Genomic DNA, 55,844 nt, shown 5'->3' with positions numbered 1-55,844 from the left:
GCGGGTTCGCGTTCGGCCGCCACCGTTCGCGCCCGCGGCCCCTGGAGGAGATACACGATGCCGAAGCCCGCCGCGATCACCACCGCTCCCCCCGCCGCGTCCAGCACCCAATGGTTCGCCGTCGCCACGATCGACGCGAGCGTGAGCAGCGGATGCAGCAGGCCCAGCGCCTTCATCCACCAGCGCGTCGCCAGTACCGCGATCACGACGCCACACCACAGGGACCAGCCGAAGTGCAGCGACGGCATGGCCGCGTACTGGTTGGTGAGGGCCGTGAGCGTGCCGTAGTCGGGCTGGGAGAAGTCCTGGGTGCCGTGCACGGTGTCGATGAAGCCGAGCGTCGGCATCAGCCGGGGTGGGGCCAGGGGGTAGAGCCAGAAGCCCACCAGGGCGAGCAGGGTGGCGAAGCCGAGTGCGGAGCGGGCCCAGCGGTAGTCGCCAGGGCGGCGCCAGTAGAGGACCGCGAGGACGGCCAGCGGGACGGCGAAGTGGAACGACGTGTAGTACTGGTCGAAGAAGTCCCGCAGCCAGCCGATCCCGACGACGGTGTGGTTGACCCAGCGCTCGATGTCGAGGTGCAGGACGCGCTCGACGTCGTAGACCTGCATGCCGTTCCCCTCGGCCTCGGCGCGCCCGGCCGAGTTGCTGCCGCCGGTGGCGGCGAGCCGGACCTTGGAGTAGGCGGCGTAGGTGACCCGGATGAGGAGCAGTTCGAGGAGAAGATTCGGCCGGGTGAGGACCCGGCGCAGGTACGGCACCGGCGGCACGCGCCGGGAGCGGGCCGCGGCGGCGGGTGCGTAGGCGGTCGGTGTCGGTGACCGGTAGAAGGGCGAGGCGCGGGACAGGAACGGCACGGCGGTGGCGGCGGCGAGCGCGGCCAGCAGGACGACGTTGTCGCGCAGCGGGTGGAGGGACTCCACGTCCGGCAGCATCGTCTTGGCGGACAGGGTCATGACCAGGACGACCGTGACCGGCCACACGTACCGGTCGCAGGCGCGTGCGCCGACCCGGCCGACGACCGTCAGCAGCACCCACAGCAGCTGGTGCTGCCAGGCCGTGGGCGAGACGACGATCGCGGCGCAGCCGGTGACCGCGACGGCGAGCAGCAGCTGGCCGTCGCGGAAGTAGCGCACGGCCCGGCGCAGGGCCAGGGCGGCGACGGCCGCGCCGAGCGACAGGAAGAGCGCGACCTCCGGGGGGCCGTTCAGGCCGAGCCGGAGCAGGGCGCCGTGCAGGGACTGGTTGGCGAGGTCGTCGGCCGGGCCGCCGAGGCCGGCGCCCGCCATGTGGTGGACCCAGTACCGGTGGGAGTCGTGCGGCATCACCGACCAGGCGAGCCCGGTGCAGGCGGCGAAGGTGACGCCGGTGGCGAGCGCGGCGCGTCTGCGGCCGGTGCACCACAGCAGGGGCGTGAACAGCAGCAGGGTCGGCTGGAACGCCGCCGCGACGCCGATGAGCAGGCCGCTGGTCCGCTGGCCGCGGGCGGCGAAGCAGCCGAGCAGGACGAGCAGGACCGGGATGACGCTGGTCTGGCCGAGCCACAGGGTGTTGCGGACGGGCAGGGACAGCATCAGCAGGCTGATGGCGACGGGCGCGGCCAGCAGTGCCGTGCGGCGGCTGACCGGCTGGGGCAGGGCACGGGCGGCGACCAGGCCGAGGGCGGCGACGAGCAGCAGGGTGCCGAAGGTCCAGCCCCAGCCGAGGGCCTGTTCGGCCGAACGGGTGAGGGGCTTGAGGACGAGCCCGCCGAAGGGCGTTCCGGTGAAGCGGGCCGAGTCGTACAGGGAGCCGTTCACCTGCAGGACGCCGTTCGGCCCGACCCAGGTCTCCAGGTCCGTCAGCCGCTCACCGCGCGGGGTGGCGACGACCACGGCCACCTGCCGGGCGGCGAGGACGGCGGCGATCAGCCACAGCCCGAGGCGGGCGGCGCGCAGGCGTGTGCGGGCCCCACCGGCGGCTGTCGCTCCGAAGCCCTCCGCCGGCCGTCCGCCGTGATCCGCATTCGCCACGCCTCGTCGGCCTCTCGCAGCGGTTCATCCCGCATGTCCTCAATGCGGTGATTCCTCCTGCGAACCCTATGGGGATCGTGCGATTCCGGGGAAGAAGACGCGAGCAACGTCGACCGTTCGCGCGGACGGTGTGACGACTTCTTGCAGACGCGAGAAGGATCACATGAAGATCGGTTGGACACCGCTCCCCGGAGGGCAGAAGCACCTGCGCAGCAACGATTTACGTGCAGCATGCAACGAAAGGCGTACTGCCCGTAAGCGGAGCAAATCCGCCTATCGTCGCTTTTCGGCCCGTACGACAGCGCCGCCGCGCGGGACCGCGCCCCCCGTCCCCGTCGAAAGGTAGGCGAGCGAGTCTTGTCGACTGCCTCAGTCGTCGCCCCCGCGACCCTCGGGAAGAGCCGTACGGCGAAGACCCCCGACCCCACCGTCACCGACCCCGCGCTCGTCAAGCGCGCCGTGAAGGCCGCCGCGCTGGGCAACGCGATGGAATGGTTCGACTTCGGCGTCTACAGCTACATCGCGGTCACGCTGGGCAAGGTCTTCTTCCCCTCGGGCAACCCCACCGCCCAGCTGCTGTCCACGTTCGGCGCCTTCGCTGCGGCCTTCCTGGTCCGCCCCCTCGGCGGCATGGTCTTCGGCCCGCTCGGCGACCGCGTCGGCCGCCAGAAGGTCCTCGCCCTCACCATGATCATGATGGCGGCCGGCACCTTCGCGATCGGTCTGATCCCGTCGTACGCGACGATCGGTGTCGGCGCGCCGATCCTGCTCCTGGCGGCCCGTCTCGTGCAGGGCTTCTCCACCGGCGGTGAGTACGCGGGCGCCTCCACGTTCATCGCCGAGTACGCCCCCGACAAGCGGCGCGGCTTCCTCGGCAGCTGGCTCGAGTTCGGAACGCTCGCCGGCTATATCGCCGGCGCCGGCCTGGTCACGATCATGACCGCCCTGCTCTCCGCCGACGACCTGACCTCCTGGGGCTGGCGCATCCCGTTCCTGGTCGCTGGCCCGATGGGCATCATCGGCCTCTACCTGCGGCTGCGCCTGGAGGAGACCCCGGCGTTCGCCGCCGAGGCGGAGAAGGCCGAGAACAACCGCCCGAAGACGCCGTTGCGCGAGATGGTCACCGGCCAGTGGCGCGCGCTGCTGCTCTGCGTCGGCCTGGTGCTGGTCTTCAACGTCACCGACTACATGCTGCTGTCGTACATGCCGAGCTACCTGACCGGTCAGCTCCACTACGACGAGACGCACGGCCTGCTGGTCGTCCTCGGCGTGATGGCCGTGATGATGATCGCCCAGCCGTTCGTCGGCGCGCTGACCGACCGGGTCGGCCGCCGCCCGGTGATCGCCACCGGCTGTGCGGGCTTCCTGCTGCTGTCCGTCCCGGCCCTGCTGCTGATCCGCGAGGGCAGCCTGCTCGCGGTCGCGCTCGGCATGGGCGCCCTCGGTCTGCTGCTGGTCTGCTTCACGGCGGCGATGCCCTCGGCGCTGCCGGCGCTGTTCCCGACGAAGGTCCGCTACGGCTCGCTGTCGATCGGCTTCAACGTCTCGGTGTCCCTGTTCGGCGGCACGACCCCGCTGGTGGTCACGGCCCTGATCGGCGCGACCGGGAACATGATGATGCCCGCGTACTACATGATGGCCGCGGCCGTGATCGGCGGCTTCGCGGTGTGGCGCATGACGGAGTCGGCGGGGCGCCCGCTGCCCGGCTCGGCGCCCTCGGTGGCGGGCCGACACGCCGGGTGAAATCCCGCTGACAGCGACGCGCGCACCAACTATCTTCGTCAGCGCCAGTAGTTAGGGATGCTAACTATGCTGACGAAAGGTAGAGGCGCATGAGCGAGTCGCACGTCTGGGACGAGGTCGACGCCTATTTCACCGCCCACCTCGCCCCGGACGACGAAGCCCTGGCGGCCGCCCTGCGCGACAGCGACGCCGCCGGGCTTCCGCACATCAACGTCGCCGGAAACCAGGGCAAGCTCCTCCAGCTCCTCGCCCAGATCCAGGGCGCCCGCCACATCCTGGAGATCGGCACGCTCGGCGGCTACAGCACCATCTGGCTGGGCCGCGCCCTGCCCGCCGACGGGCGGCTGGTCTCCCTGGAGTACGACCCCCAGCACGCCGAGGTCGCGGTCCGCAACATCGCCCGCGCCGGCCTGGACAAACTGGTCGAGGTGCGGGTGGGCCCGGCCCTGGAGTCGCTGCCCAAGCTGGCCGACGAGAACCCGCCCCCGTTCGACCTGGTCTTCATCGACGCCGACAAGGCCAACAACCCGCACTACGTGGAGTGGGCGATCAGGCTCACCAGCACGGGCAGCCTGATCGTCCTCGACAACGTCGTACGGGGCGGCCGGGTCGTCGACGCGGGCAGCACCGCCCCGGACGTGACGGGCACCCGCACCGCGATCGAGCTGATCGCCGCCCATCCGAGGCTGAGCGGCACCGCGATCCAGACGGTGGGCATGAAGGGCTACGACGGGTTCGCGCTGGCCCGCGTGCTGGCGTGAGGCCTCGCCGTCACACCTCGTGGTAGAAGCCCACGTTGACGCTGCGCGGGGCGGTCCGGTCACGGATGATGATCTCGCCACTGCCGCCCCGGGGCAGCGGGACGGTGCCGCCGTAAGCGAGGGGCTGGACGTACTCCCCCATCGTCAGCCGCACTTCGGAGGACGGGTCGGGCTGCGAGCCGCGCAGCCAGGTGAGATGCCAGGTCCCCTCCGGCCCGCACAGGAACTCCAGGTGGACCCGGGAGACGAACAGCCAGTCGTCCGGCGTGCTCAGCCGGCACACGGACTTGTCGCGGCCCACCCGCAGCACCGCGCCCGGCTCGCTGGGCGCTTCGGCCATGAGCATGCCTGCCGTGGCGCCCGCCTCCGCCTCCGCGACGGTGGCCATGGTGAGTTCGAGCACGTGCGCTCCTTCTGAGACGTCCTGGGTGGGTCTGCCAGACAGGCGCCCGCCGCATGATAGAACGCCTGGCCGCGCGGTGTCCGGCACAATGGCCTCATGACCGAGCGAAAGCCACCCGGCGTCGACTTCGAGTCCTGGGTCGACAAGCAGATCCGTGACGCGGAGGCGCGCGGGGAGTTCGAACGGCTGCCGGGAGTGGGCGCACCACTCCCACCCGACGTCGAGAGCACCTACGACGAACTGTGGTGGGTCAAGCGGAAGATGGCCCGCGAGGGCTTCTCCGTCCTCCCCCCGGCGCTGGCGTTGCGCAAGGAGGCGGAGGACGCGTTGGAGGCCGCGCTCGCGGCCCCCTCGGAGCGGATCGTCCGGAAGATCATCGGCGAGATCAACGACAGGATCCGGGACATGATGTTCAGGCCGCCGCCCGGCCCCCCGCTGGGAAAGAAGCCGTACGACGTCGAGGACGTCGTACGGCGTTGGCGGGAGCGCCGGGCGGACCGGTGACCGGGGGACTCGCCCCGGCTCACACGTTCAGCAGCCGTTCGGCCAGTTCGCGGTAGTCCTTCAGGGCCAGCCGCAGCTGTTCGGTGTCGGCGGACGAGACGGACCTGGCCTCGCCGCCCTCGACGGACTGCCAGGAGTGGCGCAGGGTGCGCCGGCGCTGCGCCACGGCCTCGGTGAAGCGGGCCGCGATCTCCTCCAGCACGTGGTCGGCCTCCTCGACGGCGGCCCGGGGCCCGTCGACGAACCCGGCGACGGCGTGCTGCAACTGCGAGCCGAGCTTGTCGGACTCGTCGTGGGCCAGGAGGTGGGACCGGTTCTTGGCGGAGCCGGCCTTGTCCGGGCCGGTGCCGTGGTCGCCGCTAAGGGCTTCGGTGCCGTGCCGGTCGGTGCCGTGGCGATCGGTGCCGTGGCGATCGGCGCCGGGCACATCGGCGACGGGCACATCGGTGCCGTGGGCCGCGGCGCGGTCGGCGTCGGTGCCGTGGGCCGCGGCGCGGTCGGCGTCCGTGCCGTGCGGGACGCCGCGGTCCGCTTCCAGGTTGCGGGCCGTGTCGTGGTCCGTGCCCGGTGCGGTCGGGCGGCGACCGGTGCCCAGGGCGCTCTCGCCGTGGGCGTCCGGGGTGGCCGGCGTGTGGTCGCCGGGCGGTCGGGTCATGTCGGCCATCTAGCTCAACTCTCCTTCGCCTGACGTCGGTTGACCGCCCACGGCAGGTGCCCGCCGCGGGCCGGAGCCTTGCGGCCGCCGTTCAGGGCGGCGCGCTCGCGTTCGCTGTCGTGCCGTCCGCCGGTACGACCGCCGCCGCCGTGGCGGGCCGGCTTCACCAGCTCCTCGAACAGGGCGCGGGCCGCCACCATGGCCTCACGCATGTCTTCCGTACCCTGGCCGCCGTCCCGGGCGTCCTCCGCGCGCAGATGCGCCGCGCGGTGCACGCGCCGGTAGCCGTCCACGTGGTGGGCGTGGTGCACGGACAGCGCGGCCAGCTGTTCCTCGTACTGCCCGCCGTCCGGGAAGCCCCGGGCACCGGCGAGCTCGGCGAGCAGCCGGTCCGCCTCGGCGACCGCCTCGCGCGGCGAGTCGACGAACCGCTCCTGTGCGGCCGTCCAGCGCGCCTCGTACTGCTCGCGCTGTGCCGGCTCCAGCGACCGCTCGCGCAGGTCGCCGTGGCGCTGCACGCGCTCGGTCAGTTCGCGCTCGGCCGCTTTGGCGTCACCGTCGTGCCGGGCGACGGCCCGGTCGTACTCGGGTCCGAAGCGCCGCTTCAGGCTCGGGCCGCGCCGAGGCCCGCGGGCGCGCAGGGTCATGACGGCCGCGATGATGACGACGACCGCCGCGATCACGATCAGAGCAATGATCAGGCCAGTGGACATGAATGCCTTCCGGGTTCTCGGCCCAACCGGCTCTCCTCGCGAGCCGGTTCGCCCGTCGGGTAGCCCCAAAGCCCGTCTCCAAACGGCCCCTGGGCGCAACCGGGCGCGAACACCCGGCCGGAACCAATCCGGTTGCGTGTCCGGTGGGGCGCCTGCGGAGAATGCGGTTCATGACCTGGACCGTGACCCCGGAACCGTACGACTCCCCCGTCGCCGCCGCTCTGTGGCGGGCGTACTACACCGAGGTCAGCGACCGCTGGTACCTGCTGCACGAGGGGCGCCGGACGGACCCGGCCGAGCTGGAGCGGGAGATCGCCGCCCAGCCGGGCACCGGCCTCGCGCCCCCGCGCGGCCGGCTGCTGGTCGCCCGGTACGGCGGTGAGCCGGCCGGCACCGCGGGCGTACGGCTGTTGGACGGCACGACCGCCGAGCTCAAGCGGGTGTTCCTGCACGCGTCGATGCGCGGCCGGGGCGGCGCTCCGCTCCTGGTGCGGGCCGCCGAGGACGCCGCACGTGCGCTCGGCGCCACCCGGATGATCCTGGACACCCGCGGCGACCTCGTCGAGGCCCGCGGCCTCTACGCCCGCCTCGGCTACGCGGAGACCGGGCCGCACAACGACGACCGGTACGCGGAGCACTGGTTCAGCAAGGGATTGGCCTGAACTCAGACCCTCTGCTCCGTGGAGCGCGTGCTGTACGGCCGCTCGCGCCGGGACCCGCACAGTTCGCCGTTCAGCTCCCGCACGAGCCTCTCCAGGCCGGTCGGCCGGTCCGGCCCCCACCAGTCGCCGAGCAGTTCGGCGAGGGACTCCTCGCGGGCCGCGGCCAGTCGGCCGGCGACCTCGCGTCCCTGGCCGGTCAGGACCATGTCGACGCCCCGGCGCACGGCGAGGCGGCGCTCCTCGGCCTGCCGGGCGGCCTCCATGATCACGGTCAGGGGCACGGGCATGGTGTCGGCCAGCGCACCCGGCTCCACGGAGCCGTAGCGCCGTATCCGCAGCAGCAGCCAGCTCGTCGCGGGCAGCAGGTCGTAGCCCGCCCGGGCGGTGATCTTCCGGTAGATCTCGCGGCGCCCCGCGCGGCTGCCGAGCACGGACAGCGCGCGGCACACCTCGTCGTGCGAGGACCGCTCGACGGGGTTGCTGGCCAAGGTCTCGGTGACGTCGGGCGCGGTGACGGAGCCGCGCAGCCGGTCCTCCTTGAGGAACCAGGCCAGCACGAAACCGAGGAGCGCGACGGGGGCGGCGTACAGGAAGACGTCCGTGATGGAGACCGCGTAGGCGTGCAGGGCCGGCGGGCGCAGGCCGGGCGGCAGGGCGGCGATGCCGCCCGGGTCGGCCTCCAGCGCGTCCACGGAGAGGCCGGGCGGGAGCTGGGCCCCGCGGAAGGCGTCGGTGAGCTGCTCGCCGAGCCGGCCCGCGAAGACCGTGCCGAAGACGGCGACACCGAACGAGGCCCCGATGGAGCGGAAGAAGGTCGCGCCGGAGGTGGCGACGCCCAGGTCCTCGTACGGGACGGCGTTCTGCACGATGAGCACGAGGACCTGCATCACCAGGCCGAGTCCGAACCCGAAGACGAAGAAGAAGCCGCTCAGTTCGGCGGTGGAGCTGTCCTCGTCGAGCTGGTGGAGCAGGAGCAGCCCGAGCGTGGTGATGCCGGTGCCGGCGATCGGGAACACCTTCCAGCGGCCGGTGCGGCTGACGATCTGCCCGGAGGCGGTCGAGGCCAGCAGCAGACCCACCACCATCGGCAGCATGTGCACACCGGACATGGTGGGGCTGATGCCCTGCACGACCTGGAGGAAGGTCGGCAGGTAGGTCATGGCGCCGAACATGGCGAACCCGACGACGAAACTGATCACGGCCGCGAGCGTGAAGGTCCGGACGCGGAAGAGCTTCGGCGGCAGCACGGGTTCGGCGGCCCACCGCTCCACGGCCACGAAGGCGACGGCGAGGACGACGCCCAGCACCGCCAGGCCGATGATCTGCGGGGAACCCCATCCCCAGGTCGTGCCGCCGAGGGAGGCGACCAGCACCAGGCAGGTGGCGACGGCGGCGATGAGGAAGGTGCCGAGGTAGTCGATGACATGCCGCTGGTCCTTGCGCGGCAGATGCAGGACGGTCGCGATCACGGCGAGTGCGACGACGCCGACGGGCAGGTTGACGTAGAAGACCCAACGCCAGCTCAGATGCTGGGTGAACAGCCCGCCGAGCAGCGGCCCGAGCACGCTCGTCGCCCCGAAGACGGCGCCGAACAGCCCCTGGTAGCGGCCGCGCTCACGAGGCGGCACCAGATCGCCGACGATCGCCATCGACAGCACGATCAGCCCACCGCCACCGAGCCCCTGCAAGGCCCGGAACGCGATCAGCTGAGCCATGTCCTGCGCGGCGCCGCACAGCGCTGACCCGACCAGGAAGATCACGATCGCCGTCTGGAAGAGCCTCTTGCGCCCGTACTGGTCGCCTAGCTTGCCCCACAGGGGGGTGGCGGCGGTCGCGGCCAGCAGATACGCCGTGACCACCCAGGACAGGTGATCCAGACCGCCGAGTTCACTGACGATGGTGGGCAGCGCGGTCGACACGATGGTCTGGTCGAGGGCGGCGAGCAGCATGCCGAGGAGCAGGGCGCCTATGGAGACCAGGACGTTCCCGGGCACCTGCTCCCGGGGGGCCGCGCCCTGGGGCTTCAGTGTGGTGGCGTTCCCGTCCCCGGCCATGAGACCTCCCGTGTCTCGTGTGACATTTTCCATCGTGACCGCTGTGACCTGTTATGGCCCGCCGGGCCCTTTTGGAAGCAGTGGTTCCGGAAGCTCGTCGGCCGCGCTGTGGAGAAGATCTGGATAATCTCTGGAGTTCGCGAGGGGAGGGAGGAACGCGTGGAACCGCTGAACGGCCACCCGTGCCCGGAGTGCGGCACGCCCAGACAGCGGGACAACACCCCCGCCTGCGCCTGCACCCACCGGGCCTCCGAGGCCCTCCGCGATGCCCGCACGGCCCGGGCGGCGGCAGCGGAGGACTTCGATCCGCTGCGGATCCGCCCGTACGTGGAGATCAACGCCGGGTCCTCCGGACCGGACGGGGGCGAGGTGCAGCCCTCCTCAGCGCACCCGGGGGAATCCGTGACGGCGTCCGAGGCCGTCCCGGCCACGCCGTCCCCCACCGCACCCCCGGCCCGCGCGGCCGAGGCCACCCCGCACGCCTCCCGCACGGACGCCCCGGCCACGCCCCCGCAGACGCCCGGCACCGCCCCCGGGCGATCGGTACCCGCCCCCGCGAAGGCCTCACACGCCGAGGCCCCCGGCCCCGAAAGCACCCCGGGCGAAACCCCGACGACCGGCACCACGCCCCCGCACCGGCACACCCCACCGGCACCCCCCGGCGCCCCCACACGACCGCGGGCACGCTCCACGGAGCCACCACGCGCCGAGAAACCCGGACCCGCGACCCACGGCACACCGGACCCCAGCACCACACCCCCGCACCGGCACACCCCACCGGCACCCACGGCCGCCCCCCGGCAGCCTGACACCCGCCCCGCGGCGGCACCGCGCACCCAGAGCACCGGGCCCGCGTCCGACGGCGGATCGGGTCGGGTCGTGGCAGCGGGCACCGCTGCCACGCTGCCGCACGGCGCGGCCTCACCCCCCGGGAGTGCCGCCCGGCCGCCCTCCCCCGCCGATGCCACGATGCCGCTGCGGCCGGTCGACCAGGACGCGACCGCCGTGCTGCCGGCCACCCCCGGCGCCTCGGTGATTCCGACTCCCCTGACTCCTGCCGCGACCGACCCGAGCGTCACCGACCTGCGCATGTTCGACGGCACGACGAGGGCGGAGCGCGGCACGCGGGAGGCGGGCGAGCCCGGCGCGCGGAGGTCCGGGCGACGGCGCCGGATCCTGCTGATCGCCGCCGCCGGAGCCTGCGTCGGCGTCGTCGCGGCGGCGGGGTACGCGAGCGGGTTGTTCTCCTACGAGAGTCCGTCCCGGGACACCGCCCTGCCGGACGACATCCGGGCGAGCGTGCCGGACGCCCCGTCCAGCAGCGCGGCGTCCGCGCCCGCGCAGGGCAGCGCTTCGGCGGCTCCACCGGAGTCGGCCGCACCCCGGCCGACGCCGTCCCGCACCGGGAGCCCGTCCGCCTCGCCGTCGCCGTCGGCACCGAGCGCCTCCGCGAGCCCGTCAGTGTCGCCCTCCCCTTCGGCACCGCAGCCGTCCGCCACGACGACCGGCCCCGGGCAGGCGCCCCCGGACGGCTCCCGCCAGAACGGCGGCCCGGCCGTCCTGCGCCTCGGCGACCGCGGCCCGGAGGTCACCGAACTCCAGCTCCGTCTGCGCCAGTTGTTCCTGTACAACGACGACGCCGACGGCACCTTCGACGACCGTCTGGAGGACGCGGTCCGCACCTACCAGTGGTCGCGCGGCATCCAGAGCGACGCCCTGGGCGTCTACGACCGGGAGACCCGGACCCGGCTGGAGTCGGAAACCCGGGAGCCATGACCGTCCCGGCCGTCCTACGGTGAGGCCGTGACTACCGATGTGATCGTTCTCAACGGCGGTTCGAGCTCGGGGAAGTCCGGGATCGTCCGGTGCCTGCAAGAGGTCCTGCCCGGCGCGTGGATGACCTTCGGCGTGGACTCGTTCGTCGAGGCGCTGCCCGCGAAGCTGCAGGGTTCGGACGGCGGCATCGCGTTCGCGGCGGACGGCGGCGTGAGCCTCGGCGCGGAGTTCCGGGCCCTGGAAGCGGCCTGGACCGAGGGCATCGCCGCCATGGCCCGCGCCGGCGCGAGAATCATCGTCGACGACGTCTTCCTCGGGGGCCCGGCGTCCCGGCAGCGGTGGGAGAAGGCCCTGTCCGGGCTCACCGTGTTGTGGGTCGGCGTCCGGTGCGACGGCGCGGTCGCCGAGGGCCGCGAGATCGCCCGGGGGAACCGGGTCCGCGGCATGGCCGCGTCACAGGCCCGGATCGTGCACGAGGGCATGAGCTACGACGTGGAGGTGGACACGGCGCACACCGAGTCCCTCGAGTGCGCGCGCGCCGTCGCCTCCGAGGTGACGCGCGCGTCCTCCGCCCAGGTGAGCCGGGCGGCCGGAGCTCATCCGATGTGCAGGCGGATCGTCCCGTCCGCCGCGGCCTCCACGCGCACCTTCGTGAGGTCCTCGACCACCACGTCCGGCTCGTGGAACGCGGCGCGGGGCCCGATCCCGACCACCGTCATTCCGGCGGCGCGCCCGGCCGCTATCCCGGCTCCGGAGTCCTCGAACACCACACAGTCGGCGGGGGCGATCCCCAGCTCGGCGGCGCCCTTCAGGAAGCCCTCGGGGTCGGGCTTGCTGGCCCCGACGGACTCCGCGGTGACCCGCACCCCGGGCAGTTCCAGACCGGCCGCGGCCATTCGCGCCGTCGAGAGCGGCACATCGGCGGAGGTCACGAGCGCGTGCGGCAGCCCCCGCAGCGAGGCCAGGAACTCCGGCGCCCCGGGGATCGCGACGACCCCGTCCGTGTCGGCCGTCTCGTCGGCGAGCATGCGGGCGTTGTCGGCGTGGTTCTGCTCCATCGGCCGGCCGGGCAGCAGCAGCGCCATCGAGGCGTAGCCCTGGCGGCCGTGGACGACCTTCATGACCTCGTCCCCGTCGAGCCCGTGCCGCTCGGCCCAGCGCCGCCAGACACGTTCGACCGAGGCGTCCGAGTTGACGAGGGTGCCGTCCATGTCCAGCAGGAGGGCGCGGGTGGTGAGCACGGCGGTGGCCGTCATCGGCAGCTCCAAGGCTCGGGGCGCGTTCCAGCGCGGGAGGGGGGCGGACGACGGATCGCGACCGGCACGCCCCGGGGACAAGGCGGCCCCGCCCGCCGGTCAGGGAAAACGGGCGGAGGCCACTTTGTTCCTCCACGGTACAAAACAATCCCCGCTTCGCGCCAGGGGCCCAGCCGGATGTTCGTCCAGCGTTCGGCCCGCCCGGCTCAACCGGTCACGGCCTCCCACAGGCTCCACACCCCGAGCGCCAGCATGACCAGCGCCGCGATCTGCGTGATCAGCCGCAGCGGCACCTTCTTCATCAGCGCCTTGCCGCCGACGATGCCCAGCCCGGCCACGGCCCACAGCGCGAGCACCGCACCCAGGCCGACGGAGAGCGGGTCGTCGTAGCGGGCGGCCAGGTTCGCGGTCATGATCTGGGTCAGATCACCGAACTCGGCGACCAGGATGAGCATGAATCCGGCGCCCGAGACCTTCCAGAAGGACTGGTTCTCCGGCCGGCGGACCTCTTCCTCGTCCTCGCCCTTCTTCAGCAGCAGCACCGCGGCCCCGCCCAGGAAGAGCACGCCCGTGAGGGCCTGCACGATCTGCTGCGGCAGCAGCGTCAGCACACTGCCGGCCGCGACGGCGAGCGCGACGTGCAGCGCGAAGGCGGCGGCGACACCGGCGAAGACGTAGGAGGCGCGGTAGCGGGTGCCGAGGACGAGGCCGGCGAGGGCGGTCTTGTCCGGCAGTTCCGCGAGGAAGACGACACCGAAGACGACGGCCGTCACGGTCAGGCTGATCAAGGGTTCCTCAATCGGTCGGGGCCGCCCCACCGAGAGTGCTGGACTTTCGCACACGACACCTCGGCACGGCAGCACACGCGGCACCCGTGCCGGGAGGCACGGGCGTGCACTGCTTTGCCGAAGGTCTCGCTGGCGGGTCCGTGAAGGACCGGCCTCCGGGCGCCGGCTCAGGCGGGCTGAGCAGTATGTCGACGGTCCGGCGAAGAGCTACTCCCCTTCTGCGCCGTCCATGGTACGCGACGCCTTTGGCGAGAAACTTTCCGCCTGAAACCTTGTCATGTCATGGACTCGTCACTAACTTCTCACCGGGCGCACACCTGTGCGCAACACGGCACCACGAGCATTCCCCTCGCTCGCAAGCCAGCACCCCCCTCTCCACAGGGAGTTCGCATGCCCAGGTTCTACGCGCGTCGACGGCTGAGCGTGGCCGCGGCGGCCACCGCGCTCATATCGTCCGTGGCCCTCTTCAACGCCCCCACGGCCTCCGCCGCCCTCCCCACCCCCGTGAGCGGCGCCACCGCCCGCTCCTACCTCGCCTCGCTCACCGTGGCGACCGAGGACCGCACCGGCTACGACCGCGACCTCTTCCCGCACTGGATCACCCAGTCCGGCACCTGCAACACCCGCGAGGTCGTCCTCGAGCGCGACGGCACGAACGTCCAGCAGAACTCCTCCTGCGCCGCCACCAGCGGCAGCTGGTACTCCCCCTACGACGGCGCCACCTGGTCCGCCGCCTCCGACGTCGACATCGACCACGTGATCCCGCTGGCCGAGGCCTGGGACTCCGGCGCCGACTCCTGGACGACGTCCCGCCGCCAGTCGTTCGCCAACGACCTGACCCGCCCGCAGCTCATCGCGGTCACCGACAACGTCAACCAGTCCAAGGGCGACCAGGACCCGGCCACCTGGATGCCCTCCCGGACGGCGTACCGCTGCACCTACGTCCGCGCCTGGGTCCAGGTGAAGTACTACTACGACCTCTCGGTCGACTCGGCCGAGAAGTCCGCACTGCAGAACTACCTCGCGAGCTGCTGACACGCGGATCTCGTGTCGGGACCTCCCCGCTGACCTCCGTCGTTCCGTACCGTACGGGGCGACGGAGAGGGGAACGACATGAGCGCACTGCGCCTCGGACCGCTGCTGAGGTACACCGACGGCTCGTCCGCCACCGTGTGGGTCGAGACGAGCCGCCCGTGCACCGCCGAGGTGCGCTGCGCCGACGGCGCCGGCGGCACGGCCCGCAGCTTCCAGATCGCGGGCCACCACTACGCGCTGGTCCCGGTGACCGGCCTCACGGCCGGAACCGCCACGACGTACGAGGTGCTCCTCGACGGCGCCCGGGTGTGGCCGCTGCCGGGCTCCCCCTTCCCGCCCTCGGCGATCCACGCGCCGGGTCCGGAGGGCGACTTCAACGTCACCTTCGGCTCCTGCCGCTGGGCCTCCCCGCCGGCGGGCGGGGACGACCCCGTGGGCCCGGACGCCCTGGACGGGCTCGCCACCCGCCTCGCGGCCGAGCCCGAGGGCGAGCGGCCGCACGTCCTGCTGCTGCTCGGCGACCAGGTGTACGCCGACGAGACCTCCGACTCCACACAGCGCTGGCTGGCGGGCCGCCGCGACCTGAAGGAGGAGCCCGGCAGCGGGGTCGCGGACTACGAGGAATACACGCACCTCTACTACGAGTCGTGGCTCGACCCGCGCATCCGCTGGCTGCTGTCCACCGTGCCCAGTTTCATGATCTTCGACGACCACGACGTCATCGACGACTGGAACACCTCCGCCTCCTGGCTCGCCGACATGCGCTCCACCGGCTGGTGGCAGGAGCGGCTGCTGAGCGGCCTGATGTCGTACTGGGTCCATCAGCACCTGGGCAACCTGTCCCTCGACGAACTGGCGGCCGACCCGGTGTACAAGGCGGTCCGCGAGGCCCCCGACGGCACCGACGTGCTGCGCGCCTTCGCCGCCCGGGCCGACGCCGACGCGACCACGGCCCGCTGGAGCTACCGGCGCGACTTCGGGCGTGTCCGCCTGGTGATGGTGGACTCCCGGGCCGGCCGGGTCCTCGCCGAGGACGAGCGCGCGATGCTCGAACCGGGCGAGGAGGCCTGGCTGCGCGAGCAGGTGCTGGACACGCCCGGGGCGTACGACCACCTCCTGATCGGCACCTCCCTGCCCTGGCTGCTGCCGCACCTGGTGCACGACGCCGAGGGGTGGAACGCGGCGATGTGCGGCGGCGAACGGGGAGCCCGCTGGGCGCGGTTGGGGGAGAAGGTGCGGCGCGCCGCCGACCTGGAGCACTGGTCGGCGTTCCCCGAGTCCTTCGCGGGGCTGGCCGGGCTGATCGCCGAGGCGGGCTCGGGGCAGGAGGCGCCGGCGACGGTGTGCGTGCTGTCCGGGGATGTGCACCACGCCTACATCGCCGAGCCCTCGTGGCCCGGCCCGGGCCCGGACGCCCGGGTGGTGCAGCTCGTCTGCTCCCCGGTCCACAACTCCGTGCCGCTGTCGATGCGGCTGGCCTTCCGGATCGGCTGGAGCGCGATGGCGCGGAGGCTCGGCCGCGGTCTCGCCCGGCACGGCCGCCTGCCGGACCCGCCGGTCGGCTGGCGCAAGACGGGCGGCCCCTGGTTCGGCAACCAGCTCATGACGCTGTCCCTGCGCGGCCGCTCGGCCCGCCTGCGTCTGGAGCACGCCAAGGCCCGTGAGGGAACGGGTCCACGTCTGACGACCCTCCTGGACTCCGAGCTCGCCCCGTAACCTTCCTGTTCCGCCCGTTTGCTGCCGCTGCGTTCCGGGATGCCCCGTGATGCTAGTGAGGCATCCCACAGCGACCGTCAATCCTTCCCCACGAGACTCGGTTACCGCTCCCGGCGACGGCATGATGAGGCGGACCGTCCGCTTCCTGCCCGGCGGACCGCCGACACGCGCCCCATACGCCCGGGAGTTCCACCCTTGTCTGCGTCGCCCGAGGAAACCGAGGAATCCGTACCGGCCGAGGGTCCCGGACCGGCCACGAGACCCGCGAGTGTCTCCGTCGCCCTGGTCGGCGCGGGACCGCGCGGCACCAGTGTCCTGGAACGCCTGTGCGCCTCCGCCCCGGAACTCCTCCCACCCGGTGCCCGGCTGACGGTGCATGTGATCGACCCGGACCCGCCGGGTCCCGGCCGCGTCTGGCGCACCGCCCAGTCGTCCGAGCTGCTGATGAACACCGTGGCCTGCCAGGTGACCCTGTTCACCGACGACAGCGTGGACTGCTCGGGCCCGATCCGCCCGGGTCCGAGCCTGCACGAGTGGGCGGGCGGCAGGCTGGGCCCGGACGAGTACCCGGCCCGGGCCGACTACGGCCGTTACCTGGAGTGGGTGTTCGCCGAGGTCGTACGGCAGGCGCCGCCGGCCGTACGGGTCGAGACGCACCGGGCGCGCGCGGTACGGCTCGACGACACCGCCGGGGACCGTCAGGCCCTCACCCTCGACGACGGCCGCACCCTGACCGGCCTGTCGGCGGTGGTCCTGGCCCAGGGGCATCTGCCGAGGACCGCCGACCCGGACCTGTTGCGACGGGCGGCCCACGCCGCGCGGCACGGCCTGCGCCACGTCCCGCCCGCGAACCCGGCCGATGTCGACCTGTCCTCCATCCCCCCGGGCGAGCCCGTCCTGCTGCGCGGCCTCGGCCTCAACTTCTTCGACCACACGGCCCTGCTGACGACCGGACGGGGCGGCCGTTTCGTACGGGACGCCGGGGGGCTGCGCTATCTCCCCTCGGGCCGTGAGCCGCGGCTCTTCGCCGGTTCGCGGCGTGGCGTCCCGTACCAGGCACGCGGCGACAACGCGAAGGGGCCGTACGGGCGGCACATCCCGCTCGTCCTCACCCCGGAGGTGATCTCCGGGTTCCGCAAGAGGGCGGACTCCGGGGAGGCACCCGATTTCCTCGCGGAGATATGGCCGTTGGTGGCGAAGGAGGTGGAGACGGTCTATTACGGCGCGCTGATCCGGCGTGGGGCGGCCTCCGCCGGGCGGGAGCGGGAGTTCGCCGAGCGCTTCCTCGCCGTCCCGCACGGCGACCCGCTGGAGGCGCCGCTGCTGGACGAGTTCGGGGTGCCGGACGCCGACCGCTGGTGCTGGGAGCGGATCTCCCGCCCCTACACCGGACGGGACTTCGCGCATCCGGGCGAGTGGCACGACTGGCTGCTGTCGTACCTGCGCGAGGACGCCGCCCAGGCCGCCCTGGGCAATGTGCACGGCCCGCTGAAGGCGGCTCTGGACGTGCTGCGCGACCTGCGCAACGAACTCCGGCTGATCGTGGACCACAGCGGCCTCGCCGGCGCCTCCCGCCGGGACCACCTGGACCGCTGGTACACCCCGCTCAACGCGTTCCTGTCCATCGGCCCGCCGCGGCGCCGCATCGAGGAACTCGCGGCCCTGATGGAGGCGGGGGTGGTGCGGGTGCTGGGGCCGCGGCTGCGGGTGACGGACGAGGACGGGGCCTGGGCCGCGCACTCCCCCGACGTGCCGGGATCGGCCGTCCGCGTGAGAACTCTCATAGAGGCCCGGCTGCCGGAACCGGACCTGCGGCACACCGCCGACGACCTCCTGGCCGGCCTGCTGCGGAGCGGGCAGTGCCGACCGCACACCGTCGACGGCTATGAGACAGGGGGATTGGACGTCACACCGCGCCCCTATCACCTGATGGATCGTCAAGGAGTTGCACACACAAGGCGGTTCGCGTTCGGTGTGCCGACAGAAGGCGTGCACTGGGTGACCGCCGCGGGAGCTCGCCCAGGAGTGGATTCGGTCACTCTTTCGGACGCGGACGCGGTGGCGAGAGCCGCCCTACGTGCGACTGGGCGCGGAATCGAGCCCCCACGGGAGCCAAAGCCGTGGCCAAATGTTGAACTTGCAAGCATCAATTAGGCGCACCTAACGTGGGCTACTCCGCGGTATCCGTCCCCGACCGGCCTCCCCAGGGCCGGCCAACCGAAGGAGAGACCCCCCACATGACCGCTCGCCTCAACGGCGCCCAGCCGTACGCGCTCGGACTGTTCCGGATCGTCACCGGCCTTCTGTTCGCCTGCCACGGCGCCGTCGCGCTCTTCGGCGTCCTCGGAGGCGTGGACGGCAAGGGCGGCACCGCCGCGACCGGCGCCTGGCCGAACTGGTACGCCGCCGTCATCGAGCTCGTCGGCGGCACCCTGGTGCTGCTGGGCCTCGGCACCCGCATCGCGGCGTTCATCTCCTCCGGCGCGATGGCGTACGCGTACTTCAAGGTCCACCAGCCCCAGGGCCTGTGGCCGATCGAGAACAGCGGCGAGGGCGCGGCCATGTACTGCTGGTCCATGTTCCTGCTGATCTTCACGGGCTCCGGCGCGTTCGGCCTGGACCGGCTGCTGGCCAAGCGCACCTCGACGCAGGAGCAGCGTTCCGCGAGCCAGACACCGGTGGCCGCCTGAGCCGCCCGGCACGTCGGACACGCAGCGGCGCCTTCCCCCCAGGGGGAGGCGCCGTTCTGTTTCTGTGGCGGCCCGCGCTCGGGGCGAGGGCGACGGCACTCGCCCATATGCCGACAACCCGGGACGGGCCACGACGAGGTGAACAGTCCACACCGAACGTATGAGCCCCCCGTGAACCGCCCGTCACACCCCGGGCGTACGCTCTATGGCTGTCATGGCCACTCCTGCCGCTCCCCCCGCGCCATCGCGGCACGGTCTGGCCCACGGGGGAAGTCACGGGGAGTCACGGTGCTGGAGCAGGTGGGGTTGCCGATCGGCAGTCCATGGATCTACGCGGTGGTGGCCCTGTCCGTCCTGCTCGACGTGTTCCTGCCGGTGCTGCCCAGCGGCATCCTGGTGATCACGGCGGCCACGGCGGCGGCAGCGAGCACGGCGACCGACGTGCCCGACATCCTCGTCCTGACCCTCTGCGCGGCCACCGCCTCCGTCCTGGGCGACCTGGTGGCCTACCGCCTCGCCTGGCGCGGCGGCGCCCGCCTGGACCGGGCGATCTCCCGCTCCCGGCGGCTGACCACCGCACAGGAACGTCTCGGCACCGCCCTCGCCCGGGGCGGCGGCGCCCTCGTCGTCCTCGCCCGTTTCGCTCCCGCCGGCCGCTCGGTGGTCTCCCTCGGCGCGGGCGCCGCCCACCGCCGCGCCCGCGACTTCCTGCCCTGGTCGGCCCTGGCCGGTCTCACCTGGGCCACGTACAGCGTCGCCCTCGGCTACTTCGGCGCCCAACTGCTGGGCGCGAGCTGGCTGGCGACGGCGGTGTCGGTGGGGGCGCTGTTCGGCGCCGGGGCAGGGGCGGCGTATCTGATGCGGCGCGAGCCGCGGACGTCGTAGACCGGCTCCGACTCACCACCACGACCACCAAGACCTGGAAGCGGCTGAGACATTGACCACCACGGCGTCGCGGAAAGCCTCCCGAATACGACGGATCACGCTTGCCGCGAGGCGGCACCCCCGGGCGGCGCTGTGGACCGCGGCCGGTGTGATCACTCTCGGATTCCTCGTCGCGCTCCAGATCGCCGCGCACCACCTCGGCATACCGGGGCCGATCACCACGCAGGCACGCGAGGTGATCTACGCCCCCAAGTCCGGCTTCCTGCTGTACGCCAGCCTGGCGCTGACGCTGGTGGTGCTCACCTGGCGGCAACGGCTCATCGCCCTCGGCTCCGCGATCGGCATCGACCTCGTCTTCCTGCTGGTGCGGTGGGCGGCCGGCGCCTATCCCGCCGAAGGCCACCCGTTCGGCAATGGCGCGCTGTGGGTGATCCTGGGCGTCGCGGCATTCGCCCTCACGCGCCGCACCGGCCCGGAACGCGTCCTGATGCTGAAGGGCGTCGGGCTCGGCCTGCTGCTGGTGACCGGCCGCAAGACCGGAGACACCTGGCTGCTGATCACGTCGAAGACGCGCCCGGTCACACTCGACCCGTACGTCGCCATGGCCGATCACGCGCTGGGAAACCCGTCGTGGCTCGCGGGCCGGCTCCTGAAGGCGAGCGGCCCGGTCGGCGAGCACGCCCTCGACTACGTCTACGCCCAGCTCGCGGTGGCCGCGGTCTGTGTGGCGCTGTACCAGCTGCGCAACGTGGCGGCCGAGCAGCGCTTCCCGCGCCACCACCTGGTGCGCACCTTCCTGCTGATAGGCCTGCTCGGGCCGGCCATCTACATGATCTACCCCGTGGTCGGGCCGGTCTTCGCCTACGGCCCCGAGGGCGGGCACTGGGCGGCGGCCGACCTGTGGCCCGACACCCTGCCGCCGGTCACCACCCCGTACGAGATGCCGTTCGACGAGATCACCCCGCGCAACTGCATGCCCAGCCTGCACACGGCATGGGCCACCACGATCTTCATCCACTCCCGCAAAGGACCACGCGGGCTGCGTCTCGCCGGCACGTTCTGGCTGACCGCCACCCTCGCCGCGACGCTGGGATTCGGCTGGCACTACGGCGTGGACCTCGTCGCCGGCGTGGTGTTCGCGTACACGGTCGAGGCAGCGCTGCGCACGTCCGACCGCGGCTGGGACCGCGCGGGAGTCCAGCTGATCGCCTACGGTACGGCCGTCTTCGCGGTGCTGCTGGCGTCCTACCGCTTCCTGCCGCTGGAGATGGCCGCCCACCCGTGGGTGTCGGGCCCCCTGCTCCTGCTGGCGATGGCCTCGGTGGTCTACGGATACCTGCGGACCACCAGGCTGTGGGAGGCGAAGGCCACACCCGCGCCGCAGCCCGAACCGCGGCCCGAACTGGCGGTCTGAGGCCCGGGGCGTTTCGTTCCGGCCGGGCTAACTCGCCTTCCGTGCCCCGGCCCCTCGGACCTCGATGCCGTCCAGCAACTCGGCCGTGGCCTGTGCGACGGCCTCCACCGCGCGGTCGAACACCTCCTGGTTGTGGGCGGCGGGGGCACGGAATCCCGATACCTTCCGCACGTACTGCAGGGCGGCGGCGCGCACGTCCGCCTCGGTGGCCTCTTCGGGCATCGCGGGCGGGCGCAGCGTCTTGATACTCCGGCACATGCCCCCAGTGTCGCCCTTCCGGCCCCCGTGCGACACCGACGCTGCCATGATCACTCCGAAGCGGCCACCATCCCGGGGCCGACCGACGAGAGGCACTCCTCGTGGCGAACGAACTCACCGTGGCCGTCCTGGGCCCCGGCGGCGTGGGCGGCCTGCTCGCCGCCCTGCTCTCCCGCACCGGCCACCGCGTGATCTGCCTGTCCGGCGAGCGGACCGCAGAGGCCCTGCGCACCGGCGGCATCCAGGTCCGCAGCGCCCGCTTCGGCGACTTCACAGCCCGCGTCGAGGCGGACACCGAGCTGCGGGAACCGGTCGACGCGTGCCTGGTCACCGTCAAGGACACCGCCCTCGACGCCGCGCCGGCGCGGGTCCCCGCCCGGGTGCTGTCCGACGGGCTTCTGGTGCCGTTCCTGAACGGCGTCGAACACCCGGCGGTCCTGCGCGCCCGCTACCGGCCCGACCGCGTGGCCCCCGCCGTGATCCGAGTCGAGTCCACCCGTGTCGCGCCGGGCGTCATCGAGCACGGCAGCCCCTTCGCGGAGATCGACCTGACCGGCACGGACGTGCCCAGGGCCCGTCTCGACGCCCTCGCCGACGCCTTCGCCGCCGCCGGTCCCGCCACCCGCGTCCTGGAGGACGAGACGGCGGCCCTGTGGGCGAAGATGTCGTTCCTGGCGCCGTTCGCCCTGCTGACCACGTGCTACGGGCTTCCCCTCGGCGACGTCCGCACCCGCCACCGCGACGAACTGACCGCCCTGGTCGAGGAGACGGCGGCGATCAGCCGTGCCTGCGGCGGCCCGGCGGACCCGGCCCAGGCCCTCGCCCGCTACGACGGCTTCCCGCCGTCGATGAAGTCCTCGATGCAGCGCGACGCCGAGGCCGGCCGGCCCCTCGAACTGGATGCCATCGGCGGCGCGCTGCTCCGCGCGGCCGAACGCCATGGGATTCCGGCTCCGGTGGCGGCCCGGGTGGTGGCCGAGCTCGCGGGCAGGTCCTCGGGCGCGGACCGGCGCTGACCCGGCGCCTCTGCGGTGGGTACACCCGTTCGCATGAACCACAGGAAGGAACTCGCCGAGCAAATTCGAACAGGCGTATCATTGGGCCGTGGCTACGACCTATGACTTTCCGAGTGACCTCCTGGCCTGCCAGGAGGAACTCCATCAGGTCCGGGCCGAGCTGTCGGCCCTGCTGAAGCGGCTTCCCTGGTCGGTGGAGCCGCTCGACGGCTTCAGTGACGACAACGGCTGGCGCAAGGTGGAACGCCCCGCTTCCCCCGGCTGGACCGCCGACGAACAGGCCGAAGTGGAGAAGCTCCGGCAGCGGGAGCACGAACTCGCGGTGTTCGTCAGCACCCACCGCTACTGGTCCGAACTCGCCGGTCCCGAGCGGGTGGCGGCCCGCTCGGGACTGAAGCACGCGCACGAGGTTCCGCCGGAGGAGACCGGCGGAACCTCGTGAAGCCGTCCGGCTGTCAGGTCAGCTCTTGCTCTCGCTCTTGCCGAGGAGCTTGTTCATCTCGCTGATCTCGGCGTTCTGGGCGGTGACGATGTCTGCCGCCATGTCCTTGGCAGGGCCGTAGCGGCCCTTGCCCTGCTCGCTCCGGGCCATCTCCACGGCCCCCTCGTGGTGCTCGACCATCAAGGTCAGGAACTGGACGTCGAAGGCCTTGCCCGTCAGCTTCCCCAGCGCGGCCATGTCCTCGTCGTCCATCATGCCGGGCATGCCGGAGTGGCCCGAGCCGGAGTGGTCCATGCCGCCGTTCGTGGACGCGGGGACGTCCTCGCCCCAGGTCCTCAGCCAGCCGGTCATGGTCCGGATCTCGGGGTCCTGCGCCTTCTCGATCCGCCCCGCGAGGTCCTTGACCTCCCCGGAGGAGGCCCGGCCCGCGACCAGCCGTGCCATCTCCAGCGCCTGCCGGTGATGCGGGATCATGCCCTGCGCGAAGGCGACGTCCTGGGGGTTGTGGGCACCGGTGGGCGACGGGGTTCCGGTCGGGCCGTGGCTGCCGGCGTCGCCGTGGCCCGCCCCGCCGGCGGCACCGTCACCGCCACAGGCGGCGAGGACGACCGCCGCGGCACCCGTCGCCGCCACCAGGGCAGCGCGACGCGCCAGGGTACGAATGCTGTTGCTCATGCGTGAACTCCTGCTTCTGCAAGGAAGGAACTGAGGATTCCGGACACGACGGAGGCATCACGCCACAGCGGTGGGTACCGGCCGGCGTGACGCGTGGTGTCTAGATCCGCAGAAGCTGGAGCTCGGCGAGAGAAGGCGGGGCGCGGGCGCCATCCGTATCCACGAGCGCATACACCCGAACGGCGGCCTCCCCCGCGGCCGCGGGGACCGGGTCGGCAGCCGGCGGAGGCAGCACCGGCCCACCGCCCACGGCACCCGACGCACAGGTCGCGTCGGCGTGCTGGGCATGCCCGTCACCGCAGTGCCCGTAGGGCATGACCTCGGTCCGGGGCACGTGGGCCGGAAGCGTGTGGGCGGGGAGGGCGTGCGCCTGCTCCCCATGGCCCTGCCGGGGGAGCCCGCCACCGGGCGCCAGCCCGTGCATCCCCAGCAACCCCACCAACAGCCCCAGCACGCACAGCACATGCCACCGCCGCACGACGGGTCGCGGAGCACGCTGCTCGGGACTGTTCACGGGCTCATCGTAGTGACAGCCCTCGAGGCGGCACCGCGCCGGGGCGGACACGCTTACGGCCGCCGCCGGGGCATCAACGGCAAAAGGCCCTCCAGGGATGTCCCTGGAGGGCCTGTGACCCGGAAATCGGCTGTGGGCGCGGACGGTTTCGAACCGCCGACATCCTGCTTGTAAGGCAGGCGCTCTACCCCTGAGCTACGCACCCGGCTCCCGGGCCGGGCGCCCAGGACGAGTCGACAGCCTACATTGCCCGGGGCACGGTCCCGCAAACCCGTATCGCGGGACCGTGAGGGGCCCCGTACCTGGGGCTAACCCCACCCTTGATCCGGGAGTGGCCCGGATCCCCCGGCGGGCCCCGGATCCATACGGTCGTAGAGCGCACCGGAGCGCCCGTCGTCCGTCCAGGGGGAGATCGTCATGACCACACGCACCGATACCGTCCGCGCCGTCGCCCTCGCCGGTGCCGTCGTGGTGCTCGCCGCCGGGCTCAGCGCCTGCGGGGCGTCCGCCGGGGACGACGCGGACCCCGACCACCGGTCCTTCGGCCTCCAGGACCGCACCCTCACCGTCGACTCCGACGACTCGGCCCTGGAGATCGTCGCCTCCGACGCGAACCCGGAGGGCAAGATCGAGGTCACCCGGTGGTTCCAGGGCTCGGTCGTCGTCGGCAAGGAGCCCAGGGCCACCTGGGACATGCGGGACGACCGTCTGGTGCTGCGCCTGAGGTGCTCCGGCATCGTCGTCGACTGCTCGGCCAAGCACCGCATCGAGGTGCCGCGCGGCATCACCGTGAAGGTGCAGGTCGGCGACGGCAGCGTCCGCGCCCGGGGCTTCCGGGACCCCCTGAGCATCCGCACCGGCGACGGATCCGTCCGCGTCAGCGACACCACCGGCGCCGTGGAGGTGCGCACCGGCGACGGGGCCATTCGCGTCACCGGCACCAGCGGTCCCCTGCGGATGCGCACCGGCGACGGTTCCATCCGCGCGAACGTCTCCTCCCGCGACGTCCGCACCCGCACCGGCGACGGCTCGGTCCGCCTCGAACTCGGCGCCGTGCCGGATCGCGTCGAGTCCCGCAGTGGCGACGGCTCCGTGACCATCGCACTGCCCCGGGCCACGTACCGCGTGACCACCGAGACCGGTGACGGCGGCGCCGATGTGTCCGTGCCCCGCAGCGAGAGCAGCTCCCATGTGGTGTCCGCTCACACCGGTGACGGCAAAGTGACGGTCCGAACAGTGAACTGACCGGCCCGTGTGTTCGTCCTTAACCGGTGGGAGAATGACACCGGGCAAGGGTGGACCACAGCACGGGAGAGGGATGTGACGGCGACACCAGGACAGCCGGACTCGCCGTCGGTGCCGCGCGCACATCGTCCGCGCCGCCGCACCCCCCGCGCCCCCGGCCCGCTCCGCGACACGCTCGCCCTGATCGGGCTCCCGCTCCTGGCCGCGCTGGCCCTGCCCGCCGCCTTCGCGGGCGGGGGCACCCGGCGCTGGTTCGGCGGCCGGGCCGAGAACCAGCGGGCCGAGGCCCAGGCCGCGAAGGACGCCGCCGCCGCGGCCTTCTACGAGCTGGACACCGCCCAGCGCGACCTGCGCATCTCGATCGAGACGATCACCGCCGTCGACGACTCCCCCGCCGCCCGGCGTGCCGTCTCCGACTTCGACGCCCTCGGCCGACGGATCGACGAGGCCAGCCACCGGTACATCAGCGCCGTCGACGCCCACGACCTCGACCGCGACGACCTGGAGGCCTCCGCCGCGTCCCGCGCCCGCGGCGAGCTGACCGCCGCCAAGGAGGAGCTCGGCCGGGTCAAGCAGGAACTCGACCGGTTCACCGACGGCCTCGGCCCTCTCCTCGGCAAGGCGGAGACCCAGCTGGCCCGTCTCGCCCCCGCGGTCGAGCGCGCCCGCCAGGCCCTGCTCGCCGCCTCCAACGCGCTGGACGCCGTACGGACGTCGGGCCTGAAGGCGGACGACCTCGCCGCCCGGCTCGCCGCCCTCTCCCCCGAGCTCACCAAGCTGAACCAGGGCGCCGGCCAGCACGGCGTGCCGCACACCCTGGAGCGGGCCGAGCGCGTCACCCGCGAGGCCGAGGCGGTCCGGGTGGAGGCCGAGCGGCTGCCGGACCGCGCCGCCGAGATCGACCACCGGCTCGTCTCCCTGCGCACCCGCGCCCAGGCCCTCACCACCCGCTCCGAGCAGGTCGAACCGACCCTGAGCGAACTCCGCCGCCGCTTCACCGCCGCCTGCTGGCAGGACCTGCAGCACGTCCCCGACGCCGCCGCCGAGAACGTCCGCCAGGCCGAGACCAGACTGGCCGAGGCCCGCACCGCCCGCGGCGAACAGCGCTGGGCCGACGCGACCGCCCTGCTGTCGACCGTGCGGGCCCTGCTGAACAACACCGACGAGGCCGTCTCGGCCGCCGGCGACCGCCTGCACCGCCTGAACGCCGTGCAGAAGGACCCCCAGCAGGAGATCGACCGCACCCGCTTCGCCATCCGCGACGCCCAGCGCCTCGCCATGGCCGGCCGCAACACCCCCGACCCGCGCCACGCCCGCCCTCTGGACGACGCCGTGTCCCGCCTGGACCGCGCCATCGCCGGCCTCGACGGCCGCCACCCCGACTACTGGCACTTCCTCATGGAGACGGAAGCGGTCCGCCGGTCAGTGGCCCACGTGGTCTCCGGGATCCGCGAGGATCGAGGGGCCGGACACTGAGCCCGGCCCCCGTCCGGTCTCAGGTGCGGTAGGCGTAGTAGTACGCGTTCGGATACGACGCGACGAGGCTCGCCACCGACCTGCGGAAGGTGTCGTTGGAGTGGTAGGTCACGTACGGCACACCGCGGCTCTTGTACGTGACGATCATCGTGTGGTCCTTGGACCCGTCCCGGTCGAAGTCCAGCTGGAGGACGTCACCGACCTCCATCTGGAAGACGTTGGCGAGCGGCGTGGTCCGCTTGGAGTTCTGGGCGAACCAGGACCACTCGTTGACGCCGATGAACGAGTGCGACTGGATGTCGGCGTTGCCGAACCACCTGGTGTAGTCGTACACGTAGCCGGGGACGTGCTTCCAGCCGCCCGCCTTCAGGGCCTGGCTGACGAAGTTGGTGCAGTCGCCGCCCGCGCCGCGGCCGCCGAAGTCCGGGTAGTCCGTGTTGTAGACGTTCCAGTGCTTCTCGGCGTAGGCCGCCATGGCCTTGTAGTCGTACGTCGTGCCGGTCTTCGGGGCGGCGACCGGGTTCCGGGTGATCGCCGCGCGCGGGGCGTTCGGCGTGGTGTTGTCGGCGGCGGTGGCCACCTTGACGGGGGCCGGCTTGGAGAGCGTGTTCACCGCGAGACCGCCCTGGTCGGTCTCGCGGATGCCGGTCAGCCGCCAGTCGCCGTGCCGGTCGGCCTTGAAGGTCAGCTCGTGCCGGGCCTGGAATCCGGTGGTCTTCGGCGCGTCGCCACGGGCCCGGGCGTAGGTCAGGGTGGTGGTCTCGGTGACGTCCGCCTTGGCCGTGCGGCCCGTCACCCGCGTGGCGTTCAGGGTGACGGTGGTGCTGGCACCGCGGTAGGTCTCGCCGGCCTTCGCCAGGCTTTCCCTGCGCTGCCCCAGCGCGGACAGGGTGGCGTCCTCGGTGCGGGCCGTGCCGGAGGACAGCGTGACGTCGCCGGAGAAGCCGTCGGTCAGGGGCTTGTCCTCGTCGGCTCGCCCGCCGTCGACCAGGGCGTTGGTGCGGTCGGTGAAGACCGCGTCCGCCAGCCGCTGGAAGGTGGCCCGGGTCCGCGCGTCCACCGTCGGATCGTCGCTGACCGCCGCGCCCGCGCTCCAGTTGGGCAGCAGGGCGACTCCCGCGACGACCGAGGTCGCCGCGGCCCCGAGTATCGTGACGCGGCGCCGCGTCCCGCTCAATTTCCTTGATTTCACTGGTGTTTCCCCTCTAGCCCCGGCGAAAGGGTTGCCGGGGTAGGAGATTTTTGCATGGAATGTGTGCTTACTGTGAAGGGGGTTGCGCCTGTTACTTCTGGATCTGGTCACTTCACGACCGTCGACCAGTCGGGGGACTGCGCCGGGTCCAGGCCGCGCAGCCGCTGCAGGGTCCCGGGCTCCTGCACGTCGAGCCAGTCGGCCAGTTCCCTGAAGGACACGCACTTGACGTCCTTCTTCGTGCACATGCCCTTGATGACCCGGTCGACGGCCCGCATGTAGATGCCGCCGTTCCAGTCCTCGAAGTGGTTGCCGATGAACAGCGGGGCCCGGCTGCCGTAGTACACGCGGTTGAAGCCGGACATGTAGGAGGCGACGGTCTGTTCTTCCCACTCGGGGTAGTTCGCCGGGTCGCCCTCGGTCTCACCCTCGGACTGGTTGTAGAGGAAATTGAAGTCCATCGACAGGCCCTGGTACTTGCCACCCTCGTAAGGGAGCATCTGCAGCGGGAAGTCCCATATGCCGTTCTTCTTGCGGGGCCATATCTGGAAGTCACCCGCGGAGCTGGCGTCGTATCGCCACTTGTAGCTCTTGGCGGCCTTCAGCAGGTTCTCCTGGCCCTCCAGGCAGGGCGCCCGGCCGCCGGTGACCTCCTTCCTGAAGTCGAACGGCAGGGGGTCGATGTCCTGGAAGCCGGTGTTGGTCTTCCACTTCTCGGCGAAGTCGTAGAACTGGTCGATCTCGCTCTTCCACTCGGCGACGCTCCAGTCGCCGCCGCCCTTCTTGCCGCAGAAATGGCCGTTGAAGTGGGTACCGATCTCGTTCCCGTCCTGCCACGCCTCGCCGAGCTGCTCCAGCGTGGTGCGGATGTGCTCGTCGGTGGCGAAGCTGATCGCCGCCGAGCCCTTGGAGTGCTGGGGCGGGGTGTAGAGGTCCTTCTTGCTCTTGGGCAGGAGGTAGATGCCCGTGAGGAAGAAGGTCATGTGGACGTCGTACTCCTTCGCCAGCTCCCGGTAGTGCGAGAAGAGCCCGTCGTCGCCCTGCAGCGCACCGTCCCAGGAGAAGACGACGAACTGGGGCGGCTTCTCGCCCGGTTTGAGCGGCACCGGCTTCAACTGCCCCCGCTGCGGGCCGGTGTAGGACGTGGAGCCGTCCCCGAGGACCTTCGTCCTGCCGTCCCACCGGGGTTCCTTGTCCGGCTTCGCGGAGGGCTCCTTGCGGGCCCCGGAGGAGGCGGTCGGGGTCGTGGTGGTGTCCGAGCGGGTCAGGACCAGATAGCCCGCGACCAGGGACGCGACGACGAGAAGGGCCGCCAGGGTCAGCACCGCCGGGGGTGCGGTGCGGCGGGGGGCGCGAGGTCGGCGACGGCGGCCGGACGGCGGATTCATGCGCGGCTCATTCTGCGAGGGGGTGGGGGTACGGGGCGGTGCCGGGCGCGGGGGTCATCCGATGCCGCGGGCACCGGACCAGATGCGGTACGGGACGCTGTCGTCGAGGGAGCCCGCGATCCCCTTCAACGGCAGGGGTTCGAGGCTCTTGGCGAGGTCGATGCGGTAGGCCACCACGGCCGTCGACACGGAGTCGGCCGTGCCGACGTACCAGGCGGCGGTGTCGTTCTGCGTGGTGCCGCGCTTCCCGGCCACCGTGGCTGCCGGGTCCGCCCCCGGGTGGGCGGTGCGGAAGGCGTCCGTGAGGGCGGACTGGACCGCCGCGGCCACGTCCGCCTTCACCGCACGGCGGGACGCGGGTTTCGTCAGCGTGACCTCGGTGCCGTTGCGGGTGATCCGGGCCACCGAGTACGGCTCGACATGCTTGCCGGCGGCGGCGAACGTGGCGTATCCGCTGGCCATGCGGATCGCGCTGGGCGTGGCACTGCCCAGCGACATCGCGGGCACCTGCGGTCCGAAGCTGGAGGAGAGCAGGCCCGCCCGCTGGGCGGTGTCCCGCACCGTGTCCAGGCCGGTGTCCATGCCGAGCTGCATGAACGGCGTGTTCGCCGACAGGGCGAGCGCCCGGCTCAGGCTGATCCGGCCGTAGGACTTCTTGCCGTCGTTGTGGGAGGTGACCTGCTTGCCGCCGCGGTCCCAGTAGGGGCCCTCGGGGGTCCTGACGGCGATGCCGTCGTCCCCGTCGTACAGCGTCTGCGGGGTGACCTCGGTCGCGGCGCCCTCCCGGGTCTTGTGCACGCCGTTCTCCAAGGCGGCGGCGTAGACGAAGGGAAGGAACGCCGAACCGGCGGGCACGGTGGTCGCGTTGGACTCGTTGTAGCCCTGTGTACGGTGGTCGGGGCCGCCGTGCATGGCGAGGATCCGACCGTCGGTGGCCACCGAGGCGGCGCCGAAGTGCAGGGACTTCGCCTTGGCCGGGTCCTCTTTCCGCGCCTGCTTGCGGGCCTTGGACACGGCGTCGGTGAGCGCGCTCTCCTGCTTGCGGTCGAAGGTCGTGTAGATCTGGTAGCCGCCGAAGTCGAACTCCTTGTCCGAGATGTGCGCCGCCTTCTTGGCGTACCGGGCGGCCAGTTCCAGGAGGTAGTCGCTCTGCTTGCCGGTGTCGAACCCGGGCGCCCGCTCCAGCGGCTCGGGGAACTCCTTGTACCGGGCCCGCTCGGCCTTCGACAGGGTGCCGATGTCGACCATGCGGTCGAGGATCCAGGTCCAGCGCTCCACCGCCCGGGCGTGGTTGGCCTCGCTCAGGGCCGGGTCGTAGAGTCCCGCGCCCTTGAGGAGGGAGGCGAGGAAAGCAGCCTCGCTGACGTTGAGTTCACCGACGTTCTTGCCGTAGTAGGCCTGGGCGGCGCGCTGGATGCCGTAGGTGCCGCGGCCGAACCAGCTCGTGTTGAGGTAGCCCTCGAGTATGTCGTCCTTGCTCATCCTGCTGTCGAGCTTGAGGGCGATCATGGCCTCGGTGAACTTGCGGCCGACGGACCGGTCCTGGTTGAGGTAGACGTTCTTGACGTACTGCTGGGTGATGGTGGAGCCGCCCTGGGTGTCTCCCCGGCCGACCGTGCGCCACAGGGCGCGGGTGAGGCCGCTGAGGGATATGCCGGGGTCGCTGTAGAAGCTCGCGTTCTCCGCCGCCAGCACCGCGTCGCGGACGTCCTCGGGTATGTCCTTCAGCGGCATCGCCTGCCGCCGCACCCAGCCGGTGCGGGCCATGGGCGTCCCGTCGGACCAGAAGTAGACGTTGTCCTGCTGGGTGGCGTACGAGTTGAGGTTCTCCGGGATGTCGGTGGCGGCGTAGGCGGAGCCGAGGAGGGCGGCGGTCAGGCCGGTGAACGCCAGCACGGCACCGAGCCATTGCCGCCAGGAGGGCGCCCAGCGCCGCCAGCCGGTGCGATCGGCGTGCGGGTAAACGGGCCGGAGGCGGCGGGCGTAGGACGCGACGCGGGTGACGAGTCGCGTCAACCCCGGGGCCGCGGCGGGCAGACGGGACAAGGGGGAGGCCCGGGGGGCCCTGCGCCGGTGGCGCGACCTGCCGGAGCCGCTCCCGTCCGGGGCCGTTCCGGAGGATGTGTCCGCGTTGCCGGCCGCGGCCGGCTCGACGGTGCGCAACAGCATGGTCTCGTCCGTGTTCAGGGAAGCGGGGACCTTCAACTGCATGGTCTCGTCCGATTCCCGCCCAGCCTTGGTCACGGCTGCGTCTCCCTCCCGCTCACGGTGGTGCTCGCGCGGAAGGACATGGCTGCCGCGCTCGACGGCAGCGAGCCCTCACGTTCCCCCGCCCTTGCGGCTCCTCGCGACGTTCGAAAGTTACCAGCGGCTTTTACAGTTCCTCCACACCGGTACGGCAAGAGTGATCAAACGGACTCCCGCGGGGCGGCACTTCCGCCGGCGCGGATTAGTCTGTCCCCATGCCTCGCTACGAGTACCGCTGCCGGACCTGCGGCGACACCTTCGAACTCAGCCGTCCCATGGCCGAGTCCTCCGACCCCGCGGCCTGCCCCTCGGGTCATGAGGACACGGTGAAGCTCCTCTCCACGGTCGCGGTCGGTGGCTCGGCCTCCGCCCCGGCACCGGCGCCCCGCGCGGGCGGCGGCGGTGGGGGCGGCTGCTGCGGAGGCGGCTGCTGCGGCTGACGCGGCTGCCGGGCTTCCTCAGGAATCCTTCAGCTTCGGTTTCCTAGCGTGGCGGCATGACAGCCATCGCAGCGGACGCCGGACCGCAGTGGGTCAACGACCTGATGGACGCGCTGGGCGCCCCTGGTGCCGGGCTCGCCATCGCCCTGGAGAACCTGTTCCCGCCGCTGCCCAGCGAGGTGATCCTGCCTCTCGCCGGGTTCGCCGCGAGCAGCGGCCGGATGAGTCTGCTCGCCGCCCTGCTGTGGACGACGGCCGGCTCGGTGATCGGCGCACTCGCGTTGTACGGCGTCGGCGCGCTGCTCGGCCGTGACCGGACGGTGGCGATCGCCGCCCGGCTGCCGCTGGTGAAGGTCTCGGACATCGAGAAGACCGAAGCGTGGTTCCTGAGGCACGGCACCAAGGCGGTGTTCTTCGGCCGGATGATCCCGATCTTCCGCAGCCTGATCTCCGTACCGGCGGGCGTCGAGCGCATGCGTCTGCCGGTGTTCCTGGGGCTGACCACGCTGGGCAGCGCGATCTGGAACACGGCGTTCGTGCTCGCGGGCTACGCCCTCGGCGCGAACTGGCACCAGGTCACGGACATCGTCTCCACCTACTCCAAGGTGGTCCTCGCCGTGGCGGCCGTGGCGGTGGCGGCGTTCATCACTGTACGGCTGCTACGACGCCCCGGAGGGGGCGCGGGGAACCGCGCGACGAGCCACGACGATTTCGCGCACGCACCCTCACCGCACCCCCCGAACTCCTAGGCGAACCGGCCGGACCCGGCGGCGGCGAGAAGCTCCCGCAGGATCCGCTCCCCCGCGAGAACGCCCCGTTCGGGAAGCGCCCTGATCGCGGGGGCCGTGAAACCCGTGTCGGCCAGCTCCCCGTGGCCCGGGCGCCAGCCCTGGTCGGCCGCGAGGAGCAGGTCGGCGTCGAGCAGGGAGTCACCGGCGGCCAGGGTGAGATCGGCCCCGGTCCGCCGGGCGACCTCGCGCATCGCCGCGCTCTTGGTGAGCGGCTTGGGAACGGCGTAGATCTTGCGGCCCTGGAGGGACACGGTCCAGCCGCGGTTCTCCGCCCACACCGCGAGTTCCTTCACCCAGTCCTCGTGCAGCAGTTCACGCTCGACGACGAGGTAGGCGAAGAGGTCGTCGGCGACACGGTGCTTGCGCACCCACACCGGGTCGGCGGTCCTCAGCAGGTGCTCCTGCACCTCTGCGAGGGGCGCGCACTGGTCCGCCAGCCGTGCGGCGACCTGCGCGTGCCAGTCCGGGTCGGAGACGCCGTCCACGAGGAGGTGGCCGCCGTTCGCGCAGATCGCGTACGTGGGCTCCGGACCCGGCAGGTTGATGCGCTGGTACTGCTTGCGCGTCCGGGTCGTCGTCGGCACGAACACGGCCGCGTCGCCCAGGTCGGTGAGGAGCCGGGCCGCCGTCTCCGTCATGTACGACAGGGGCTTGCTCTCGTGCACCTCCACGCACAGCAGCCGGGGCGCCCGCGCGTCCGGCATGGTCAGCGCCAGCGCCGCGGAGGAGTAGATCAGGGTGCGGTCGAGGTCGCTCGCGACGAGTGCGGGCATCAGATCGTCACCGCCTTGCCGTCGGCGCCCGTCGCGCCCCGGGTGTACTTGGGGTGGATCAGGCCGACGCAGGTGTAGGGCAGTGCGTCGACCTCCTCGACGGGCACGCCGCGTTGTCCGGCCAGCAGGCGCACATGGTCGAGGTCGCTGCCCGCCCCGGCGCGTGCCAGGACCTTCCAGGGCACGCGGCGCAGCATGACCCGGGTGGTCTCTCCGACGCCGGGCTTGACGAGGTTCACGTCGTGGATGGCGTACTCCTCGCTGATGCGCTCGACGGCGGCCCAGCCCTCCCAGGTGGGCGAACGGTCGGTGGCGAGCAGCTCCTTGGCCTGGGCGCAGGCCGCGTCGGCGACCTCGGGGAAGCGGGCGGACACGGCGTCCAGGAAGGTCACCGAGACGTCGGTGCCGGAGAGTTCGCGGTAGAACTTCGCGCCGTGGAAGTCGTCCGGGCCGACCAGGTCCGCGCGCAGCACGGTCCGTGAGATGAGGCCGGAGACGGTGGAGTTGAGGCAGGCGGAGGGGATGAGGAAGTCCTCGCGGGTGCCGTAGGTGCGGACGCAGGAGCCGGGGTCGGCCAGGACGGCGATCTCGGGACTGAAGCCTGTGATGCCGTCGGACTTCCCGAACTCCTCCAGGGCCTGGGCGAGTTCGCGGGTGATGGCGCCCTTGCCGGTCCAGCCGTCGACGAAGACGACGTCCCGGGGGTCGTGGTGCCGGGCGAGCCAGCGCAGCGCGTTGGCGTCGATACCGCGGCCGCGGACGATCGACACGGCGTAGTGCGGCAGGTCGAGGCCGTGCCGGTGCTGGGCCCAGCGGCGCATGAGGATGCCGACGGGTGTCCCGGCGCGGGCCAGGGAGACCAGGACCGGCCGCGGGGACCGCTCCGCGAGGACCGTCTCGGTGACGACGCCGACCGCCTGGGCGATACGGGCCGCCGAGTCCTCCAGCGCGGCGTGGAACAGCTCCTGGTACTGCTCGCTCGGCTGGTACTCCACGGGCAGCGACTCCGCGTAGTGCGCGCCGCCGCTCTGGATCGCCTCCTCGCGCTCCTCGGTCGGCGCCTCCAGCGTCACGTCCGAGAAGTCCTGGAGCAGCCAGCCGACCTCCTCGGGCGCGTACGAGGAGAAGGCGGGGCCGCGGAGGGGCTCGGGCAGCATGGAGGGCCTTTCGGGGGCGTGCGACGGTATGACGGCGAGGAGGACCCGCGGCGTGTGCGCGGCGAGCCGGGCCAGCAGACCGTCGGGCGCGTGCAGCGCGGGAGTGTCTCCGGCCGAGTCGACCACCGCGACGACGGCGTCGAATCCGGCGCCGGCGACGTTGTAGGCGTACCGCTCGCCCGGGCCGTCGGCGGGGTCGTCGTGGGCGGGGAAGGCGAGGCGGGTGCGTATCGCGTAGCCGGGGTCGTCGACGGCCAGGACGGGTGAGCGGGTGGTGGTCGAGTAACGGACCTCGATGTCGGCGGCCCGCTCCAGCTCGTGGGCGAGCCGGAGGGGGGCGTACATCAGCTCTTCGAAGCCCAGTACGTGTACGCGCCGGGCGCCCTCGGGCAGCGCGTCGGCGATCCGGGCCGTCATGCCGGGCAGGGCGGCCTCCAGCCGGGCGCGGTGCTCGGGGGTGAAGCCGTGCCGCCCGCCGTCGGGGAGGCCGGCAGGCCAGTGCAGGTCCACGCGGGTGACGCGGGGGTGGATACGGCTGTCGTCCGGACGCGGGCCGGTGGGCCCCGACGGCGCCGCAGACGGCCGGTCACCCGGCGCGGCACTCTCGGCCTCGTACCGCGCCACCAGCTCCCGCCCCTTCTCCAGCACCCCCTCGGGGAGCCGTACCGTGCCGGAAGCCGCTGCCACGAGGTCCACCCGCGCGCCGATCTCGCTGGCGAACTCCGCCAGCCGGCCGGCGTCGGCCGGTGACCGCATGTCCACCAGCGCCACCACGACGTAGCGCCGCCGCGGATAGCGCTCGTGGAGGTCCCGGACGGTGTTCAGCACCGTGTTGCCCGTGGAGAACTCGTCGTCGACCAGGACCAGCGGCCCGTCGCCGGTGAGCAGCGCGGGGTCCTCCGGCAGCAGCAGATGCGAGGTCGCGTGGGAGTGCGACTCCTCGAAGCCGCCGGACGGGGCGATACCGGTGACCGGGCGGCGGGTGGAGTGCAGATAGGGCGCGAGGCCCAGCCCGTCCGCGACGGAGTGGCCGAGGCCGGTCGCGGTCTCCGCGTAGCCGAGGACGACGGCCCTGCCGGCCTCGTCGTCGCCCAGCAGGCCACGCACCCGGCGGCCGAGCTCGATGCCGTAGCCGTACACGACGGACGGCGACTGCGGCACGTGCTTGCCCAGCACGTTGGACACGAGCAGGTGGGCCCGCTTGGGATTGCGGCGCAGTGCCAGCCCCAGCAGGCCGGTCAGCCGGTCGTCGCCGGCGAGACCGACGCCGAGCCGCTCGGCGACCCAGGTGCCGGACCAGACGCCGCCGGACGCGTCGCCCACCTCGTGGTGCTCCCCCTCGTTCACTGCCTTCTCCGCCTTCTCCGCCTTCTCCATGAATCCCTTGCGTCGTGCTTCAGTCCGGCAGTCCCGCCGCCAGCAGTTCCACGAAGCCGATGTCCTGGTTCGCCACGCCGAACACCTCGGCACGCAGCAGGGTCCGCTCGGCCCAGGCCCGGTGCGGCTTCACCTCGTTCATCTTGTTCGTGTACGCCGATCTCAGCACACCCCCGCCGCCGCGCTCGGGGCGCAGGATGTCCTGGGCGTCCGAGAACTCCTCGTGGCTGACGACCGACAGGGCGTGCACCGGCAGCACGTGCGAGGGATGGATGCAGGTCTTGCCCAGCAGGCCGTTGGCGTGGTCCAGGGAGATCTCCCTCAGCAGGCCGTCCATGGCGTGCTCAATCAGCTTCTCGCGCAGTTCCGCGGCCTGCACCTCCAGGAAGGGGCTCTGCCGCAGCAACGGCTTGAACATGCGCTCCTGGACCCGGAAGTACTCCCACACCGGCCCGGTCACGGTGAAGCCGGTCCCGTCGGCGCGGCCCAGCATGTTCACCACGTCGGCGATCACGGAGGCGACGATCTGCACGTCGTAGGCCGTCATGTCGGAGCCTCTGCGCAGCCCGTAGGAGGAGCAGAAGTCCGTCACTCCGAGGCGGAGGGCGAGCACGCGGTCGCGGTACTTGTCGATCGCCCGGGAGATGCCCTCCAGGGTGTCCACGCGGGACTCCCGGTAGAGCAGCTCCGGGGACTCCAGCACGGGCATGGCGAAAAGGCGGCGGCCGCTTTCGGCCTCGGCGGTGGCCAGGGCCTCGAGGAAGGGGATCCCGCGTTCCTCGGTGAACTTGGGCAGGACGAATCCGGACAGCAGCCGGACCGCGGGGCCGAGGCGTCGTACCAGGTCGGGGATCTGCTCGGGGACGCGGACCCGGATGAACAGCAGCGGCGGGTCGGCGTCCGGGAGGGCGTCGAGGGCCGTGAGCTGGCGGACGAGGTTCTCCTCGCCGGGGCCGACGTCCGCGTCGTCGATCGAGTCCTCCAGGCACAGCACCATCGAGACCACACCGCGTCCGGCCTGCTTGAGGACGTCGTCGGCCAGGCGCGGCCGGGTGGCCGGGCTGTACAGCGTGGCGCCCAGGGCCGCCGAGAGCAGCCGGGCCGGGGAGTCCGCGGTGAACGCGCACGGCTCCTGGTGGAAGAGACGCTTCCGCACCTCAGGGGCGACGTGCCCGAAATGACGCATGGAACTCCCCCGTGATCGTCGTGCCACCTGCGAATCGTCGAAAGCTGGCCGGTAATAGTACGTAGAAGTCCATGGCAGAGGTTCCCGTCAGGCATGAATTTCAGGTAACGCGGGCAAGCACAGCCAGGCCCGGCCATGACGACGGTAGTCCGCGACGGCCGTCGGCGCCGCCCGTGACCGCGGCCCCCGCGTTGTCGTGAGCAGGACCGAGAAGGCAGGATGACCGCATGACGCACGCGATGCTGAAGGGGTCGAACGTCCCGCTGGAAGCCACCACGGTACGCGCCGTGCTGCGCTGGACACCCGGGCAGGGGGTTCCGGACGTCGACGCCTCCGCCCTGCTCCTCGGCCCCGACGGTCGGGTGCGCTCCGACGAGGACTTCGTCTTCTACAACCAGCCCCGGCACCCGGCCGGGAAGGTGTGGCGGCTCGGCAAGAAGCGGGTCACCGAGGGCCTGACCGACACGATCCAGACAGACCTCACCGGTGTCGAGTCGGAGGTCAGCCGGATTCTGCTGGTCGCATCGGCGGACGGCGTGACCTTCGACCGCGTACAGGCACTGCGCATCCTGCTGTACGACGCGGCGGGTAGCGGCGCTGAGGCGCTGGCGTACTTCGACGTCAAGCCGGAGACGGGCCAGGAGACCGCGCTGATCTGCGGCGAGCTGTACCGGCGCGGGGAGGGCTGGAAGTTCCGGGCACTGGGCGAGGGCTATTCGAACGGGCTGAAGGGGCTCGCGACCGACTTCGGCATCTCGGTGGACGAGTCGGAGGTGATGGAGGAGGCGACCACGACGGTCCCGGCGCCGCCCACCACGGACACGCCCGCGCAGCCGACGGCCGCCGGCCCCGCTCAGCAGCCTCCCGAGCCGTCCCTGCCGCTGCCCCCGGAGCAGCCGGCCGCGGTGCCCGGGTACGAACCGCAGCAGCCGCCGGCGACGCAGCCGGCCTACGGCTACCCGCAGCCCGCCGGCCGGCCCGCGTACGGCTATCCCCAGGCGCCGACCGCGGCGGGTGCCGCGGGGGCGCAGACCGGCTACGGCTACCCGCCGCCGGTCACCGCGGTCCCCGACCCGGACTTCCGGCTGCCCCCGCAGGGACCGCAGTTCATCGGGCGCTGAGCGGAGCGCCGGGGCGGGGCCCGCCGAGGCTCCGTGGTCAGCGGTCGATCTTGGTCTTGTAGCCCCGCCCCCACTGCAGTCCCCACCCGTACAGCCGGTCGAGCTCGGCCTGGAAGCCGTAGACGAACTTCGCCTCGCGGCGGACGACGATCTCGTTCTTCACCTTCTCGATCATGACGACGGCGCAGGAGCGGGCCTGCGGCTGGCGCTCGTCGAGGTGGATCTCGACGCGGGGGCCGTTGCTCGGGTAGAGGGTGACGATGGCGTGGGCGCGGTCGAAGGCGGGCGTCTGGTCGTAGATGTAGACGAAGACCAGCAGCCGCTTGATGCTGTCGCGGTGGTCGAGGTTGATGTACATCGTCTCGCCGGACGCGGAGCCGAACCGGTCGTCGCCGCTGAGCTTGACGTACGGCGCGGCGTTGGTGTCTCCGAAGTAGCCGCCGAGGGGCTGGACGACGCCCTTGCTGCCGTCCTGGAGTTCGTAGAGGCAGCCGAGGTCGAGGTCGACGTTGACCATGCTCTGGCTGTGGCCGACGACCTCGGGGGGCTTGAGGGCCCGGAAGGGATGACGCAGCAGACTCTCGCGCTGGGAGCCGCCGATGTCGGACGTGCGCATCCGCCAGCTCAGGTTGACGCGCAGATGGCCGGTGGCCGCGCCCTGTTTGGTGAGTGATATCTGCGCGCGCCGTTTGGTCAGCTCGATCGCGTTGGTCGACGCGTCGCCCGAGTCGAACTGTGCCTCGCGCCCGCGCCGAAGTCCGTCGAACAGGCCCATTCCGCCCCCACGTTCACTTGGAGACCGCAGGTCATCGCCGTACCCACGGCCCATGAAGACCGGCGGGGCGGCCGCCGAGGTGTCGCCTCGGTGGCCGCCCCGCACAGAGCGTTCCTCACCCGGAGGGGTGTCACACCCCGGACGAGACCTGAGTCTTCTCGTCCGAGCCGGCTTCACCCTCGGCCGCGGCGATCGCCTTGTTCCGGCGGACGGAGGACCAGAAGGACCAGGCGATCAGGATCACGCCGACGGAGCCGGTGATGAACTCGTTGATCTCGTACCGGATGGTGACGAGCAGGATCATGGCGAGCGCGCCGATCGCGTAGTGCGCGCCGTGCTCCAGGTAGACGTAGTCGTCGAGGGTGCCCTGGCGGACCAGGTAGACCGTGAGCGACCGGACGTACATGGCGCCGATGCCGAGGCCGAGGGCCATCATGACGATGTCGTTGGTGATGGCGAAGGCGCCGATGACGCCGTCGAAGGAGAAGGACGCGTCCAGGACCTCCAGGTAGAGGAACATGAAGAACGCGGCCTTGCCGGCCACGACGACCGCGGAGCGCGGCTTGCCGCTGCGCACGGCCTCTTCCTCCGCCTCGTGCTCGCGTTCCTCCTCCTCTTCGAGCTTGTCCTCGAAGTAGCCGGAGAGACCGCCGACGATCATGTAGGTGATCAGGCCGCCGATACCGGCGAGCAGAACCGTCTCCGCCTTGTCGACGTGGGTGCCGCCGTGCTGGTGGGCGTGGGTCGCGAAGGTCATCGCCGAGATCAGCAGGACGATCAGCGCGATGCAGACCGACAGCATGTCGACCTTGCCGAGCTTGGCCAGCGGGCGCTCCAGCCAGCCGAGCCACTTGATGTCCCGGTCCTCGAAGATGAAGTCCAGGAAGATCATCAGCAGGAACATGCCACCGAAGGCGGCGATCGACGGGTGGGCGTCGGTGACGTACTGCTGGTACTGGTCCTTGTCGGTGAGCGCGAGGTCGACGGCCTCGATCGGCCCGAGCTGTGCGCTGAGGGCGACGATCACGACAGGGAAGACCAGCCGCATGCCGAAGACGGCGATCAGGATGCCGATCGTGAGGAAGATCTTCTGCCAGAAGGCACTCATCTTCTTCAGGATCCCGGCGTTGACCACCGCGTTGTCGAAGGACAGCGAGATCTCGAGGACGGACAGGATCGCAACGACACCGAACGCGGTCCACCCTCCGTAGAAGACCGCTGCGACCAGGCCGAGCGCGGTGACCGCGAACGACCACCCGAAGGTTTTCAGAACCACTGGCTACCCAATCGTGTGTGTACGGGGCTCCCCCGCGCCGTACCCGGCTTTACGAACTTTTGAAGCCGAAGTCTAGTCGTCCGCCTTCAGCACCCCACTGGGCCCCGGATTTTGCTCATAACGCGTTATGAGACGTTGACTCCGAAGTCCAGCGCGATGCCCCGCAGCCCCGACGCGTACCCCTGTCCCACGGCCCGGAACTTCCACTCGCCCTGGTAGCGATAGAGCTCACCGAAGATCATCGCGGTTTCCGTGGAGGCGTCCTCGCTCAGGTCGTAGCGGGCGAGCTCCTGGCCGTCGGCCTGGTTGACGACCCGGATGAACGCGTTGCTGACCTGGCCGAAGGTCTGGCCGCGCTCGTCGGCCATGTGGATGGAGACGGGGAACACGATCTTGTCGCACTGCGGCGGGACCTTGGGGAGGTCGATCAGGAGCGACTCGTCGTCGCCGTCGCCCTCGCCGGTGAGGTTGTCGCCGGTGTGCTCGACCGAGCCGTCCGGGCTCGTGAGCTGGTTGTAGAAGACGAAGTACTCGTCCCCGAGCACGCGCCCGCCGCTGCACATCAGGGCGCTGGCGTCGAGGTCGAAGGGCGCTCCGGTGGTGGAGCGCGCGTCCCAGCCGAGCCCGACCAGCACCTGAGTGAGGTTGGGTGCGGCCTTGGACAGGGAGACGTTGCCCCCTTTGGCGAGCGTGACGCCCATGATGCTGTCCCTCCCCTTGGGGCCACAGGCCCGGTGGTGTTTCTGAGGTGGTCCTGCACGTCCGGCGCCGCACGTAAACCGTGCGGCGCCGGACGAGTGGAGCTTCGGGCCCTGTCGCAAGGGCCCTGTGGGTGGTTCAGACGTTCACGCCGAAGTCCTGCGCGATGCCGCGCAGGCCCGAGGCGTAGCCCTGGCCGATCGCGCGGAACTTCCACTCCGCGCCGTGCCGGTAGAGCTCGCCGAAGACCATGGCGGTCTCGGTGGAGGCGTCCTCGCTCAGGTCGTACCGGGCGATCTCGGCGCCGCCCGCCTGGTTCACGACGCGGATGAAGGCGTTGCGCACCTGGCCGAAGGACTGCTGGCGGGTTTCGGCGTCGTAGATCGAGACCGGGAAGACGATCTTCTCCACGTCGGCCGGAACGGTGGCGAGATTGACCTTGATCTGCTCGTCGTCGCCCTCGCCCTCACCGGTGAGGTTGTCACCGGTGTGCTCGACCGAGCCGTCCGGGGTCTTGAGGTTGTTGAAGAAGATGAAGTGCTGGTCGTTGCCGACCTTGCCGGAGTTGTTCAGCAGCAGCGCGCTGGCGTCCAGGTCGAAGTCGGTGCCGGTCGTGGTGCGGACGTCCCACCCCAGACCGATGATGACCGCGGTCAGGCCCGGCGCCTCCTTGCTCAGCGATACGTTGCCGCCCTTGCTGAGGCTGACTCCCACGAGTCCTCCATTGGTGTCCAGGGGCGGGATGCCCCGTTGTGCTCGGATGTCGGATCAACGATTCGATCCTAGTGACGGGTTCCCGCCCCTCGCAGGCCCTGAAGCCGACAATTCAGCGGGTGTCGAGCGCATGCCGCCCGACCGGCGTCACAGGGAGTCGAGCGCCTTCACGTAGTCGTTCAGGTCGCGCGCGTCGGGCAGGCCGTTGACGACGGTCCACCGCACGACGCCCTCCTTGTCGATGACGAAGGTGCCGCGTACGGCGCAGCCCTTGTCCTCGTCGAAGACGCCGTAGGCCCGCGAGACGTCGCCGTGCGGCCAGAAGTCCGACAGCAGCGGGTACTCCAGGCTCTCCTGCTCGGCGAAGACGCGCAGGGTGTGGATGGAGTCGTTGGAGACGGCGAGGAGCTGGGTGTCGCGGTCGGAGAACTGCGGCAGGTGGTCGCGCAGCTCGCACAGCTCGCCGGTGCACACGCCGGTGAAGGCGAAGGGGTAGAAGAGCAGCACCACGTTCTTCCGGCCCCGGAAGTCGGACAGCCGCACGGCCGCGCCGTGGTTGTCCTTGAGCTCGAAGTCGGGGGCCTTCTCGCCGACCTGGATCGCCATCGCTGTGGGTGTCCCTTCGTGGGGCTTCTCGGGTGGGACCACCCTACGCAGGCACCTGGACAGGCCGAAGGGCGGGCCGACGGCGTCGGCCCGCCCGCCGTACGACTACCGCTTGGACTTGGCGGCCTTGGGCGTGGCCAGCCGGCTGCCGCTCCAGTCCTTGCCGACGCTGACGCTCTTGGACGCCGTCAGACCCGCCGTGGTGGCGGCTTCCGAGATGTCGCTCGGCTCCACGTACCCCGAACGGCCGGTCTTCGGCGTCAGGAGCAGGATCGCGCCGCCCTCTTCGATGTACGTGGTGGCATCCACCAGCGCATCCGTCAGGTCGCCGTCGTCGTCACGGAACCACAGCACAACGGCATCGGCCACGTCGTCGTAGTCCTCGTCCACCAGGTCGGCCTCGATGATGCCCTCGATGGCCTTGCGGAGCTCCTGGTCCACGTCGTCGTCGTAGCCGATCTCCTGGACCACCTGCCCGGGCTGGAACCCCAGCCTGGCGGCAGGGTTCGTCCGCTCCTCCGCGTGGTCCGCGGTCGCGCTCACGGGTTGCCTCCTGATCATGTTTTGGGAATAACTCAGCCACGCGCGTGCGCGAAGCATTGGCCGTAGTCCACACGGGCGGGACGGATCGCGCAAGTACCCGGCCGTTCAGACCGCCGAAACGGTGACGATCCTGGCGGTGTCACCGCAACTTCAGGCACACCATCATGGCCCGAGGTGACGCACACCACACCTTTCTGCCCTGTTTGGGCGTTTGGGAATCGTCTGTGGGTACGAGACTCGAAGATATTTGCCCCATACGTCACGGAGTCGATCTCACGTCTGGGTTACCACTGGGTAGAGATGACGTTTCCCGGCCCCGAGGTGGACCATGGGAGCGGCGCGCCCCCCAGTGACGACGCCCCGGCGACGACAGCGAAACAGCGGCCCTCGCAGGCCCTCTGACAGGTAAGGAACAGCGTGGCTTCCGCATCCGATCGCAACCCGATCATCATTGGCGGCCTTCCGAGTCAGGTTCCTGACTTCGATCCCGAAGAGACCCAGGAGTGGCTCGACTCCCTCGACGCCGCCGTCGACGAGCGCGGCCGGGAGCGGGCGCGCTACCTGATGCTGCGGCTGATCGAGCGGGCCCGCGAGAAGCGCGTGGCCGTGCCGGAGATGCGCAGCACGGACTACGTCAACACCATCCCCACCAAGAGCGAGCCGTTCTTCCCGGGCAACGAGGACATCGAGCGCAAGGTCCTCAACGCCACCCGCTGGAACGCGGCCGTGATGGTCTCCCGGGCCCAGCGCCCCGGCATCGGCGTCGGCGGCCACATCGCCACGTTCGCGTCCTCCGCCTCCCTCTACGACGTCGGCTTCAACCACTTCTTCCGCGGCAAGGACGAGGGCGACGGCGGCGACCAGGTCTTCTTCCAGGGGCACGCCTCGCCGGGCATCTACGCCCGCGCGTTCCTGCTGGACCGGCTGAGCGAGCAGCACCTGGACGGGTTCCGCCAGGAGAAGTCGAAGGCGCCGTACGGGCTGTCGTCGTACCCGCACCCGCGCCTGATGCCGGACTTCTGGGAGTTCCCGACGGTGTCGATGGGCCTCGGCCCGATCGGCGCCATCTACCAGGCGCGCATGAACCGCTACATGCACGCGCGCGGAATCGCCGACACCTCGAAGTCGCAGGTGTGGGCGTTCCTCGGCGACGGCGAGATGGACGAGCCGGAGTCGCTGGGCCAGTTGTCCATCGCCGCCCGCGAGGGCCTGGACAACCTCACGTTCGTCGTCAACTGCAACCTGCAGCGCCTCGACGGCCCGGTGCGTGGCAACGGAAAGATCATCCAGGAGCTGGAGTCGATCTTCCGCGGCGCCGGCTGGAACGTGATCAAGCTGGTCTGGGACCGCACCTGGGACCCGCTGCTCGCCCAGGACCGCGACGGTGTGCTGGTCAACAAGATGAACACCACGCCGGACGGACAGTTCCAGACGTACGCGACGGAGACCGGCGCGTACATCCGCGACCACTTCTTCGGCGACGACCACCGGCTGCGCGCGATGGTCGAGGGCATGACCGACGACCAGATCCTGCACCTGGGGCGCGGCGGTCACGACCACCGGAAGATCTTCGCGGCGTACAAGGCGGCCGCGGAGCACAAGGGCCAGCCGACGGTGATCCTCGCCAAGACGATCAAGGGCTGGACGCTGGGCCCGAACTTCGAGGGCCGCAACGCCACGCACCAGATGAAGAAGCTCACGGTCGACGACCTCAAGCGCTTCCGCGACCGTCTGCACCTGCCGATCCCGGACAAGGAGCTGGAGTCCGGCGCCCCGCCGTACTACCACCCGGGCCGGGACTCGGAGGAGATCCAGTACATGCACGACCGCCGCAAGGGTCTCGGCGGTTACGTCCCCACGCGCGTGGTCCGCTCCAAGCCGCTGGCGCTGCCCGAGGAGAAGACGTACGCGACCGTGAAGAAGGGGTCGGGCCAGCAGTCCATCGCGACGACGATGGCCTTCGTGCGGCTGCTCAAGGACCTCATGCGGGACAAGGAGATCGGCAAGCGGTTCGTCCTGATCGCGCCGGACGAGTACCGCACGTTCGGCATGGACTCGTTCTTCCCGAGCGCGAAGATCTACAACCCGCTCGGGCAGCAGTACGAGTCGGTCGACCGCGACCTGCTGCTCGCCTACAAGGAGTCCCCGAACGGCCAGATGCTGCACGACGGCATCTCGGAGGCGGGCTGCACGGCGTCCCTGATCGCCGCCGGGTCGGCGTACGCGACGCACGGCGAGCCGCTCATCCCGGTCTACGTCTTCTACTCGATGTTCGGTTTCCAGCGCACCGGCGACCAGTTCTGGCAGATGGCGGACCAGCTGGCCCGCGGCTTCGTCCTGGGCGCGACCGCCGGGCGTACGACCCTGACCGGTGAGGGTCTCCAGCACGCGGACGGCCACTCGCAGCTGCTGGCCTCCACGAACCCGGGCTGCGTGGCGTACGACCCGGCGTTCGGCTTCGAGATCGCGCACATCGTCAAGGACGGCCTGCGCCGGATGTACGGAGGCTCCGAGGAGCACCCGCACGGCGAGGACGTCTTCTACTACCTGACCGTCTACAACGAGCCCATCCAGCACCCGGCCGAGCCCGAGAACGTGGACGTCGACGGCATCCTCAAGGGCCTCTACCGCTTCAGTGAGGGCACGGCCGGCACGATCCCGGCGCAGATCATGGCGTCGGGTGTCGCGGTGCCGTGGGCGGTCGAGGCGCAGAAGATCCTCGCGGAGGACTGGAACGTCAAGGCGGACGTCTGGTCGGCGACCTCCTGGAACGAGCTGCGGCGCGAGGCTGTGGACTGCGAGGAGCACAACCTGCTGCGCCCCGAGGAGGAGCAGCGGGTGCCGTACGTGACGCGGAAGCTGGCGGACGCGCAGGGGCCGGTCGTGGCCGTGTCCGACTGGATGCGCTCGGTTCCGGACCAGATCGCGCGCTGGGTGCCGCAGACCTACCAGTCGCTCGGCGCCGACGGCTTCGGCTTCGCCGACACCCGGGGCGCCGCCCGCCGCTTCTTCCACATCGACGCGCAGTCGATCGTGGTGGGGGTGCTGACCGAGCTGGCCCGCGCGGGCAAGGTCGACCGCTCCGTGCTCAAGCAGGCCATCGACCGGTACCAGCTGCTCGACGTGTCGGCGGCGGACCCGGGGGCCGCGGGAGGCGACGCGTAGGACGCCGGGTCGCACACCGTTCCTCGGGGCGGCACCCTCACCGGTGCCGCCCCCGCGTTTCCTACCATGCTCCCCATGACGCTCCCGATGACAGAACCGACCGCCCTGGCCCGTTGGGAGCGGCGTACCCAAGGCCCCCTGCTGGCTCTGGCCGTGCTCTTCGCGCTCGCCTACGCCTTCCCGATCGTGGCTCCCGACGCCCGGGAGGGGCTGCTCACCGCGTGCCACGTCACCAACTGGGCGGTGTGGGCCGCTTTCGCCGTCGACTATCTGGTCCGGCTGCTGCTGGCCGAGGACCGGATGCGGTTCGTGCGCGGAAACCCGCTGGCGCTGCTGGCCGTGGTGCTGCCGCTGGCGCAGCCGCTGCGGCTGCTGAAACTGGTGTCGATGCTGTTCCTCGCCGGGCAGCGGGCGCGGACGGCGTCGCAGGTACGGGTCACCACGTATGTGGCGGGGTCCTGTCTGGGACTGCTCGTCTTCGGCGCGCTGGCCGTCCTGGAAGTGGAACGGGACAGTCCCGGGGCCTCCATCCGGACGCTCGGGGACGCGGTCTGGTGGGCGTTCACCACGATGACCACCGTGGGGTACGGGGACATGGCACCGACCACGGGACTCGGGCGGATCCTCGCTGTCGGGCTGATGCTGTCCGGGATCGCGCTGCTGGGTGTGGTGACGGCGAACATCGCGGCCTGGTTCATCGCGCGGTTCGAGAAGGAGGACGTGGAGGGGCGCCGGCAGACGGAGGCGATACAGGAGCTGACGGAGGAGGTCCGGGCGCTGCGCGGGGAACTGGCGACGCTCAAGGGAACGCCGGTCGAGTAGCGCGGCGCGCAGAGGCGAGCCCCCGGCGCAGCCGCCGGAGGCCCGTCCTCACTGCGTCCGGGTCAGAACATGCCCATGCCCGGTGTGGCCGCTCCGGACAGCCAGATGATGGCCAGGAGCGTGTCGATGGCGCCCAGCACGAGGGCGACCACCGCCGTCGTGGGGCGGGAGCCCGACCACGTGCGCCCCATGGCGAGCCAGCCGCAGACCATCGCGGCGGGACCGAGAACGATCCCCAGCACGAAGAAGCCCGCAACGGCGCAGATGACTCCGATGAGTCCGAGTGTCGCGCGATCCGTCCCGGTCCGTGACCACGTCCGGCCACGTGAGCGGGGGTGCCTGCGCGTTCCGTGTCCGAAGGTCGCCATCATCAACTCCCGTCAACCCTCGGTCGGTTGGGGTTCGATTCGGGTACGACATGGCGAGTACCCCGGAAACGCGCTTCAATCCCGCTGCCTGCGCGCCACCCCCCTCCGGCAGCGCGCCGCAGCGTCCATCCCCCATGCCCTGCGGAGGACTTGACCCACTGTGACCTGCGGCGCGTGCCGGAGGGGAGCATTCGGCGGCCCGTTCACCCTGATAGGCGAACGGGCCGCCGGGCAGCGTCAGATGTGCGCCGCGCCCGTACCGGCCTGCGCGTTCTCACCGCGCTTGGTGAGGAACGCGATCAGTACCGCCACCGCGGCGACGCCGGCCGCGACGAGCGAGGCCGCGCTCATGCCCGAGATGAACGTGTCGTGCGCGACGCCCGTGATCTTCGCGGCGATCGCGTCCGGCGTGCCCGGCGGCACCGGCGGGACCCCGACCTGGACCGCCTCGGACGCCTGGTGCTCCTGCTCCGGCGTGAGCGGCGGGAGCCCGGCCTTCGTCCAGTTGCCGGCGAGGTCGCTGTCGACCTTGGAGGCCATCACGGCGCCCAGCACGGCCGTGCCGAGGCTGCCGCCGATCTGCATGGCGGCCTGCTGGAGACCGCCGGCGACACCGGACAGCTCCATCGGCGCGTTGCCGACGATGACCTCCGTGGCACCGACCATGACCGGCGCCAGGCCGAGGCCCAGGAGGGCGAACCAGAGCGACATCAGGCCGCTGCCCGTGTCGGTCTCCAGCGTGGACATGCCGTACATGGCGATCGCGGTGAGCGCCATGCCGCCCGCGAGCGGGACCCGCGGGCCTACCTTGGTGATCATCGCGCCGGCGAGCGGGGAACCGACGATCATCATGCCGGTGAGCGGGAGCAGGTGCAGACCGGCGTCGATCGGGCTCATGCCGTGCACGTTCTGCAGGTAGAACGTCACGAAGAACAGCCCGCCCATGAAGGCGATGGCCATCAGGATCATCAGCACGACACCCGCGGACAGCGGGACGGAGCGGAACAGCGCCAGCGGGATCAGCGGCTCCCTGACCTTCGTCTCCCAGAAGGCGAACAGCGCGAAGCCCACGACCGACGCGACGATGAACGCCCACGTCCTGCCGTCGCCCCAGCCCCAGTCCGGGGCCTTGATCAGGGCCCAGACCAGGCAGAACATCGCGGCGGAGAGCAGGGCGATGCCCAGGAGGTCGAAGGACCGCGGGGCGTTCTCGGCCCGGTGGTCGAGCAGGATCAGCACGCCGAGGACGACCGCGAGGACACCGACCGGCACGTTGATGAAGAACACCGACTGCCAGTTGACGTGCTCGACGAGCACGCCGCCGAGGATCGGGCCGCCGGCGGTGGACGCGCCGATGACCATGCCCCAGATACCGATCGCCATGTTCAGCTTCTCGGCCGGGAAGGTGGCCCGCAGCAGCCCGAGCGCGGCCGGCATCAGCAGCGCGCCGAACAGGCCCTGCAGCACGCGGAAGGTGACGACCAGCGCGATGCTGTCGGACAGGCCGATCGCGCCCGAGGCGGCGGCGAAGCCGACGACGCCGATGAGGAACGTCTGCCGGTGGCCGAAGCGGTCGCCGAGCTTGCCCGCGGTGATCAGGGCGACCGCGAGAGCGAGGAAGTACCCGTTGGTGATCCACTGGACCTCGGCGAAGGTGGCGCCGAGGTCCTTCTGGATCGCCGGGTTGGCTATGGCCACGATGGTGCCGTCGAGGGCCACCATCATGACCCCCACAGCGACGGTGATGAGGGTGAGCCAGGGGTGCCCCCGCAGCCCCTTGCCCGGCGTCGCGTCCGACGGCACCGGCGCCTCGCCCCCCGGCCCCGTCGTGTCGATGGTGGTCTGACTAGTCATGCCATGAGGCTAATGACAGCCACTGACAATTGACAAACCAGTTCACTAGTCGGTAACTGACACGACATCTCCGTATAGCCTGAACTGGGCAAACACTGCAGACGAGAGGAATGACTTGAACCTGCGCGAACGCAAGAAGCGGCACACGCGGGACGCACTGCTGCGGGCCGCGCTGGAACTGTTCGCGACGCGCGGGTACGAGGAGACGACCGTCGACGACATCGCCGCCGCCGTCGACGTCTCGCAGCGCACCTTCTTCCGCTACTTCGCCGGCAAGGAGGAGACGGCGTTCTTCGTGCCGCGCCTCGCGGAGACACTCGTCGTCGAGGCCCTGCGCACGCGTCCGCCGGGCGAGGTGCCGCTGGAGGCGCTGCGCCGGGCCGTGCTGGAGAGCTGGGACGCGATCAACGAGGCCGTCGAGGAGCTGGTGCCGATCGAGCTCCACATGCGCGTCTACCGGGTGATCGAGTCGACACCCGCCCTGCTCGCCGCCCATCTGCGGCGAGCGGCGGAACTGGAGGAGCAGCTCGCGGGGATCATCGCCGAGCGCGAGGGGCTCGACGTGGACGCGGACCCCCGGCCCAGGATCATCGTGGCCCTGTTCGGCGGGGTGATTCGCGTCACCGAGCGACTGTGGTCCGCGGGGGACGACCTCACCCTGGAGGGAATGCGTCAACTCACCACCACATACCTGGACGAAGTGGGTCCCGCACTGGCCGGGAACTGGCGTGCGGAGCAGTCCCCTTAGCGCATCCACCGAAACGTGATACCAGTCACTTGGTTAACGCGAGACCCTCTCGTTCTCCTAGTGTGTCCTTTCAGTGACTTCCTTCGACACCTCCCCGCAACTGAACGTCTGGCGCGCACTGCTCGCTCTGGCCGTCGTGTTCGTGATGCTGACGACCACCGGCTGGACGGCCCTGCGCAACCAGCGGGGCGCCACTCCGCTCCAGGCCTCGCTCTCCGCGTGGGAGCACGGCCGGATCGGCGGGCACCGGCTGCCGGACCCGCAGTCCGAGCCGACGAGGCTGGCCCGCTTCTTCGCCTCGCTCACCGAGCAGGACCGTACGACGCTGGTCCGCAAGTACTCGCTCGCGGTGGGCAACATGAACGGCGCGCCGGTCGAGCTGCGCTACCGCGCCAACCACCTCGCGCTCGCCAAGGCACGCGAGGTCGAGCGCGAACGCATGCACGACAAGCGCCTCACCGCGGCCGGGCAGAACGAGGCGGGCCGCAGGATGCACCGCTTCGGGGACCTCATGGAGCGGGGCCGTCACATCCTGGCCTTCGACCCGGAGGGCTCGGGCCGGGTGGCGGAGGTCTTCGGCAACCTGCGCAGGGCGGAGCGGGTCTCGGTCGTCGTCCCCGGCGTCGACACCGACCTGCTCACCTTCCAGCGCACCCACCGCAAGTACGCGGCGCCCGTCGGCATGGCCACGTCCCTGTACGCGGCCGAGCGACAGGCGAGCCCCTCGACCCGCACGGCCGTCATCGCCTGGGCCGACTACACGGCGCCCAGCGGGCTCGGCATCGACTCGGCCACGGCGATGCGCGCCGAGGAGGGTGCCGTGCGGCTGAACGCGCTGGTGCGGGCGCTGCCGGGCAGTTCTGCGGTCTCGCTGTTCTGCCACAGCTACGGCTCCGTGGTGTGCGGGGTCGCCGCGCCCGCGCTGCCGGGCCGGGTGTCCGACATCGCGGTGGCCGGCAGCCCCGGCATGCGCGTCGAGAAGGCCGCCCAGCTGCACACCACCGCCCGGGTGTGGGCGATGCGGGACTCCGACGACTGGATCCAGGACGTGCCCTATCTGAGGGTCGGCGGGCTGGGCCACGGAGCCGACCCGGTCTCCACCGGGTTCGGGGCGCGGGTGCTGTCCGCGGCGGGCGCGAAGGGTCACGCGGGCTACTTCGAGCCCGGGACGGCAAGTCTGTTCAATTTCGCAGAGATCGGCGTTGGCGCATACCGCTCGGTGCACTGCGCGCACGAAGACGGCGTCTGTCGTACCGGTTTGTCCGGCACGGCGGCGGCCTGACGCGCGTAGAGGCGAAGGAATTGCGGTCTGCTCGGGAGGGGGACGGAGAAGCGCGTGCCGCATACGATGAGCCGCATGGGTGACGTACTGGCCGGATTTCATGCCGCCTGGGAGTTCGAGTCCGACTCCATGCTCATCCGCTACGAACGAGGGATTCGAACACCCAAGCTTTTCCAGGCCCTCGGGGAACGTCGTGTACCCCTGGAGGCGATCGCCGGAGTGACGCTGACGCGCGGGAGACGCGGCACGGTCGTGCTGCGCCTCGAGCCGCGCCCCGGGGCCGACCCCTTGATGGAGGCGGCCGCCGGGCAGCTGAAGGAGAGCGGCGACCCCTACCGGCTGGTGCTGCCCGCCGAGCGGGAGGTCCTCGCGGAGTACTACGCCGACGAACTGCGGTCCCTGCTGACGGAGTCCGGGCCGGCGGAGCGGTTCCTCGTGGAGCCGCCCAAGGGGCCGCTGTCGTTCAAGGCGTACGACGGGAAGGCGACCTTCGACGGGCGGACCGTGAACTTCCGGTGGTTCTGGACGGGGGCGTCGTCGGCGAAGTGGAAGGCCGGGGACCAGACCTTCTCCGTCGGGGAACTGAACGGGGTGGAGTGGCGGTCGCCGGAGGTGTTCGAAGGGCATCTGCGGCTGTTGCGCCGGGACGCGGAGACGTCGGGTGCGCAGGCCGATCAGGACCCCGCGGCGGTGGTGTTCGGGCTCGGGTACGGGCCTGTGCATGAGTCACTGCCGTTCGCCGCGGCGGTGTTGGCGGCGGTGCGGACGTCGGCTCCGGTGGCGGCTGTGCCCGCGGCCGCGCCGCGGCGTGATCCTGCGGACATCGCCGAGCGGATCCGTCACCTCGGGGAATTGCATCATGCCGGATTGGTGACGGATGAGGAGTTCTCGGTCAAAAAGGCGCAGTTGCTGGCGGAGCTCTAGCGTCTGCGGAGTGCTGCGCGCCGGCGGGTGCGGGTCGCGTGTGGCCGGTCGCGCAGTTCCCCGCGTCCCCAGAGGGGTTCGCTACTCCCTGCCTGCCGAAGTGAAGGCCATGTCCGCATAGCGCGTGCCGGCCACCTGGGCCGCTATCCCGTCCAGCAGATCCAGTTCCTCGTCGGTCAGGACGATCCTGGTCGCCGCCGTGTTCTCCTCCACCCTGCTGGGCTTGCGGGTGCCCGGGATCGGGATGACCGGGAGGTCGTGGACCGTCGCCTGCTGCTGGGCCCAGGCCAGGGCTGTCTGACCGAGCGTCGCGTCGTGCGCCTTGGCCACCGTGCGGATCAGCTCCAGCAGGGTCGCGTTCGCCGTGGCGTTGTCGCCCGTGAAGCGGGGCTGCTGACGGCGGAAGTCACCGGCGCTCAGGTCCTGGTCGGCGTTGGTGAAGGAGCCGGTGAGGAAGCCCCGGCCGAGGGGTGAGTAGGAGACGAGGGCCACACCCAGCTCACGGGCCGCCGGGACGACGTGCGCCTCGATGTCGCGGCTGAACAGCGACCACTCCGACTGCACGGCGGCGATGGGGTGGACGGCGTGCGCGGCACGCAGCTCGCCGGCCGTGACCTCGCTCAGGCCGAGGTGCTTGACCTTGCCCTCGCGGACCAGGTCGGCCATGGTGCCGACGCTCTCCTCGATCGGCACGTTCACATCGCGCCGGTGCATGTAGTAGAGGTCGATGACGTCGACGTCCAGGCGCTTCAGGCTCGCCTCGACGGCCTGGCGGATGTAGGGCGGATCGTTGCGGATGACCCGGCGCGTCGGGTCGTCCGGGGGGATCGACAGGGCGAACTTGGTCGCGATGACGACCTCGTCGCGGTGGGCCTGGAAGAACGGCGACAGGAACCGCTCGTTCTCGCCGGCGCCGTACGCGTCGGCCGTGTCGTAGAAGGTGACGCCCAGTTCGAGCGCCCGTTCCAGCGTCGCCCGGGACGCGTCCGCGTCCGAGGGACCGTAGCCGAAGCTCATTCCCATGCAGCCGAGGCCCTGGACGCTCACCTCGGGGCCGTGGTCGCCGAGCTTCGCCGTCGTGATCCTGCCGTCCGTCATCGGGACCTCTCCGACGCCAGGGCACGCCCGGCGTCCGCGTAGAAACTGATCTTCCGGTCGAGCACGGCGAGCGTGCCCCGGAGTTCGTCGATCCTGGCCAGGACGTCCTCGCGGGTCGTCTTCAGCAGCTCGAAGCGCTCGCCGTAGGTGTGGTCGCCCTCGCGCACCAGTTCCGCGTACCGGACCATGTCCGCGACCGGCATGCCCGTCAGGCGGAGCTTGCCGACGAGGTCGAGCCAGTCGAGGTCGCGGTTGGTGTAGCGGCGCTGGCCGGTGTGGGACCGGTCGATGTGCGGCATCAGGCCGATGCGCTCGTACCAGCGCAGGGTGTGTGCCGTCAGGCCGGTGAAGGCGACGACCTCGCTGATCGTGTAGTGGTCGTCGCCGTCCGGGCGCCGGTTCTGCTGAGGCGGGCCGGCGCCGGTGTCGGTCCGGGTCCCCGTGGTCTCCATCACCGTCATGGCCCCAACGCTAGAACCCTGGAGTGCACTCCAAGCAAGCGCCGACGGTAAGAAATCGGCAGGACCTCTCCGGATCCGGCTGGTTAGCGTAGGGACTCATGAGTGCTGTACGTCGCGCCCTGCCCGAGGACGCCGAAGAGGTCCTGCGGTTGCGCCAAGTCATGATCGATGCCGTGTTCGCCTCCGATCCCTCCGTCGCCTGGCACGGGGAGTCCCTCCCCGCGCTGAGGGACGAACTGGGCGAGCCGGACGGGGACTTCGTGGCGTTCGTCGTGGACCACCCGGAGCGGCCGGGGACGCTGGCGTCGCTGGTGGCCGGGACGATCGACTACCGCATCGGCAAGCCGGGCGACCCGCGGGGCATGGTGGGCTTCGTCTTCAGTGTCGCCACCGACCCGTCCGCCCGGCGCCGGGGGTACGCGCGCGCCTGCATGAGCACGCTCCTGGAGTGGTTCCGCGAGCGCGGTGCGCGGCGTGTGCAGCTCACCGCCTCGCCGGAGGCCGAGCCACTGTACGTCTCCCTCGGTTTCCGGCCCAAGCCCGACCCTTTGCTGGAGCTCGCGCTCTGAGCGCATAGGCTCGAACGCATGTCGCTGAAGAGCCTCGCGTTGATCGAGAACTGGCCGGTTCCCACCGCTGCGGCGGGCGTCGTACGAGCGGACGGCACCGTCCTCGGCACCCACGGGCCGGCCGGGCACCGGTTCCCGCTCGCGTCGGTGACCAAGCCGCTGGCCGCCTACGCGGTGCTCGTCGCGTACGAGGAGGGGGCCGTCGAGTTCGAGGAGCCCGCGGGCCCCACCGGGTCGACGGTCCGGCACCTGCTCGCACACACCTCGGGCCTCGCCTTCGACGAGCACAAGGTCACGGCCCCGCCCGGCGAGCGGCGGCTGTACTCCAACGCCGGTTTCGAGCAGCTGGGCGACCATGTCGCGAAGGCCACCGACATCCCGTTCGCCGAGTACCTGCGGCAGGCGGTGCTGGAGCCGCTGGGCATGACGTCGACGACCCTGGAGGGCTCCCCGGCCAAGGACGGGGTGTCGACGGTGGAGGACCTGCTGCGGTTCGCGGCCGAGGTGCAGGCGCCGCGGCTGCTGGACCCCCGTACGGTCGCCGGGGCGATGACGGTGCACTACCCGGGCACCAAGGGCGTCCTGCCGGGGTACGGCCACCAGAACCCCAACGACTGGGGGCTCGGCTTCGAGATCCGCGACTCCAAGTCGCCGCACTGGACGGGCTCTTCGTCCTCACCGCGCACGTTCGGGCATTTCGGGCAGTCGGGTACGTTCCTGTGGATCGATCCGGACGCGGGCGCGGCCTGCGTGGCGCTGACGGACCGGGCGTTCGGGCCTTGGGCGACCGAGGCGTGGCCGGCGTTCACGGACGCGGTGCTGGCGGAGCTGTAGAGGAGCCCCCTAGGGCATCTCCCAGATCAGCAGCTCCGACTCGGTCACGCCCTCGGCCTCCAGGCCCTTGGCGTCCGTGATCCGGGCCGCGTCGCCGGCGCCCAGTTCCTCGCCGTCCAGGCGGACGTCACCGCGTACGACGTGCACGTACGCGTACGCCCCGTCCGGCACCGCCGTCCGCTCACCGGGCCCGAGGCGCCGCACGTGCAGCAGCGCTCCGGCCTCCGGGACGGCGTAGGGCGTGGAGTCGGCGATGCCGTGGACGACCTCGTGGAACGGGTCGCCTCCGGGCCGGAGCGGGGCCAGCCACATCTGGATGAAGGTCAGGGGCTCCGGGCCGTCGTTGCGCTCCACGTGCCGCACTCCGCCCGCCGAACTGAGCCGCTGCACATCGCCGTGCCGTACGACCGACTCGTGCCCGGTGGAGTCCCGGTGGGTCAGCTCGCCCTCCACCACCCACGTCACGATCTCGGTGTGGCTGTGCGGATGCTCGTCGAAGGCCGCCCCGGGCGCCAGACGCTCCTCGTTGCACGCGAGCACCGCGCCGAAGCGGAGGTTGTCCGGGTCGTAGTGGGGTCCGAAGGAGAAGGCGTGCCACGTCTCGATTCCTGCGGCCGAATCCCCTCCGGGGTAGCGCTCGTCCGCGCGCCTCACGTCCATCACGAGGTCCACCGTAGGCCCTCCCCGGCGGAGCAGGTCGCAGTGAAGCAACGGCACGGGTGAACGCGTGTGCGACCTGCTCCG

The 55,844-nt window shown here is 71.3% G+C and carries 52 protein-coding genes, 1 tRNA gene and 1 pseudogene (1 of these 54 running past the window's edge); 26 read left to right on the top strand and 28 right to left on the bottom strand.

What is annotated here, in order from left to right:
• Positions 1–2,009: the 5' portion of a bifunctional glycosyltransferase 87/phosphatase PAP2 family protein gene (locus tag ACFU3E_RS13055; RefSeq protein WP_384155826.1), read on the bottom strand. The gene continues 28 nt to the left of window position 1, outside the view; the window shows 2,009 of its 2,037 coding nt (coding positions 1–2,009); its start codon is at positions 2,007–2,009; the stop codon falls past the left edge of the window.
• Positions 2,010–2,366: 357 nt separating this feature from the next.
• Between ACFU3E_RS13055 and proP the strand changes: the two genes are divergently transcribed.
• Positions 2,367–3,752 carry a glycine betaine/L-proline transporter ProP gene (gene proP, locus ACFU3E_RS13050; RefSeq protein WP_384155823.1) on the top strand — a complete coding sequence of 462 codons (1,386 nt, stop codon included), beginning with the start codon at positions 2,367–2,369 and terminating at the stop codon, positions 3,750–3,752.
• An 89-nt stretch (positions 3,753–3,841) separates the two neighbouring features.
• Positions 3,842–4,513 (top strand): O-methyltransferase, encoded by a 672-nt coding sequence (locus tag ACFU3E_RS13045; protein ID WP_384155820.1) that lies wholly within the window; start codon positions 3,842–3,844, stop codon positions 4,511–4,513.
• A gap of 10 nt (positions 4,514–4,523) precedes the next feature.
• Here the strand turns inward: ACFU3E_RS13045 and ACFU3E_RS13040 are convergent, their stop codons facing one another.
• Complete coding sequence (locus tag ACFU3E_RS13040; protein WP_384155818.1) at positions 4,524–4,916, bottom strand: hypothetical protein; 393 nt, start codon at positions 4,914–4,916, stop codon at positions 4,524–4,526.
• Positions 4,917–5,012: 96 nt separating this feature from the next.
• Between ACFU3E_RS13040 and ACFU3E_RS13035 the strand changes: the two genes are divergently transcribed.
• Positions 5,013–5,420, top strand: coding sequence for a DUF1992 domain-containing protein (locus tag ACFU3E_RS13035; RefSeq protein WP_384155815.1), 408 nt, complete (start codon positions 5,013–5,015; stop codon positions 5,418–5,420).
• A gap of 19 nt (positions 5,421–5,439) precedes the next feature.
• Here the strand turns inward: ACFU3E_RS13035 and ACFU3E_RS13030 are convergent, their stop codons facing one another.
• Positions 5,440–6,084, bottom strand: coding sequence for a hypothetical protein (locus tag ACFU3E_RS13030; protein WP_384155812.1), 645 nt, complete (start codon positions 6,082–6,084; stop codon positions 5,440–5,442).
• Between the two features lie 5 nt (positions 6,085–6,089).
• Entirely contained in the window at positions 6,090–6,788 is a 699-nt protein-coding gene (locus tag ACFU3E_RS13025) for a hypothetical protein (RefSeq protein ID WP_384155809.1), read from the bottom strand.
• Positions 6,789–6,958: 170 nt separating this feature from the next.
• On the opposite strand from ACFU3E_RS13025, the gene ACFU3E_RS13020 reads away from it, so the two are divergent.
• Positions 6,959–7,450: a GNAT family N-acetyltransferase gene (locus ACFU3E_RS13020; RefSeq protein ID WP_384155806.1), complete on the top strand. Its 492-nt coding sequence runs from the start codon at positions 6,959–6,961 to the stop codon at positions 7,448–7,450.
• 2 nt (positions 7,451–7,452) lie between these two features.
• On the opposite strand, the gene ACFU3E_RS13015 is transcribed toward ACFU3E_RS13020, so the two are convergent.
• Positions 7,453–9,504: a DHA2 family efflux MFS transporter permease subunit gene (locus ACFU3E_RS13015; RefSeq protein WP_384155804.1), complete on the bottom strand. Its 2,052-nt coding sequence runs from the start codon at positions 9,502–9,504 to the stop codon at positions 7,453–7,455.
• A 159-nt stretch (positions 9,505–9,663) separates the two neighbouring features.
• Between ACFU3E_RS13015 and ACFU3E_RS13010 the strand changes: the two genes are divergently transcribed.
• Both ACFU3E_RS13010 and cpt read left to right on the top strand, forming a co-directional pair.
• Positions 9,664–11,280: a peptidoglycan-binding protein gene (locus ACFU3E_RS13010; RefSeq protein WP_384155801.1), complete on the top strand. Its 1,617-nt coding sequence runs from the start codon at positions 9,664–9,666 to the stop codon at positions 11,278–11,280.
• 27 nt (positions 11,281–11,307) lie between these two features.
• A pseudogene (gene cpt, locus ACFU3E_RS13005) lies at positions 11,308–11,838 on the top strand (chloramphenicol phosphotransferase CPT); the annotation flags it as partial.
• Between the two features lie 38 nt (positions 11,839–11,876).
• Here cpt and ACFU3E_RS13000 read toward each other — a convergent pair.
• Both ACFU3E_RS13000 and ACFU3E_RS12995 read right to left on the bottom strand, forming a co-directional pair.
• Complete coding sequence (locus ACFU3E_RS13000; protein WP_384155798.1) at positions 11,877–12,536, bottom strand: HAD-IA family hydrolase; 660 nt, start codon at positions 12,534–12,536, stop codon at positions 11,877–11,879.
• Between the two features lie 206 nt (positions 12,537–12,742).
• Positions 12,743–13,324 (bottom strand): TMEM165/GDT1 family protein, encoded by a 582-nt coding sequence (locus ACFU3E_RS12995; RefSeq protein ID WP_031131378.1) that lies wholly within the window; start codon positions 13,322–13,324, stop codon positions 12,743–12,745.
• 390 nt (positions 13,325–13,714) lie between these two features.
• On the opposite strand from ACFU3E_RS12995, the gene ACFU3E_RS12990 reads away from it, so the two are divergent.
• The 6 genes from ACFU3E_RS12990 (at position 13,715) to ACFU3E_RS12965 (ending at position 21,064) form a co-directional block, all read left to right on the top strand.
• Positions 13,715–14,359 carry an HNH endonuclease family protein gene (locus ACFU3E_RS12990; protein WP_384155795.1) on the top strand — a complete coding sequence of 215 codons (645 nt, stop codon included), beginning with the start codon at positions 13,715–13,717 and terminating at the stop codon, positions 14,357–14,359.
• A gap of 78 nt (positions 14,360–14,437) precedes the next feature.
• The gene (locus ACFU3E_RS12985) at positions 14,438–16,075 is read left to right on the top strand and encodes an alkaline phosphatase D family protein (RefSeq protein ID WP_384155792.1); all 1,638 of its coding nucleotides are present in this window, start codon (positions 14,438–14,440) and stop codon (positions 16,073–16,075) included.
• A 282-nt stretch (positions 16,076–16,357) separates the two neighbouring features.
• Entirely contained in the window at positions 16,358–18,229 is a 1,872-nt protein-coding gene (locus ACFU3E_RS12980) for an FAD/NAD(P)-binding protein (RefSeq protein ID WP_384156113.1), read from the top strand.
• An 83-nt stretch (positions 18,230–18,312) separates the two neighbouring features.
• Entirely contained in the window at positions 18,313–18,765 is a 453-nt protein-coding gene (locus ACFU3E_RS12975) for a DoxX family protein (protein WP_384155789.1), read from the top strand.
• A gap of 288 nt (positions 18,766–19,053) precedes the next feature.
• The gene (locus ACFU3E_RS12970; protein WP_384155787.1) at positions 19,054–19,650 is read left to right on the top strand and encodes a DedA family protein; all 597 of its coding nucleotides are present in this window, start codon (positions 19,054–19,056) and stop codon (positions 19,648–19,650) included.
• 148 nt (positions 19,651–19,798) lie between these two features.
• On the top strand, positions 19,799–21,064 hold the full coding sequence (locus ACFU3E_RS12965) for a phosphatase PAP2 family protein (RefSeq protein WP_384155784.1): 1,266 nt from the start codon (positions 19,799–19,801) through the stop codon (positions 21,062–21,064).
• Between the two features lie 27 nt (positions 21,065–21,091).
• On the opposite strand, the gene ACFU3E_RS12960 is transcribed toward ACFU3E_RS12965, so the two are convergent.
• Entirely contained in the window at positions 21,092–21,322 is a 231-nt protein-coding gene (locus ACFU3E_RS12960) for a DUF2277 domain-containing protein (RefSeq protein WP_384155781.1), read from the bottom strand.
• A gap of 101 nt (positions 21,323–21,423) precedes the next feature.
• Between ACFU3E_RS12960 and ACFU3E_RS12955 the strand changes: the two genes are divergently transcribed.
• Positions 21,424–22,338, top strand: coding sequence for a ketopantoate reductase family protein (locus ACFU3E_RS12955; protein WP_384155778.1), 915 nt, complete (start codon positions 21,424–21,426; stop codon positions 22,336–22,338).
• 88 nt (positions 22,339–22,426) lie between these two features.
• Complete coding sequence (locus ACFU3E_RS12950) at positions 22,427–22,780, top strand: hypothetical protein (RefSeq protein ID WP_384155775.1); 354 nt, start codon at positions 22,427–22,429, stop codon at positions 22,778–22,780.
• Positions 22,781–22,798: 18 nt separating this feature from the next.
• Here the strand turns inward: ACFU3E_RS12950 and ACFU3E_RS12945 are convergent, their stop codons facing one another.
• From ACFU3E_RS12945 to ACFU3E_RS12935, 3 genes are all read right to left on the bottom strand, one after another.
• Positions 22,799–23,455 (bottom strand): DUF305 domain-containing protein, encoded by a 657-nt coding sequence (locus ACFU3E_RS12945; protein ID WP_384155772.1) that lies wholly within the window; start codon positions 23,453–23,455, stop codon positions 22,799–22,801.
• Between the two features lie 100 nt (positions 23,456–23,555).
• A complete protein-coding gene (locus ACFU3E_RS12940) occupies positions 23,556–23,969 on the bottom strand; it encodes a DUF6153 family protein (protein WP_384155769.1) in 414 nt (137 codons plus the stop codon).
• Between the two features lie 133 nt (positions 23,970–24,102).
• Positions 24,103–24,174 (bottom strand) — tRNA-Val (locus ACFU3E_RS12935).
• A 212-nt stretch (positions 24,175–24,386) separates the two neighbouring features.
• On the opposite strand from ACFU3E_RS12935, the gene ACFU3E_RS12930 reads away from it, so the two are divergent.
• Together ACFU3E_RS12930 and ACFU3E_RS12925 are read left to right on the top strand one after the other, a co-directional pair.
• Positions 24,387–25,214 carry a DUF4097 family beta strand repeat-containing protein gene (locus ACFU3E_RS12930; protein WP_384155766.1) on the top strand — a complete coding sequence of 276 codons (828 nt, stop codon included), beginning with the start codon at positions 24,387–24,389 and terminating at the stop codon, positions 25,212–25,214.
• Between the two features lie 75 nt (positions 25,215–25,289).
• Entirely contained in the window at positions 25,290–26,690 is a 1,401-nt protein-coding gene (locus ACFU3E_RS12925; RefSeq protein ID WP_384155763.1) for a hypothetical protein, read from the top strand.
• A 19-nt stretch (positions 26,691–26,709) separates the two neighbouring features.
• Here ACFU3E_RS12925 and ACFU3E_RS12920 read toward each other — a convergent pair whose 3' ends face one another.
• The 3 genes from ACFU3E_RS12920 to ACFU3E_RS12910 form a co-directional block, all read right to left on the bottom strand.
• Positions 26,710–27,867 carry an amidase domain-containing protein gene (locus ACFU3E_RS12920; RefSeq protein WP_384155761.1) on the bottom strand — a complete coding sequence of 386 codons (1,158 nt, stop codon included), beginning with the start codon at positions 27,865–27,867 and terminating at the stop codon, positions 26,710–26,712.
• Between the two features lie 122 nt (positions 27,868–27,989).
• Positions 27,990–29,270, bottom strand: a complete 1,281-nt coding sequence (locus ACFU3E_RS12915; RefSeq protein ID WP_384155758.1) for a hypothetical protein — start codon at positions 29,268–29,270, stop codon at positions 27,990–27,992.
• 54 nt (positions 29,271–29,324) lie between these two features.
• Complete coding sequence (locus ACFU3E_RS12910; protein WP_384156110.1) at positions 29,325–31,481, bottom strand: transglycosylase domain-containing protein; 2,157 nt, start codon at positions 31,479–31,481, stop codon at positions 29,325–29,327.
• A 251-nt stretch (positions 31,482–31,732) separates the two neighbouring features.
• Here ACFU3E_RS12910 and ACFU3E_RS12905 point away from each other — a divergent pair, with 251 nt between their 5' ends.
• Positions 31,733–31,957: a zinc ribbon domain-containing protein gene (locus ACFU3E_RS12905; protein WP_384155755.1), complete on the top strand. Its 225-nt coding sequence runs from the start codon at positions 31,733–31,735 to the stop codon at positions 31,955–31,957.
• Between the two features lie 56 nt (positions 31,958–32,013).
• Positions 32,014–32,706 (top strand): DedA family protein, encoded by a 693-nt coding sequence (locus ACFU3E_RS12900; RefSeq protein ID WP_384155752.1) that lies wholly within the window; start codon positions 32,014–32,016, stop codon positions 32,704–32,706.
• On the opposite strand, the gene ACFU3E_RS12895 is transcribed toward ACFU3E_RS12900, so the two are convergent.
• Genes ACFU3E_RS12895 through ACFU3E_RS12885 form a run of 3 tightly spaced genes read right to left on the bottom strand, consistent with a single transcriptional unit; the run spans position 32,703 to position 37,241 of the window.
• A complete protein-coding gene (locus ACFU3E_RS12895; protein WP_384155750.1) occupies positions 32,703–33,521 on the bottom strand; it encodes an HAD family hydrolase in 819 nt (272 codons plus the stop codon). The two genes, ACFU3E_RS12900 and ACFU3E_RS12895, sit on opposite strands and share 4 nt — an antisense overlap.
• Positions 33,521–36,055, bottom strand: coding sequence for a phosphoribosyltransferase (locus ACFU3E_RS12890; RefSeq protein ID WP_384155748.1), 2,535 nt, complete (start codon positions 36,053–36,055; stop codon positions 33,521–33,523). The genes ACFU3E_RS12895 and ACFU3E_RS12890 overlap by 1 nt, the downstream gene beginning before the upstream one ends.
• Before the next feature lie 19 nt (positions 36,056–36,074).
• Positions 36,075–37,241, bottom strand: a complete 1,167-nt coding sequence (locus tag ACFU3E_RS12885) for an HpcH/HpaI aldolase/citrate lyase family protein (protein ID WP_384155745.1) — start codon at positions 37,239–37,241, stop codon at positions 36,075–36,077.
• Between the two features lie 227 nt (positions 37,242–37,468).
• Between ACFU3E_RS12885 and ACFU3E_RS12880 the strand changes: the two genes are divergently transcribed.
• Positions 37,469–38,362, top strand: a complete 894-nt coding sequence (locus tag ACFU3E_RS12880; protein WP_384155742.1) for a TerD family protein — start codon at positions 37,469–37,471, stop codon at positions 38,360–38,362.
• 37 nt (positions 38,363–38,399) lie between these two features.
• Here ACFU3E_RS12880 and ACFU3E_RS12875 read toward each other — a convergent pair whose 3' ends face one another.
• From ACFU3E_RS12875 to ACFU3E_RS12850, 6 genes are all read right to left on the bottom strand, one after another.
• Entirely contained in the window at positions 38,400–39,137 is a 738-nt protein-coding gene (locus ACFU3E_RS12875; RefSeq protein WP_384155740.1) for a Tellurium resistance, read from the bottom strand.
• Positions 39,138–39,267: 130 nt separating this feature from the next.
• Complete coding sequence (locus tag ACFU3E_RS12870; RefSeq protein WP_384155737.1) at positions 39,268–40,413, bottom strand: DUF475 domain-containing protein; 1,146 nt, start codon at positions 40,411–40,413, stop codon at positions 39,268–39,270.
• A gap of 125 nt (positions 40,414–40,538) precedes the next feature.
• Positions 40,539–41,114, bottom strand: a complete 576-nt coding sequence (locus ACFU3E_RS12865) for a TerD family protein (protein ID WP_384155734.1) — start codon at positions 41,112–41,114, stop codon at positions 40,539–40,541.
• Between the two features lie 136 nt (positions 41,115–41,250).
• The gene (locus tag ACFU3E_RS12860) at positions 41,251–41,826 is read right to left on the bottom strand and encodes a TerD family protein (protein ID WP_248500862.1); all 576 of its coding nucleotides are present in this window, start codon (positions 41,824–41,826) and stop codon (positions 41,251–41,253) included.
• A 147-nt stretch (positions 41,827–41,973) separates the two neighbouring features.
• Positions 41,974–42,432, bottom strand: coding sequence for a peroxiredoxin (locus ACFU3E_RS12855; protein ID WP_384155731.1), 459 nt, complete (start codon positions 42,430–42,432; stop codon positions 41,974–41,976).
• 105 nt (positions 42,433–42,537) lie between these two features.
• The gene (locus ACFU3E_RS12850) at positions 42,538–42,975 is read right to left on the bottom strand and encodes a DUF3052 domain-containing protein (protein WP_062926619.1); all 438 of its coding nucleotides are present in this window, start codon (positions 42,973–42,975) and stop codon (positions 42,538–42,540) included.
• Positions 42,976–43,392: 417 nt separating this feature from the next.
• Here ACFU3E_RS12850 and aceE point away from each other — a divergent pair, with 417 nt between their 5' ends.
• The gene (aceE, locus tag ACFU3E_RS12845; protein WP_384155727.1) at positions 43,393–46,140 is read left to right on the top strand and encodes a pyruvate dehydrogenase (acetyl-transferring), homodimeric type; all 2,748 of its coding nucleotides are present in this window, start codon (positions 43,393–43,395) and stop codon (positions 46,138–46,140) included.
• Between the two features lie 75 nt (positions 46,141–46,215).
• Positions 46,216–46,962, top strand: a complete 747-nt coding sequence (locus tag ACFU3E_RS12840; protein ID WP_384155724.1) for a potassium channel family protein — start codon at positions 46,216–46,218, stop codon at positions 46,960–46,962.
• Between the two features lie 62 nt (positions 46,963–47,024).
• On the opposite strand, the gene ACFU3E_RS12835 is transcribed toward ACFU3E_RS12840, so the two are convergent.
• Positions 47,025–47,333, bottom strand: coding sequence for a small hydrophobic protein (locus ACFU3E_RS12835; protein ID WP_384155721.1), 309 nt, complete (start codon positions 47,331–47,333; stop codon positions 47,025–47,027).
• A 234-nt stretch (positions 47,334–47,567) separates the two neighbouring features.
• On the bottom strand, positions 47,568–49,184 hold the full coding sequence (locus tag ACFU3E_RS12830) for an MFS transporter (protein WP_384155718.1): 1,617 nt from the start codon (positions 49,182–49,184) through the stop codon (positions 47,568–47,570).
• Positions 49,185–49,299: 115 nt separating this feature from the next.
• Here ACFU3E_RS12830 and ACFU3E_RS12825 point away from each other — a divergent pair, with 115 nt between their 5' ends.
• The 3 genes from ACFU3E_RS12825 to ACFU3E_RS12815 all read left to right on the top strand — a co-directional run bounded on the left by ACFU3E_RS12825 (position 49,300) and on the right by ACFU3E_RS12815 (position 52,138).
• A complete protein-coding gene (locus ACFU3E_RS12825; RefSeq protein WP_384155716.1) occupies positions 49,300–49,932 on the top strand; it encodes a TetR family transcriptional regulator in 633 nt (210 codons plus the stop codon).
• Between the two features lie 73 nt (positions 49,933–50,005).
• Positions 50,006–51,214, top strand: a complete 1,209-nt coding sequence (locus ACFU3E_RS12820; RefSeq protein ID WP_384155713.1) for an alpha/beta hydrolase — start codon at positions 50,006–50,008, stop codon at positions 51,212–51,214.
• 66 nt (positions 51,215–51,280) lie between these two features.
• Complete coding sequence (locus tag ACFU3E_RS12815; RefSeq protein ID WP_384156107.1) at positions 51,281–52,138, top strand: DUF4429 domain-containing protein; 858 nt, start codon at positions 51,281–51,283, stop codon at positions 52,136–52,138.
• An 81-nt stretch (positions 52,139–52,219) separates the two neighbouring features.
• Here the strand turns inward: ACFU3E_RS12815 and ACFU3E_RS12810 are convergent, their stop codons facing one another.
• Complete coding sequence (locus ACFU3E_RS12810) at positions 52,220–53,236, bottom strand: aldo/keto reductase (protein ID WP_384155710.1); 1,017 nt, start codon at positions 53,234–53,236, stop codon at positions 52,220–52,222.
• On the bottom strand, positions 53,233–53,697 hold the full coding sequence (locus ACFU3E_RS12805) for a MerR family transcriptional regulator (RefSeq protein WP_384155707.1): 465 nt from the start codon (positions 53,695–53,697) through the stop codon (positions 53,233–53,235). Before ACFU3E_RS12805 ends, ACFU3E_RS12810 begins: the two co-directional genes overlap by 4 nt.
• Positions 53,698–53,795: 98 nt before the next feature.
• Between ACFU3E_RS12805 and ACFU3E_RS12800 the strand changes: the two genes are divergently transcribed.
• Together ACFU3E_RS12800 and ACFU3E_RS12795 are read left to right on the top strand one after the other, a co-directional pair.
• On the top strand, positions 53,796–54,266 hold the full coding sequence (locus ACFU3E_RS12800) for a GNAT family N-acetyltransferase (RefSeq protein ID WP_384155704.1): 471 nt from the start codon (positions 53,796–53,798) through the stop codon (positions 54,264–54,266).
• Between the two features lie 18 nt (positions 54,267–54,284).
• A complete protein-coding gene (locus tag ACFU3E_RS12795) occupies positions 54,285–55,100 on the top strand; it encodes a serine hydrolase domain-containing protein (RefSeq protein WP_384155701.1) in 816 nt (271 codons plus the stop codon).
• Positions 55,101–55,109: 9 nt separating this feature from the next.
• Here the strand turns inward: ACFU3E_RS12795 and ACFU3E_RS12790 are convergent, their stop codons facing one another.
• Entirely contained in the window at positions 55,110–55,760 is a 651-nt protein-coding gene (locus tag ACFU3E_RS12790; RefSeq protein ID WP_384156104.1) for a pirin family protein, read from the bottom strand.
• Between the last annotated feature and the right edge of the window lie 84 nt (positions 55,761–55,844).

The organism is Streptomyces sp. NPDC057424, from assembly GCF_042803315.1.
Lineage (GTDB): Bacteria > Actinomycetota > Actinomycetes > Streptomycetales > Streptomycetaceae > Streptomyces.
The sequence above is the reverse complement of the archived record's forward strand: the minus strand, read 5'-3'. Positions and strand labels throughout refer to the sequence as shown.

Excerpts from the sequence above, each read along its gene's own strand:
- ACFU3E_RS13025 (WP_384155809.1), bottom strand. The coding sequence starts at position 6,788 with ATGTCCACTGGCCTGATCATTGCTCTGATCGTGATCGCGGCGGTCGTC.
- ACFU3E_RS12990 (WP_384155795.1), top strand. The coding sequence starts at position 13,715 with ATGCCCAGGTTCTACGCGCGTCGACGGCTGAGCGTGGCCGCGGCGGCC.
- ACFU3E_RS12915 (WP_384155758.1), bottom strand. The coding sequence starts at position 29,270 with ATGAATCCGCCGTCCGGCCGCCGTCGCCGACCTCGCGCCCCCCGCCGC.
- ACFU3E_RS12880 (WP_384155742.1), top strand. The coding sequence starts at position 37,469 with ATGACGCACGCGATGCTGAAGGGGTCGAACGTCCCGCTGGAAGCCACC.
- ACFU3E_RS12855 (WP_384155731.1), bottom strand. The coding sequence starts at position 42,432 with ATGGCGATCCAGGTCGGCGAGAAGGCCCCCGACTTCGAGCTCAAGGAC.
- ACFU3E_RS12790 (WP_384156104.1), bottom strand. The coding sequence starts at position 55,760 with ATGGACGTGAGGCGCGCGGACGAGCGCTACCCCGGAGGGGATTCGGCC.
- ACFU3E_RS13000 (WP_384155798.1), bottom strand. The coding sequence starts at position 12,536 with ATGACGGCCACCGCCGTGCTCACCACCCGCGCCCTCCTGCTGGACATG.
- ACFU3E_RS12910 (WP_384156110.1), bottom strand. The coding sequence starts at position 31,481 with ATGCAGTTGAAGGTCCCCGCTTCCCTGAACACGGACGAGACCATGCTG.
- ACFU3E_RS12975 (WP_384155789.1), top strand. The coding sequence starts at position 18,313 with ATGACCGCTCGCCTCAACGGCGCCCAGCCGTACGCGCTCGGACTGTTC.
- ACFU3E_RS12800 (WP_384155704.1), top strand. The coding sequence starts at position 53,796 with ATGAGTGCTGTACGTCGCGCCCTGCCCGAGGACGCCGAAGAGGTCCTG.
- ACFU3E_RS12815 (WP_384156107.1), top strand. The coding sequence starts at position 51,281 with ATGAGCCGCATGGGTGACGTACTGGCCGGATTTCATGCCGCCTGGGAG.
- ACFU3E_RS12890 (WP_384155748.1), bottom strand. The coding sequence starts at position 36,055 with ATGGAGAAGGCGGAGAAGGCGGAGAAGGCAGTGAACGAGGGGGAGCAC.
- ACFU3E_RS12885 (WP_384155745.1), bottom strand. The coding sequence starts at position 37,241 with ATGCGTCATTTCGGGCACGTCGCCCCTGAGGTGCGGAAGCGTCTCTTC.
- ACFU3E_RS12810 (WP_384155710.1), bottom strand. The coding sequence starts at position 53,236 with ATGACGGACGGCAGGATCACGACGGCGAAGCTCGGCGACCACGGCCCC.
- ACFU3E_RS12865 (WP_384155734.1), bottom strand. The coding sequence starts at position 41,114 with ATGGGCGTCACGCTCGCCAAAGGGGGCAACGTCTCCCTGTCCAAGGCC.
- ACFU3E_RS12960 (WP_384155781.1), bottom strand. The coding sequence starts at position 21,322 with ATGTGCCGGAGTATCAAGACGCTGCGCCCGCCCGCGATGCCCGAAGAG.
- ACFU3E_RS12835 (WP_384155721.1), bottom strand. The coding sequence starts at position 47,333 with ATGATGGCGACCTTCGGACACGGAACGCGCAGGCACCCCCGCTCACGT.
- ACFU3E_RS12840 (WP_384155724.1), top strand. The coding sequence starts at position 46,216 with ATGACGCTCCCGATGACAGAACCGACCGCCCTGGCCCGTTGGGAGCGG.
- ACFU3E_RS12900 (WP_384155752.1), top strand. The coding sequence starts at position 32,014 with ATGACAGCCATCGCAGCGGACGCCGGACCGCAGTGGGTCAACGACCTG.
- ACFU3E_RS13035 (WP_384155815.1), top strand. The coding sequence starts at position 5,013 with ATGACCGAGCGAAAGCCACCCGGCGTCGACTTCGAGTCCTGGGTCGAC.
- ACFU3E_RS12985 (WP_384155792.1), top strand. The coding sequence starts at position 14,438 with ATGAGCGCACTGCGCCTCGGACCGCTGCTGAGGTACACCGACGGCTCG.
- ACFU3E_RS12830 (WP_384155718.1), bottom strand. The coding sequence starts at position 49,184 with ATGACTAGTCAGACCACCATCGACACGACGGGGCCGGGGGGCGAGGCG.
- ACFU3E_RS13045 (WP_384155820.1), top strand. The coding sequence starts at position 3,842 with ATGAGCGAGTCGCACGTCTGGGACGAGGTCGACGCCTATTTCACCGCC.
- ACFU3E_RS12930 (WP_384155766.1), top strand. The coding sequence starts at position 24,387 with ATGACCACACGCACCGATACCGTCCGCGCCGTCGCCCTCGCCGGTGCC.
- ACFU3E_RS13020 (WP_384155806.1), top strand. The coding sequence starts at position 6,959 with ATGACCTGGACCGTGACCCCGGAACCGTACGACTCCCCCGTCGCCGCC.
- ACFU3E_RS12805 (WP_384155707.1), bottom strand. The coding sequence starts at position 53,697 with ATGACGGTGATGGAGACCACGGGGACCCGGACCGACACCGGCGCCGGC.
- ACFU3E_RS13015 (WP_384155804.1), bottom strand. The coding sequence starts at position 9,504 with ATGGCCGGGGACGGGAACGCCACCACACTGAAGCCCCAGGGCGCGGCC.
- ACFU3E_RS12905 (WP_384155755.1), top strand. The coding sequence starts at position 31,733 with ATGCCTCGCTACGAGTACCGCTGCCGGACCTGCGGCGACACCTTCGAA.
- ACFU3E_RS12895 (WP_384155750.1), bottom strand. The coding sequence starts at position 33,521 with ATGCCCGCACTCGTCGCGAGCGACCTCGACCGCACCCTGATCTACTCC.
- ACFU3E_RS12945 (WP_384155772.1), bottom strand. The coding sequence starts at position 23,455 with ATGAGCAACAGCATTCGTACCCTGGCGCGTCGCGCTGCCCTGGTGGCG.
- ACFU3E_RS13030 (WP_384155812.1), bottom strand. The coding sequence starts at position 6,084 with ATGGCCGACATGACCCGACCGCCCGGCGACCACACGCCGGCCACCCCG.
- ACFU3E_RS12795 (WP_384155701.1), top strand. The coding sequence starts at position 54,285 with ATGTCGCTGAAGAGCCTCGCGTTGATCGAGAACTGGCCGGTTCCCACC.
- ACFU3E_RS12875 (WP_384155740.1), bottom strand. The coding sequence starts at position 39,137 with ATGGGCCTGTTCGACGGACTTCGGCGCGGGCGCGAGGCACAGTTCGAC.